Source organism: Onishia taeanensis (assembly GCF_900100755.1).
In the GTDB taxonomy this organism is placed as follows: Bacteria; Pseudomonadota; Gammaproteobacteria; order Pseudomonadales; family Halomonadaceae; genus Onishia; species Onishia taeanensis.
On record NZ_FNCI01000004.1, the window covers coordinates 235136 to 291020 of the forward strand.

Here is a 55885-nt window from a genome sequence, read left to right on the forward strand (position 1 = left end):
ATGGGGCTGGCCGGATGGCCCCAGAGATATCGAAACAAGGCTCAGTAGACTCGCCGACTGGGACCTCACCGACAGCGCTCGCTTCAGCGAGGCGGTTGACTCGACACAGGCGGTCGCCAAAGCCAGGCAACGCTGGTATCGCGAACCGGCCCCCTTTGCCACCGACGGCGTGGTGATTCGCCAATCACACCGCCCAGACCAAACATCCGCGTCTCGTGAGGCTGCTCCCACACCACCCGACTGGGCCATCGCCTGGAAGCACCCTTCACGCAGCGCACACGCTCTCGTCACAGGCGTCGACTTCACCGTCGGTCGGACGGGACGAATCACCCCCGTTCTCGAACTGCAGCCTGTCGAGCTAGACGACCGCGAGATAACTCGTGTCAGTCTTGGCTCATTAAACCGCTGGCAGAAGGAAGACATACGCCCTGGCGACCAGATCATCGTTCAACTGGCCGGCGGCATCATTCCCCATTTCGAGCAGACACTAGTGCGCATACAGCCACGGCCTGCCGTGTCGCCTCCCGACCCAGCTGCCTATGACGCCTTGAGCTGCCTGCAACTCACCAACGGCTGTCGCGAGCAGTTTTTGGCCAGACTAACCTGGCTATCCGGGGATCAAGGGCTCGATATGCCAGGCATTAGTGAAGGCAGCTGGGCCGCGCTTATCGACGCCGGACTAGTAAGACGCCTCAACGACTGGCAGACCATTGAAGAGAAAGAGCTACGCGAACTTCCGGGGGTCGGCGAGGCCCGCGCCACTCAGTGGCTTGATGCCTTTCACCCAACAGACGGGTGGAGATTGAGCACCTGGCTCGAGGCGCTAGGCATGCCTCCCGCCGCGAATGACAGCCTGACGCCGACCACTGAGCTTGCCAGCCTCCAGGCTCGTTCAATACAAGACTGGCAAAGGTTGCAAGGAATCGGTCCCATAACTGCACAAGAACTTCACGCTTTCTTTCAGCATCCGGAGATTCAGCGCCTGCTAAAAGCGAGTCTCGATCGTTCATAACCAACGTACACGCACAGGCTTAACAGCCTCGTCCGCCCCAAGCAACAGAGACACGACAGGGACTTACGGCGCCAGCCAGCACGCTTGGCGTCGCAAAGACGAATAGAGGCAAAGCAATAAAGGGGTAAGCGATATAGCGGAGATGCGCAATACGAGCTTAATCGGGAGCCGACAACGCTCGTCATCCAGGGTCTACTTACTGAATCTACTTAGGAGAGGAGATAACGCTCGGCAAGCCATACTAATCAAGAAAAGGCAAACCAAAGATAAGACAAGGAGGAATATTCATAACCGTAAACTGAAGAAATGGCTCCCCGAACAGGACTCGAACCTGTGACCCAATGATTAACAGTCATTTGCTCTACCAACTGAGCTATCGGGGAACAACTACGCGCTTACCGCTATGTGACTGCCATACGATACGAGAGGTATCCGGCAGGGTTGACGCTGAGCGTCAATCATCGATTAGGGCAGGGATGGCTCCCCGAACAGGACTCGAACCTGTGACCCAATGATTAACAGTCATTTGCTCTACCAACTGAGCTATCGGGGAATGACCCAAACACGCAACGTAGTATAAGGATTGGCGACGCAAGGTCAAGGCCAGTATGTAAATTCGCACCATAACCCATGGCGAATCAATTACCTGACGCCATCGCTAACCCAGAATCACTGGGCAAGGCTCCCCATACGAAACAGGCCCGCACCAATCGGTGCGGGCCTGTTGTCGTGATTCTTGGTGGCTACGCCCTGATTCGAACAGGGGACCCCATCATTATGAGTGATGTGCTCTAACCAGCTGAGCTACGTAGCCACACCGCTACCGACGGCTTAACGCTCGGCAACGGGGGCGTATTATGCACACCCCCATCACGCTTGGCAAGCCCGTAATGGCAACGAGCCAGCTCAGATGTCCAGCGCCTTTTTTACCGCGGGCAAACCGGGCTCACCGTCTACCGTGCTGACGCCCTCGAGCCAACCATCGAGAACCGCCGGGTTGGCCTGCAGATAGGCGCGTGCCGCCTCGCGCGGCTTTTCGCCGTCATCCATGATGGTGCCCATCAACTGGTTTTCCATCTCCAGAGTAAAGGAGAGGTTGTTGAGAAGCTTGCCGACGTTGCCGCATTCCTCAACGTAGTTGGCACGGGTATTGGTATAAACGGTTGCGCCACCCAGGTTAGGACCAAAGTAGTCATCGGCACCTTCAAGATAGGCAATATCGAAGTTGGTATTCATCGGATGCGGCTCCCACCCCAGGAACACCATCCAGTCCTCGCGGCTGGAGCGCGACCTCAGTTCGGCCAGCATGCCGGCTTCACTGGAGTCGATCAGTTCCCAGTCGCCAAGGCCAAAGGCGTCGTCATCGATCATGTCCTGGATCAGCATATTGCCGTCGTTACCGGCTTCAATACCGTAGATTTTGCTATCGAACTGTTCCGTATGATCGGCCAGGTCCGCCACATTGGTGACGCCAGCATCATAGACATACTGCGGCACCGCCAGCGTGTACTTGGCGCCCTCGAGATTGGCGTTAAGACGGTCGACCGTTCCCTGCTCGACGTAGGGGTCGCTGATTGACGCCATTGACGGCATCCAATTGCCCAGGAAGACGTCAAAGTCACCATTCTTCATGCCGGAGTAAGCGATCGGCACCGAGACCGTATCGACCCGGGTATCGTATCCCAGCGCATCGAGCACCTCAGTGGTCAGAGCGGTCGTTGCGGTGATATCGGTCCAGCCCACCTCAGCGAAACGCACGTTTTGGCAGGATTCCGGCGCCGCCGCCTGGCTCTGTGTCGCCGCCAGCGTCAGGGCGCCTGCGCTCAGGGCCAGCAGAGACATCTTGAGAGTCGGGATCGTCTTGGACATAGGGATCGAACCTCTTATTGGTCTAAAAAACAGGGGGGGAAGGAGTGACGAAGCAGAGATCTAGATGACATCACCTGCTACACGCTCAGACACCCCCAGGTCATGGGCCGAGTAGGCCGACATCTTTTATTGATTGAACGTTCAATAAAAAAGATGCATACTAAACACCATAGAACATTTGCCCTCCCCTGCCCACCCGGCATGCGGAAGGGCTAAACAGAAGGAGTTGTAACGGTGCCGAAAGTCGGAATGGAACCCATCCGCCGCCGTCAGCTGATTCAGGCCACCATGGACGCCATCGACGACGTAGGGCTCGCTGATGCCACCGTGGTGCGCATCGCCCGCCTCGCTGGCGTCTCGGCAGGCATCATCAGCCACTATTTCGGCGGCAAGGATGGGCTGCTGGAAGCCACCATGCGCCAAATCCTGCAAGACCTGGGCGATGCGGTTCATGAGCGCCGCCAGGGGCTGCCCAAGCACGCGCCACGCGCCCACATGCGCGCCATCATCGACGGCAACTTCGACCGCAGTCAGGTCAGCCAGTCGGTTATGAAGACCTGGCTGGCGTTTTGGGCGAGCAGCATGCATCGCCATAACCTGCATCGGCTTCAGCACGTCAACGACCGGCGGCTTTATTCCAACCTCTGCCACCAGTTCCGCCAGTGCCTGCCCAGGCAGCAGGCCCGTGAGGCCGCAGGCGGCCTGGCCGCCATGATCGACGGCCTGTGGCTACGCGGCGCCTTGGCACCCGAGGGCCTCGATGTGGACCGGGCCCGCGAGCTTGCCTACGACTACCTGGACGAAAAACTTGCCCACGGCGCAGAGCACAGCGCGCTGCGCAGAGCCTAACGCACACAACTAGGAGGTTCTCATGACGACACTTCCCACTCAGCAACTCTATATCAACGGAAGGTTGACCGACGCCACCTCCGGCGAGACCTTCACCGTCACCAACCCGGTCGACGGCTCCCTGCTCGCCAACATCCAACAGGCCGGTCAAGCCGATGTGGATGCCGCCGTGGCCGCGGCCCGCGAAGGGCAAAAGGTCTGGGGCGCCATGAGTGGCATGGAGCGTTCGCGCATCCTGCTCAAGGCCGTGGCGCTGCTGCGCGAGCGTAATGATGAACTGGCCGAGCTTGAGACCCGCAACACCGGCAAGCCGATCAGCGAGACCGCAGCGGTCGATATCGTCACCGGCGCCGACGCGCTCGAGTACTTCGCCGGTTTGGCCCCCGCCATCGAGGGCACCCAGATTCCGCTGCGCCAAGACTCCTTTGTCTACACCCGTCGCGAGCCACTGGGCGTGATCGGATCGATCGGCGCCTGGAACTATCCAATCCAGATCGCCTGCTGGAAGGCCGCTCCGGCCCTGGCCGCCGGCAACGCCGTGGTCTTCAAGCCCAGCGAAGTGACGCCACTGACCACCCTGAAGCTCGCCGAGATATTCACCGAGGCCGGCCTGCCCGACGGTGTCTTCAATGTGGTGCAAGGCGATGGCCGCGTGGGCCAGATGCTGACCGCTCACCAGGGCATCGACAAGGTGTCCTTCACCGGTGAAGTCGGTACAGGCAAGAAGGTCATGTCTTCCTCAGCAAGCTCGAGCCTCAAGGACGTGACCATGGAGCTGGGCGGCAAGTCGCCGCTGATCGTCTTCGAGGACGCCGACCTGGATCGCGCCGCGGATGCCGCGATGATGGCCAACTTCTACTCCAGCGGCCAGATCTGCACCAACGGTACCCGTGTATTCGTGCACGCCAGCATCAAGGATGCCTTCGAGGCCAAGCTCATCGAGCGCGTCAAGCGCATCAAGGCCGGCGACCCGCTGGACCCCGAGGTCAATTTCGGCCCGCTGGTCAGCTTCGAGCACCAGGAGAAAGTGCTGTCCTACATCGCCCTGGGCAAGGAAGAAGGCGCTCGCGTGTTGGTTGGTGGCGAGGCCTGGAACCAGGGCAACACCAATGGCGTCGAGTGGGCCAAGGGTGCCTGGGCGGCACCGACCGTGTTCACCGACTGCACCGACGAGATGCGCATCGTGCGTGAAGAAATCTTCGGCCCGGTGATGTCCGTGCTGTCCTTCGAGGACGAAGACGAAGTGATCCGCCGCGCTAACGATACCGAATACGGCTTGGCCGCGGGCGTCTTCACCGAAAACCTGAACCGGGCGCATCGCAGCATCCATCAGCTCGAGGCAGGCATCTGCTGGATCAACACCTGGGGCGACTCTCCGTCCGAGATGCCGGTGGGTGGCTACAAGCAATCAGGCGTCGGCCGCGAAAACGGCATCTCCACCCTGGATCACTACACCCAGATCAAATCCGTGCAGATCGAGATGGCGCCCTTCGAATCGGTGTTCTGATTCTCCCCTGACACCATTCTGGAAAACGCTACGACCCGCCTGCCATGCCCCACCGGGGCATGGCACGGCGCCTTGCGTCCTGCCTGGTAGCCGTTTTCCCCGTCACTCAGCCTAGGTTCGTTACTCCATTTACTGATCAGGAGGGCTTGTCGATGACACAGGCTCAAGAGTTCGATTACATCATCGTTGGCGCTGGTTCGGCCGGCAATGTGCTCGCCACCCGACTGACCGAGGACGCAGGTGCCTCGGTACTGCTGCTCGAGGCCGGCGGCAAGGATCATCGCTTCGACTTCCGCACCCAGATGCCGGCGGCGCTGGCCTACCCGCTCCAGGGCAAGCGCTACAACTGGGCCTTCGAGACCGATCCCGAGCCGCACATGGACAACCGTCGCATGGAGTGCGGCCGCGGCAAGGGCCTCGGCGGCTCCTCGCTGATCAATGGCATGTGCTATATCCGCGGCAACGCCCTGGACTACGACAACTGGGCCAAGAACGCAGGCCTCGAGGACTGGACCTATGCCGACTGCCTGCCCTACTTCCGCAAGGCCGAGACCCGCGACATCGGCCCCAACGACTACCACGGCGGTGACGGCCCGGTCAGCGTGACCACCCCGAAGGCGGGCAACAATCCGCTCTATCACGCCTTCATCGACGCAGGCGTCGAAGCCGGCTACCCGCGCACCGAGGACGTCAACGGCTACCAGCAGGAGGGCTTCGGCCCGATGGACCGCTTCGTGACCCCCAACGGCCGTCGCGCTTCAACCGCCCGCGGCTACCTGGACACCGCCAAGCAGCGCTCCAACCTGACCATCGTCACCCGCGCCACCACTGACCGCATCCTCTTCGAAGGCAAGCGTGCAGTGGGCGTCAGCTACCTGCACAAGGATCAGACGGTCGAGGCCCGCGCCCGCCGCGAGGTCCTGGTCTGCTCGGGCGCCATCGCCTCCCCGCAGTTACTGCAGCGCTCCGGCGTCGGCAATGCCGAACTGCTCAAGCAGTTCGACATCCCGGTGGTCCATGACCTCAAGGGCGTCGGCGAGAACCTCCAGGATCACCTGGAGATGTACATTCAGTACGAGTGCAAGAAGCCGATCTCCCTGTACCCGGCCCTCAAGTGGTACAACCAGCCGAAGATCGGCCTGGAATGGATGCTCAACGGCACCGGCATCGGCGCCAGCAACCAGTTCGAGGCGGCCGGCTTCATCCGCTCGAACGACGACGAAGAATGGCCCAACCTGCAGTATCACTTCCTGCCGATCGCCATCAGCTACAACGGCAAGAGCGCCGTGCAGGCCCATGGCTTCCAGGCACACGTCGGCTCGATGCGTTCGGACAGCCGCGGCCGCGTACAACTGACCTCGCGCGACCCCAAGGCCGCGCCGAGCATCCTGTTCAACTACATGTCCACCGACAAGGACTGGCAGGAGTTCCGTGACGCTATCCGCCTGACCCGCGAGATCATCGCCCAGCCGGCCATGGACGAATATCGCGGTCGCGAGATCTCGCCGGGCCCGGACGTCGCAAGCGATGCCGAGCTCGACGCCTTCGTGCGCGAACATGCCGAGACGGCCTACCATCCTTGTGGTACCTGCCGCATGGGCGAAGACGAAGACGCCGTGGTCGACGGCGCAGGCCGCGTGCATGGCCTCGAGGGGCTACGTGTCGTGGATGCTTCACTATTCCCGCTGATCCCCACCGGCAACCTCAATGCGCCGACGATCATGCTCGCCGAGAAGATGGCCGACAAGATCCGGGGTCGTGCACCCCTGGCTCGTTCCGAAGCCCCCTACTACGTCGCTGGAGATGCACCGGCCCAGGCTACACCCAAGTATCGCCTGAACTAATCAACAGACTTCATATGATCGCGCCCAAAAGCCCCGGAAGGCCCCGCCTGACGGGGCTTTTTTTGTGTCTCTTCAATGAAAACATTGCCTGACAAGTCTCATCATTAGAAGAATCATCAAGGGGAAAACCTTCCTCCCCGTATTTTCAATTTAATGGAAGATTAGATCTCTAATACCAATATTATCAAATTACTAATGTATATAGGCATTAGAAAAACCACATCACCTAGAAATTGACGCTCAACCAAGCGAGTGCCAGTATGAGTCCGAGCGTAAACAAACGTTACAAAACGTATCTGCTCATTCCATCGTCGAGCCATTGGATGGAATTACGACGATATCTCATCGCTATAAAGCAAGGGTGATTAAAATGAAAAAACTTCTCCTCTCCGCAAGCATCATGGCCATCATGTCTACTCCGGTCCTGGCGGATAGCAATGAAGTCTATATGGATCAGCTCGGCGCTTATAACAACTTCACCTCAGATCAAAGCGGATACGCAAATACCATCGGCAGCTCTAGTAATGCGGCTACTCAGGAAGGTCGTGGGAACTACGCTGACCTGAACCAATCTGGTAATTACAACGGCGTCGACCGTTTCTTGCAAGATGGTAACTATAACCGTGCCGACATCGATCAAGTCGGCTACGGCAACGATTCAAACACTTACCAAAAAGGCGATAGCAACCAAACTAATGTCGCTCAATATTGGACTGACAACGAGTCCAACACCAAGCAGATCGGTGACGACAACCTGATCACTGCTGTCCAAAGCGGTTACCGCAACGATATCAATGCAGAACAGCGCGGCGATGGTAACACCATTGATGCGGTCCAGCTGGTCGACCGTAACAGCCTTACTGCCAAGCAGATCGGCGAAGACAACACGCTGACCTCATATCAGTTTGGTAGCCAAAACATGATCGTTTCGCACCAGCATGGCAATGACAACCTGGCACAGCTGAATCAAGTCGGTTCTGGCAACCGTGCCCATGTGACTCAGCACTGATCCAGGGCTGCCACATATAAGAACTGCCGGGCACCCAAAAGGGTGCCCGGGTTTTCTCAAGGTGCGATAGATGATGCCCCACATGACAGAATGGACCATCAGGCGCTCGAGAACGCTATCGAAGGCGCTTATCGCTGGCATCATCACTCTCAGTGTTTCTCCTTCGCTCATGGCTCAGCAAGTCTTTACACAGCTCAACTGTCGAGTCGTCATCGAGCGTGACGGCGAAACCGTGCGGGCAACAAGCGTCATCGAGGCTAACAAGCCGACACGTGCCGACTATGTCCTTAGGGCACTAAAAATTGATGCCGCCGGCTCCGGAACTAGTGAACAATCCGGTTCTATTTCACTGCTACCCGGTGAATCCGCTACTACTGCACAGACGATTCACCGACTGGCTAAAACAGGTTGGCTTGAATTCCATTTACGCGTCACTGAGCGGTTGACGGGGACCTCGTGCGAGGCCAAGGAAATCGTTAGCCCCATGTAGCATCAGGCAATAGCGCTACCTGCTGACGCTTCGACTAAAAAGGTAAATGCCATGCGACCCATACTCTCCTATTATCTCAGTGCACTGGTATTTACCTTTTTACCAGCACTTGCATCAGCAAGCGACAGCAGCGCTTTTATTACCCAAGTCACCAGAAGCGATGCACCAGCACAGGAAAATGGCCGCCAAGTCGCCAATTTTTCAACACCTGGAACCGGACAGCTCGGCTCCTTGGATATCGACCGTTTAGCGTTGTCGAACGTCTCAGCAAGCAGCCAGCATGGCACACTTTCGGTCACTAACCAGCAGGGAAGGAATAATCGCCTTTCCGTTGTTGCCATCGGTAAGTCAAATATCACCCTGCAGCACCAGCAGGGGGTAGGCAACACATCAGACATTGCACTTGCCGGGCAACGCAATGCCATTTCCGTTGACCAACGGGGCAATTACCTAGACTCGGACATACAGGTCGTAGGAAGCAATAAAGTTATCTTCCACTTTCAGCGAGGCAACGGTCAGAGTGGCAATCAACAGCCACTACTTTATACGGGGAACCAGCGAGAAGCACAGGTCATCCTCGACACCCCCAAAGGGCGTCTGACCAAAACCATCGCCAACTGATAGCCACGCCAGAGGAAGATACTCAAATGAAAAAAACTCCATTCACTATCTCAGCACTCACTATTCTATCGACAGCTACGCTGCTTTTACCCATTAGTGTTTTCGCTGGAGATCTTACCTATCGCCCCATCAATCCATCATTTGGCGGCGACCCCTTCAATAGTTCTCATCTGCTGCAAATGGCTGACATACAAAACAAGTACAAGGATGATGGTAGCGACCTTAACTCCCTCTTCGGTGAGGACAGTGCCGCAGACCAGTTCGTGTCTTCTATCAGAAGCACGATGATTTCAGGTGCTTCTTCGCAGCTTAGCGACGCGATTTTTGAAGATGGCGCCCCGCCATCCGGCACCTTCAGATTGGATGGCGCCACGGTAACGTATAACACAGTCGGCAACCGTGTTTACGTAAAGGTGTCGGATGGCATCACCACCAATTCCTTTGACATCCCTAAGCCCAATACTAATTAATAACTAACCATTCTCGCGCAGGGAATATCATGAAAACGCTAACTCAAGCCCTATGCATACTGGCAAGCGTCATACTGTCCGGGTGTGTATCGACTCCTGGCCCGATGTCAGAGCCCGCCTCCTACGTCAGTGAAACCAGCACCTCTTCACTGCTCAAGAATCTGCCAGCGGCGGCCAGGCCGGTCGACATCGCGGTGTATGAATTTTCTGACCTGACGGGGCAATACAAACCTAATGAGGGCTTTGCAGAATACTCCCGCGCGGTAACCCAAGGCGCCGATGCGATTCTGGTCGACGTACTGGCCGATGCTGGCCGAGGCCAGTGGTTCAATGTCGTCGAGCGTCGAGGGCTCCCCAATCTGCTGCGCGAGCGCCAGGTCATTCAAGCCACTCGTCAGCAGTTCAATGGCCAGGCGGCGGCTCCGTTGCCCCCGCTGACCTTCGCTGGCGTGATTATCGAAGGCGGCATCATTGCCTATGAAACCAATTTATCGACCGGTGGTGCCGGCGCCAGATACCTGGGTATTGGCGTCAACTCTGAATACCGCACCGACCTGGTCACCATTAATCTACGCTTGGTAAGCGTTCAGACGGGGCGCATCCTCAACAGCATCACCACCACCAAGAAGATTTACTCCGTTCTGGTTCAAGGGTCGGTCTTCAAGTACATCGCAGCCGATGAGATCCTTGAACTCGAAGCAGGTTATACCCGCAACGATCCACCACAACTGGCCGTGCGTGAAGCCATCGAGTTAGCTGTCTATACCGCCATCATCGAGGGAGCAGAACGTGACACCTGGGAATTCGCGGACTCACAGCAAGGACGCGATGCCATCTACACCTTCCAAGAGCGTGTGGCGGGGTTGCCGCCCTCTTCCCATGATCTGGCTGCACAGGATAGCTAAGGCGTGATGCCGGTGGCTATGAAGCTACCCAACAGCTACTGATTAATGCCCAAAAGCCCCGCATCTGCGGGGCTTTTTGGTGCTTTATCACCCACTGGCCAGCGGATGCTACCTATTGCATCAGGGGCTGGTCGCCGGCCAAGCAATGGGCTAGGCTACAAGAATTCAAACGCTCGTTAGAATACTGCCACTTACCGTAACGGAGCCTACCCATGATCCACCTCTTACTGATCGTTCTGGCCTTGGCGGGCCTCATCGCAGTAATGCAGCGTGAAGCCGGCGCCCTCGCCGCCCTTGGCGTGCTCGCCGTACTTGGCATCGCTGGCCTGGTGCTCGATGCACCTCTACTTGGGCTGGTGCTGCTCATTGCTGCCGCCGGTGTGGCGGTGTGCGGTCTGCCGCTTTTGCGCCATCGCTGGTTGTCGCCACGGCTCTTCGCCATGTTCAAGCGAGTCGCTCCCAAAGTTTCTGACACCGAGCGCACGGCTCTCGAGGCTGGCAGCGTCGGCTGGGACGGCGAGCTGTTTTCCGGCAAGCCGGACTGGCAGAGCCTATTGGATACAACAGATGACGGCCTGACGGACAAGGAGCAGGCCTTCCTCGATCATCAGTGCTCGGTGGCGGCCGGCATGTGCAACGCCTGGGACATCACACGAGAACGCGCCGACCTGCCGCCGGAGCTTTGGGCCTACCTCAAGCAGGAAGGCTTCTTCGGTATGATCATTCCCGAGTCCTACGGCGGTCTAGGCTTCTCGGCCAAGGCGCAATCCTTGGTGCTACAGAAGCTGGCGGTCAACGAGACCCTGATGGTCACCGTCGGCGTACCCAACTCGCTGGGCCCCGGCGAGCTGCTGCTCAAATACGGCACCGACGCCCAGAAAAATCACTACCTGCCGCGGCTCGCCGACGGCCGCGAGATTCCCTGCTTCGGCCTTACCGGCCCGCGCGCCGGTTCCGATGCCACCGCCCTGCCGGATACCGGGGTGGTCTGCAGGCAGGTCGTCGACGGCAAGGAAGTACTGGGCCTCAGGCTCAACTTCGAGAAGCGCTGGATCACGCTTGCGCCCATCGCCACCGTGGTTGGCCTCGCGTTTCGCATGTTCGACCCAGATCACCTGCTCGGTGATGACGAAGACCTGGGGATCACCTGCGCGCTGATTCCCCGCGACACCGACGGCATGGAAATCGGCCGCCGCCACCATCCCATCGGCAGCCCCTTCATGAACGGCCCGATCAAGGGCAAGGATGTGTTCGTACCACTGGACACCATCATCGGCGGCCCGGAAATGGCCGGCCAGGGCTGGCGCATGCTGGTCGAGTGCCTGTCGGTGGGGCGCTGCATCACCCTGCCCTCCGGCGCCACCGGCACCGCGCGCTATGCGCTTGGCTGGAGCGGCGGCTTTGCTCGCATTCGCCGCCAGTTCAACGTCCCGGTCGCTGAAATGGAAGGCGTGCAGGAGCCACTGGCTCGTATTGCCTCGATGGCCTATATCGCCCAGGCCACGGTGCGCCAGACCGCCAACATGATCGACCACGGCCACAAGCCGGCGGTACCCTCGGCGATCCTCAAGAGCCAGCTCACCGAGTTCCAGCGCAGCCTGCTCGGCGACGCCATGGATATCCACGGCGGCAAGGCCGTCACGCTGGGGCCGCGCAACTATATTGGCATCGGCTACTCCGCCAACCCGGTGGCGATCACCGTGGAAGGCGCCAACATCATGACCCGCAACCTGATGATCTTCGGCCAGGGGGCGATTCGCTGTCACCCCTATGTGCTCGAGGAACTGGCCGCCAAGGACGCCGACGACCTCAAGGCCTTCGACCGGGCCTTCTTCGCCCATACCGGTCTGATCATGGGTAACGCCGCCCGCGCCCTGACTCAAGGGCTCGGCATCGGCCGCCCGGCCGTGCCCTTCGATAGCGTCGCCGCGCCTTATGCGAAGGACATTGCCAGGCTCTCGGCGGGCTTCGGCCTCACCGCGGATGCGGCAATGGCGAGCCTGGGCGCCAGCCTCAAGCTGCGCGAGATGCTCTCGGCAAGGCTTGGCGATGTGCTCTCGAACCTCTATCTAGCGTCGATGGTGCTCAAGTCCTGGCACGAAGGTGACAAGGTCGAAGGCGAGGACGAACTCTTGCACTACAGCTGTCGTTTCCTGCTGCAGCGCGCCGAACAGGCCTTCGTCGAGCTGTTCGACAACCTGCCCAACCGTGCGCTGGCCAGAGCGCTCAAGCCTATCGTGATGCCACTGGGGCGGCGCTGGGCGCGTCCCGCCGACAAGCTGACTCGCGGCATCGCCAAGAATGTCTCGCAGGCGTCAGCGCTGCGCACCATGCTGCTCGCCCATACCTGGGATACTCAGGAGCAAGGCCAGCAGGATAATCCTCTGGCCCGCTACAACGCCTTGCTGGTCAATCAGGAGCGCGCCGAGCCCATTTATCGCACTCTTAACAAGGCCTACGCCAAGGGCGAGCTACCCGCTGATGCGCTGCACCCCGAACAGCGCATCGAAGCCGCCCTGGCCGCCGGCCTGATCAGCGAGGACGACGCTCACTTCATGCGCGAGCATGAAGCCGAAGTGCTTGCGATGCTAAGCGTCGACGACTTCGCCTTCGACGCCTTCGCCAGCGCCAAGGAAAACGTCACCTGGCACAACGCGGCCTAAGGCCGCTACGTACCCCCGACCGCCTTCGGTCGAGCCCCATCGCCCCGCTCAGGACTTTCCTGAGCGGGGCGATGTCTTTCATGGCTGTGGCGTAGAGACGTCACCGGTGTCCTGCCGGTGGCGCGCGGGAAGAGACGACCGGTTCAAAGCGGCCAGACCCACAGGATCAAAGGAAGCGCGGTGAGCATCACCACCAGCGACAGCGGCAGGCCAAGCTTCCAGTAGTCACTGAACCGATAGCCGCCGGGCCCCATCACCAGGGTATTGGACTGATGACCGATCGGCGTCAGGAAGGCACAGGAGGCACTCACCGCCACTACCATCAGAAAGGGATCCAGCGAAGCATCGAACCCATTGGCGAGGCTCGCGGCAATGGGCGCCATCAGCAGAGCCGCGGCGGCATTGTTGATGACGTTGGAAAGCAGCATGCTGAGGCCGAAAAGCCCCGCCAGCGTGGCCACCACCGGCCAGTCGCTCCCCAGCGCCAACATCTGCTCCGCAATCAGCGCGGCCCCACCGCTGGTATCCAGTGCCTGGCCCACCGGCAGCATCGCGCCCAGCAACACGATGACCGGCCCATCGATGGCCTGATAGGCCTCGCGCAAAGGCAATACCCCGGCCAGCAAAGAAGCCAGCGCCGCCGCCGAGAGCGCCACCGCCGCAGGCGCCCAGTCGAGCAGCATGGCGGCGATGGCCAGTGCGAAAATAGCCAGCGACAACGCCAGCAAGCGCGGCTGGCCGAGGGTCAGGTTGCGACTGGCCAAGGGCAGACAACCGAGAATCGCCAGGCTCTCGCCAAGCCCACTCTCATCGCCCTGCAACAGCAGCACATCGCCGGCCCGAAAGCGGATATCGCGCAGGCGCTGCTTGAGGCGCGCGCCGTCCCTGGCCACCGCCACCAGGTGCAAGCCGTGCTGGTTCAACAGGCGCAGCTGCACCACGGTGCGATGGATCATCATTGAGTCGTTGCGAACCACCGCCTCGACCAGCTGCAGCCCCTCGGAGTCCAGCCGGCGTGGCTGTTTTTTTGCTTTATCGGCCTCGGCTCCTTCGTCTTCCCTGGCGGCAGATTTTGCCAACACCGCGTTATCCGATGCTTTTTTGTCTGAGTCCTCTTCTTTAAGGGCTTCGCTGTCCTCATCGCCCGCCTCACTGCCTTCGCCATCGTCATTGGGCTCGGCACCGAGCTGCAAACCGGCCTTGTCCTCAAGCAGCTTCATTTCGTCGGGGCCAGCCTCGATCAACAGGATGTCACCGACCTCGAGCTTGCCCATGAAGGTATGACCGGCACGGCGCGTCTCGTCGCGAACCACCGCCAACACCGGCACCGGTTCTTCGAGCGCCGCCTGCAGCTCACGCAGGCTCCAGCCCAGGGCCTTGCTGTCCTCATCGACTCGCATCTCGATCAGATAGTGGGCGGTATCGAAAAGCTCATCCGCTGAGGCCTGGCCCTCTCGGCGCGGAGTCAATCGCCAGCCCAGCAAGACGATAAATAAAAGCCCCGCCAGCGCCACACCCACCCCGACCGGGGAAAACGCGAACATGCCAAAGGCCTCGCCGGTCTGGGCCGCACGGTAACTCGAGATGATGATATTGGGTGGGGTGCCGATCAGGGTGGTGAGACCACCCAGCAGCGAACCGAAGGCCAGCGGCATCAGCAGCAACGATGGCGAGCGCGCATGCTCACGGGCCATGCGCATCGCCACCGGCAGCATCAGCGCCAGGGCACCGACATTATTCATCACCGCCGAGAGCACCAGCACCGTGCCCGTCAGCACAAGCACCTGCCATACCAGCTTCTCGCCGACTTTCAGCGTCTGCTCGGCGATCACATCGACAAGCCCGGATCGCTCGAAGCCACGGCTCAGCACCAGCACCGCCGCCACCGTGATCACCGCCGGGTGGCCGAAGCCCAGGAAGGCCTCATTGGCCGGCACCAGCCCCGTCAGCGTCGTTGCCAACAGAGCCGCCAATGCCACCAGGTCGTAGCGAAAGCGCCCCCAGGCAAAGGCTGCCAATGTCAGGCCAAGAATCAGGAATATCTGGGTACTGTCGGCCATGCGTCTCACCTCCCTGTGGCAACACCTCGAGCGGAGCTACTTGGTTAAGAACACCAGCATGCAGACGAAAAGGCCAGCAACAAGCTCACAAAAACCCGGCCGAAGCCGGGGTGCTGATATCAACAGCCAATTGGGAGAAAGCTTACATAACACCCACTAAGGGTCATTGCCTCACGATCCAGTCATGATCCGGGTCGTTCTGAAACTTCCATTCACGCTTGGGACCAGCCATCACATTGAGGTAATAGAGTTCATAGCCGTGGGGAACCCCGGCCGGATGATAGCCACGCGGCACCATCACGCAGCAGCCGTTCTCCACGCTCATGGTCTCATCAAGAGAGCGATCATCCGTATAGACGCGCTGGAAAGCGAAGCCCTGGGACGGGTTCAGACGATGGTAATAGGTTTCCTCCAGGCTCGATTCCTGTGGCAGGTTATCGACATCATGCTTATGGGGAGGGTAGCTCGACCAATGGCCTGCCGGGGTATAGACCTCGACCACCAGCAGACTGTCGGCCGGCTCGGAATCCGGCAACACATCCTGAATATGCCGGGTATTGGTGCCGGTGCCTCGGGTGCTGCGCTTGATCTTATCCGGTGTAATAAGGCGTAACCCATGGTTGCCATGCCCGGGTGCGCTGCATACCGCAAGTTCCATGTCCGTGGTCGCTTCGACCTCGAAACCCACCCCGTTGGGCAGATAAACGGCATAGGGCGGCACCTTCTCGAAGATATCCATGCGCTCACCGATATCTTCCCAGCGATGCTCGCCGCTGCTGACGGTTGCCTTACCCGAGAGCAATACCAAACAGTGCTCACGATCCCCGGTATGGCCTTCGATGCGCTGACCCTTGGCGAGCTTATGCACTCGGAAGCCAACGTGATGCCAGCCCGCAGAGGCCGGGGTCACTTCAAGCACTTTGCCCTGCTCATCGGGCTGCTGCGGACGAACCAGTAACGACGTCATATCCACCTCATTCACGTTAATAGTCTTGATTCAGTGGTCGGGGCATTCAGCGAATATCATCCAAGGCAATACGCCGCCCTTCCTTGAGGGAGCGCTCCGCGGCCTCGGCCAGCCGCAGTGCCTCGAGTCCGTCATGTGCGCTGGTCAAAGGTGCGCGCTGCTGCTGCCAGGCGGTCACGAAATCGTCGATCTCACGGGCGAAGGCCGCCGCATAGCGCTCAAGGAAGAACCATTGAGGCTTTTCCTCAACCTGTCCGCCCTCGCCGGTGAAGCGCAGCCGGGTTTCGGTTTCGTTCTGGGCCTGAAGCATGCCACCGCTGCCGAAGGCCTCGATACGCTGGTCATAGCCGTAGCAGGCACGCCGCGAGTTATTGATGTGGCACAGCCGGCCACTGGCGGTGGTCAAGGTCACCATGGCGGTATCCACATCCCCTGCCTCGCCAATGGCCGGATCGATCAGGCAACTGGCTGTCGCCTGAACAAACGTAATGGGCTCATCTAACAGCCAACGTGCCATATCGAAGTCGTGAATCATCATGTCGCGGAATAGCCCACCAGACGCCGCCACGTACTCAGCGGGTGGTGGTAACGGGTCACGGCTGATGATGCTTAGCGTCTCGAGTACGCCAATACGTCCCTCGGCCACTGCCTGCTTGAGCGCCGAGAACTGCGGGTCATGGCGACGGTTGAAACCGAGCGCACAGGTCACCGGATTTGAGGACAGAACATCCAGCGCCTCGCGAGTACGCGCCAGGTCCAGGGCAATGGGCTTCTCACAGAGCACTGCCTTGCCCGACTGGGCCGCCTGCTCAAAATACTCCGCATGGGTCGGCGTGCTAGAGGCGATCAGCACTGCATCGATGGTCTCGTCGGCGAAGATGGCCTCCGTACTCATGGCCTGACTGCTATAGGTCAACGCCAGCGCCTCGGCGGCCTCATGCCGGAAGTCGGCGATAGCGGCAAGCTTCACCCCGGGATGGGCGGTGATAGCCTGGGCATGAACCTGGCCAATACGGCCGGCTCCGATCAGGGCGAGTTGCATAGATGTCTCCTAGTTGTCGCTTCTTGTTAGTGAACTGACTGCAGCTGATTGAAGGCTCGCTGGTGCCTCAAGCATCCGATGCCGACGAGCTTTCGCCGGCTTCAAGCCCTTGGTCCTGACGAATGCCCAACGAGATCGCCAGGGTTTGCGTCAAGCACAGAGAGGCCGTCAGCCCTCGGAAACTCTTGACCTCTGCCTCGTGGACGATGAGTGCCACATCCGCCAGGCGCGCTAGGGGGCTCAAGCTGGAATCCGTGATGACCACCAGGGGAATACCGCGTTCCTTCGCCTCGGCTGCGGCATCCTGTGACTCCTGCGCGTAAGGGGAATAGCTCACCAGCAGAAGGGCGTCGCTGGCACCGATAGAGCGTATCTGCTCTCGAAACATGCCGCCCTGGCCATTAATCAGAAAGGCACGCTTTTCGATGTGATGCAGGGCGTAAGTGAGATAGCTGGCCACCACAAAGCTGCGTCTTGCCCCCATTACGTGAACCGCCTGCGCCTTTTCGAGCAGGTCAAGGGCTTGTTCAAGATCTTTTGGGTTGATCCGCCCGGGTAACTCCTCAAGCACTTCGCGATTGGCATCAGCGAACTCCCACAGCAGCTGGGTGCTATCCGGGGTCTCGCCGGTAGCCGAACGCACCGCACGGATGCGTTCGGCATAGTTCGGCAATTCATTCATCAGTCGGCCCCGAAAGAGCTGCTGCATCTCCGAGAATCCCGTAAAGCCGAAGCTGTTGGCGAAGCGAATCAATGTCGAGGGCGTCACATCGGCTTGCTCGGCGAGCTTGGCCACTGTGGCGAAGGCCACCTCCTGGGGATGATCGAGCAGGAAGCGCGCCGTCTGTTGCAGCCGGCGGCTCAACGTGGGGTAGTCCCGCCCAATGCGGGCCTCGAGTTCGGTGAAATCCTGAGGGGTCGTCATGGGTCCCTATTCCTGCGCTAGCCAGCTCCCCCAGAGGAAACCGGCATGATGAATCGATGCTGTGGTAAGCCTAGCCTTTGTGGAACAAATATTCCAAACATACCAAAGTATAAAACATTTAATTTGCTGAATGATGAAAATGGAATCTATATTCCAAACGGGGTCGGCAAAGACCGGCCGTGATGCGAATTACAACGAAAAAAGCAAAGAGGACCTCTTCACCATGCCACGACTCAGCAAACTTCTTATCGCCTCAGCGGCTACCGCCACCATGATGAGCGGTATCGCTCATGCCGATGCTAACCGTTTCGTCATGGTCACCCATGGCATCCCGTCAGATCCCTTCTGGACAGTGGTCAAGAACGGCGCAGAGGCCGCTGCAGAAGAGGTCGGTGCAACAGTCGAGTATCGCGCGCCCTCTACCTTCGATATGGCCAAGATGCAGCAACTGGCACAGGCCGCGGTGGCCTCCAATCCGGATGGCCTGATCATTTCCTTCACCGATGAAGATGCCCTGGGAAAGGTGGTTCAAGACGCCACTGACAACGGCATTCCCGTCATCACCATCAACTCGGGTGGCGATGTAGCTGCTCAGTACGGGGCCAGGCTGCACATTGGGCAGAGTGAATATGAGGCAGGCAAACAGGCTGCCGAACGCATGCAAGAGATGGGCGTCGAGAGCGGGCTTTGCGTTAACCACGAACAGGGTAACCAAGGGCTCGACCAGCGCTGTAACGGTTTCATCGATGGATTCGACGGTAATGCCGATCAGTTGGCCACCAGCTATGACCCGGTAGAGATCCGCAACGCCATCATGGCCTACCTGAACCAACACCGTGATATTGGCGGCATTCTTACCCTAGGCTCACTGGCAGCCGATCCGATGATGAAAGCCATGCGCGAACAGGGTGCCACCGACATGTTCGTGCTGGGTACTTTTGATCTCTCTCCCAGCATCCTCGAGTCCATCAACCAGGGTGAACTCGACTTTGCCATCGACCAGCAGCAGTACCTGCAAGGCTATCTCCCCGTCATCTTCCTCAATCAGTACGCCAAGAATGGTCTCTTGCCCGCAGGCGACGTGCCCACTGGGCCTAGCTTCGTCACCCAGGAAAACGCCAGCCAGGTCATAGAGCTGAGCCAGCAAGGCATTCGGTGATCATCCGCCAACCAGAAGGGCCCGGACACTCGGGCCCTGGGAGTCGAACAGTATGAATTCCAATCCATCTCCACAGGCCACAAGCGCAGCGGAAGAGCCGCAGGATGAGCGCCTGCGGCAACTTCCCTTCTGGAAACTAGCGCTGAGCCGCCCCGAATTTGGTGCCCTGGCCGGCACGGTTCTGGTCCTTGCCTTCTTCCTCGTTGCCGCCAGCGGTTCCGGTATGTTCACACCATCCGGTATCGTCAATTTCCTCGAAGTGGCCGCTCAGTTGGGCATTCTCGCCACCGCTGCCGCGCTGTTAATGATCGGCGGAGAATTCGACCTGTCCATCGGGTCGATGATCGGACTGGCCGGCATCCTGATCGCCATTCCCGCCGTGCAGTTCGGCTGGCCACTGTGGGCGGCCATCATTCTGGCTTTCGCCTGTGCAGGACTGGTGGGCTGGATCAATGGATACTTGGTCAACCGCACCGGGCTTCCCTCTTTTATCGTCACTCTCGGCTTCCTGTTCATTCTGCGCGGGCTGGCTATCGGCATCAGCCGTCTATTGACCGGACGTACGCAGATCGGCGGCGTCCAGGACCATATCCCCGGTGACTGGTTCGCCTCTCTCTTCTCAGGCGAGGTGGGCACGAGCTTGTTCAGTTGGATGGCGTCACAGGGCTGGATCGCCACCAACTTCGCTGGCAACCCCGCGGTCACGGGAATACCGGTTTCCATCGTCTGGTGGCTGGGACTGACCGCCGTGGCGACCTGGGTGCTGCTGTTCACGCCCTACGGCAATTGGATCTTCGCCAGCGGCGGTGATGCCAATGCGGCGCGCAATTCAGGGGTGCCAGTGCATCGGGTCAAGATATCCCTGTTCATCTTCACCGCTTTCTCGGCAACGATCTTTGCTTGCCTGCAGGTAATGGATACCGGCTCGGCGGACACCATTCGCGGTTTGCTAAAAGAACTCGAAGCAATCATTGCCGTGGTCATAGGCGGCGCCCTGCTCACCGGCGGCTATGGCTCGGCAATCGGCGCAGCACTGGGGGCTCTGATCTTCGGCCTGGTGCAGATGGGGATCTTCTACACCGGGGTTAACACCGACTGGTTCAAGGTATTCCTCGGCGTGATGCTGCTGGTAGCCGTGCTGTTCAACAACTTTATGCGCAAGAAGGCGATGGAGGCCAAGTGAGATGACAGAACTCAAGCCGATGATCGAGATGCGCAACGTCAGCAAGCACTTCGGCAGCGTGATCGCCCTGAGCGATATCTCGTTGAAGGTCCATTCCGGTGAGGTGATGTGCCTGCTAGGCGATAACGGCGCCGGCAAGTCCACGCTGATCAAGACCCTGTCTGGGGTGCACAAGCCTACCCACGGCGAGATGCTTTTAGACGGCAAACCCGTGCGTTTCAAGTCCCCCGCCTATGCGCTTGATGCGGGTATTGCCACCGTATTTCAGGACCTGGCAATGATTCCGCTGATGTCGATCACCCGCAACTTCTTCATGGGCCGAGAGCCCACCGTGGGCTGGGGTCCCATGAAACGCATTGACTGGAAATATGCCGACCGCATCGCCAAGCAAGAGATGGCCAAAATCGGCATCGACGTACGAGACCCAGGCCAGCCGGTGGGCACCCTATCCGGCGGCGAGCGTCAGTGCGTGGCCATCGCTCGAGCAGTGTACTTCGGTGCCAAAGTGTTGATTCTCGACGAGCCGACCTCGGCACTGGGTGTGAAGCAAGCCTCAGTGGTACTCCGCTACATCGCCAAGGCTCGCGCCGATGGCCTGGCAGTGATCTTCATTACCCATAACGTCCATCACGCCTATCCGGTCGCTAATGCTTTCACCCTGCTCAAGCGCGGCGGCAGCCTCGGTTCCTTCCGCAAGGAGGAGATCACCCGCGAGGAGGTCCTCAACATGATGGCGGGCGGCGCCGAACTCGAGAGCCTAGATGCCGAACTGGCCGAATTTCAGCGCAGCGACCAGCAGCAAAGCCAGGTTGCCTGAACGCAGCCGAAGTGCCTGACACGGAGAACGCCATGACATCCCTGCACATCGGACTGATCGGCACCGGCTACATGGGCAAGGCTCATGCCATTGCCCTGCACGCCGCACCCCGGGTGTTCGATCTGCCCGCGACACCGGTTTGCGAGCTGCTCGCCGAGGTCGACGAGACGCTTGCGGTCCGCAAGGCAAGTGAACTGGGCTTCGCTCGCGCCACCGGCAACTGGCATGAGCTAGTAGCCGACTCCAGGGTCGACGTGGTGGACATCTGCGCGCCGAACTTCCTGCACAAGGAAATGGCCCTCGCCGCCATCGCCGCGGGCAAGCATGTGTATCTGGAAAAACCCATGGCCCTGAATGACGCCGACGCTGCCGAGATGGTCGCGGCGGCAGAGCGCGCCGGCGTCAAAACACTGGTCGGCTTCAACTACGTGCGCAATCCCGCCACCCAGCTGGCCCGAGAGATCATCGCCAACGGCGAGATTGGAGAAGTCATCCACTTTCGTGGCCGCCACAACGAGGATTACCTTGCCGACCCGGCCAAGCCTCACGACTGGCATACCTTCCGTGAAACCGCAGGTGCTGGCGCCTTAGGCGATTTGGGTTCTCACATCCTGCACATGGCCGAATACCTCACAGGGCGCACTATCAAAAGGGTCTGCGGCCAACTCCAAACCGTGATCACAGAACGCTCCCTGGCGAATGGTAGTGGCATGCGACCGGTCGAGAACGATGACCATGCCCAAGCACTACTGCACTTCGACAACGGCCTGATAGGCAGCATCGAGACTTCACGTGTCGCCTCGGGCCGCAAGATGGGGCTGGCCTACACAGTTACCGGCACCAAGGGCGCTATCACTTTCGATCAAGAGCGTATGAGCGAACTAAAGCTCTATCAGCAGGAAGGCCCGAGCGGACGTCGAGGCTTTCGCACCCTGCTGGCTGGCCCGGATCACCCCGACTACGCCGCCTTCTGTCCGGCCGCCGGGCATGGGCTTGGCTACAACGACCAGAAGATCATCGAGATCCGCGACCTGATCGAAGGACTGACCGGTCGCAGGCCGCTCTCTCCCGATTTCCGGCAGGCCAGGCGGATCAACACACTGATCGAGGCCATCGAGCGCTCGCATCACGACGGTAACTGGGTGGAGCTCGCGGACGCCTGATCCATCAGGCTTCGACCCACTTCATATGACGAGAGCACGCGCGATGAATCAACACACAAGTATCTGTCCCTTCACTCTGGCCGCCTGTGCCGAAATGCTCTTTCGCGACCTGCCTATTGTAGAGCGGGTGCGCAAGCTCGATGCAATGGGCTTCCAGGTGGAGATCTGGGACTGGACGCGCCACAACATCGATGCTCTGGCCAACACAGGCGCTACCTTTTCCTCCATGACCGGCTATATCGAGGGCACCCTTGGCGACAAGGAAGGCGCCGACCGCCTAGTCGAAACGGCCAAGGAATCCATCGCGGTAGCCAAGCGACTGGGCATTCCCCGCCTCAATCTGCATGGCACCGGCCTCAATGGAAAAGGCCTTCCGCTCAAGCCCAGCGACCGGATCACGGGCGCCATGTGGATTTGCGCCCACGACACCCTGACCCGCCTAGCCGACCTGGGTCGGCAGCATGACGTCACCTTCGTGCTCGAGAACCTCAATACACAAGTCGACCACCCCGGCGTGCCCTTCGCCCGCGCCGAGGACGTGCTGGAGCTGGTCGCGAACGTCGATCGTCCCGAGGTGCGGATCATGCTGGATCTCTACCACGCGCAGATCGGTGAGGGGAACCTGATCGAGCTCGTGCATCGCTGTGGACCCTATATCGGCGAGATCCAGGTCGCCGACGTCCCCGGGCGCTTCGAGCCCGGCAGCGGCGAGATCCACTACCCCGCCATTGCGCGCGCCCTCGACAGGATGGGCTACCGGGGCACCGTTGGCTTCGAGGGATGGGCCTCGGGTGACGACACGTCCGCCCTCAGGCGCTTCAGGGATACCTTCACTTTTCACCATTGAACTATACATGCGCCGTAGCGCCTAGCGAGGCCCATGGCCTTCCCCACGCATCGGCAAGACGTCATCGGCGACGCGGAGAAACGATATGCAAACAACAACGACACATACACCATCGCTGGACCTGATTTGCCTCGGCCGCGTCGCGGTGGACCTGTACTCGGAACAGGTCGGCAGCCGCCTGGAAGACGTGGCCAGCTTCTCCAAGTATCTGGGTGGCAGCTCCGGCAATATGGCCTACGGTACCGCACGCCTCGGCCTGAAATCCGCCATGCTCTCCCGGGTCGGTAACGAGCAGATGGGCAATTTCGTGCGCGAGGAGCTCGCCCGTGCCGGCGTCGACGTGAGCGCACTACAGACCGACCCCGAGCGCCATACTGGCCTGGTGCTGCTGGCCCTCAAGGATCGCGACAGTTTTCCGCTGCTATTCTATCGCCGTGACTGCGCCGACATGGCCATCGATCATGCGGCCATCGATCCGGCCTTCATTGCCCGAGCCAAGGCGCTGGCCATCACCGGCACCCACTTGTCCACCGACACCACTGCACGCGCCTGCCGCAAGGCACTGGATGCCGCCGCCGAGCATGGCGTCAAACGAGTCCTGGATATCGACTACCGCCCGGTACTGTGGGGGCTAACCTCACCCGGTGACGGCGAGACCCGCTTTATCGCTGACGAGGCCGTGACGGAGAACCTCAAGCCCTGGCTTGCCGACTTCGACCTGATCGTCGGCACCGAGGAAGAATTTCATATCGCCGGCGGCAGCACCTATACCCTCGCCGCACTGCGCGCGGTGCGCGAGGTCAGTAAAGCGACGCTGGTATGCAAGCTCGGCGCCCTGGGCTGTGTGGTGATCGAAGGCGAGGTCCCACAGCGCCTCGAGGAGGGCATCCTCGTCGAAGGCGTCAAGGTTGAGGTGCTCAACGTGCTCGGCGCAGGCGACGCCTTCATGAGCGGGCTGCTGCGCGGCTGGCTGCGGGGCGAAGACTGGCAAACCAGCGCCATCTACGCCAATGCTTGCGGCGCACTGGTAGTCTCGCGCCACGGCTGTGCCCCAGCCATGCCCACCGAGGCCGAGTTATTTGACTATGTGGCCCGCCGAGACACGGTCAAGCGACCCGACCAGGATGCCGGCCTCAACCATTTGCATCGCGCCACGACCCGAGTACCCAAGGAATGGCCCATGGTTTGCGGCCTGGCCTTCGACCACCGCCGCCAGCTAACCGATATGGCTCGCGAGGTCCGTGCCGACCCCGCCCGCATCCCGGCTCTGAAGCAACTGCTGGTAAAAGCCGCCGAGGAAGGGGCCAGCCGTACCGGTCTCCCCACACCAGCGATCCTGGTCGATGACGTCTTCGGTCAGGACGCCCTGAACGATGCCACCGGTAAGGGCTGGTGGATCGGCCGCCCAGTGGAATTGCCGAGCTCCCGACCGCTTCGCTTCCAGCACGGCGATGACCTAGGAAGCCGCCTCAAGCACTGGCCCCGGGAGCATATCATCAAGTGTTTGGTCTTCTACCACCCGGACGATCCGGTCGAACTACGCCTCGATCAGGAAGCCCGCCTGCGCCAACTCTATCAGGCAGCCTGCGCCAATGGTCTGGAGCTTCTGGTCGAGGTGATCCCACCTAACCAGGCCGACATCGACGACCAGACCCTGGCCCGGGCCATTCAGCGCTTCTATCACCTCGGCATACGCCCCGACTGGTGGAAGCTCCCGACCCTGTCGGATACCGCCTGGGCAGCGGTCAGCCAAGCCATCGAGGCCCAGGACCCGCAATGTCGCGGCGTCGTGCTACTGGGGCTCGACGCTCCCATGGATGACATGAAGCGTGGCTTCACCGCGGCCGCCCGTCACCCCCAGTGCAAGGGCTTCACCGTCGGCCGCACGCTGTTTTCCGCCCCCAGTCGCGATTGGCTGGCCGGCACCATCGATGACGGCCAGCTGATCGATCGGGTGGCCAGCAACTACGCCGAACTGATCCAGGCCTGGCAGCAACTGCGCAGCGCCCATCCCATCGCAGAGGACGCCCTGTCATGAGCACCACTCGACTCACCATGGCCCAGGCACTGGTCAAGTACCTGGCCGCCCAGTACATCGAACTCGACGGCCGCGAGGAAGTACCGCTGTTTGCCGGCACATTCGCGATCTTCGGTCACGGTAACGTGGCCGGTCTCGGCGAGGCGCTCTATCAAGCCAAGGACCGCCTGCCGACCTATCGCGCCCACAACGAGCAAACCATGGCACATGCCGCCATCGCCTACGCCAGGGCCAACGGGCGGCGACGGATGATGGCGGTCACCAGCTCCATAGGCCCCGGCGCCGCCAACATGGTCACCGCCGCGGCGCTGGCCCATACCAACCGCCTGCCGGTACTGCTGCTGCCCGGCGACACCTTCGCCACCCGAGAGCCTGACCCGGTGCTGCAGCAACTCGAGCATTTCAATGACCCGACGATCACCGTCAACGACTGCTTCCGCCCGGTGTCGCGCTACTTCGACCGCATCATGCGCCCGGAGCAGTTGCTGACCAGCCTGCCCCAAGCCATCGCCACCCTGCTCGACCCCGAGCACTGCGGGCCGGCCACCCTGTCGCTGCCCCAGGATGTGCAGACCTTCAGCTATGACTTCCCGGAGCGCTTCTTCGAGCGACGCCTGCATCGCATTCGTCGCCCAGCACCCGAACTCCGGGAGTTCGAGACAGCTCTCGAGGCACTACGCAACGCCAAGCAGCCACTGATCATCGCCGGTGGCGGCGTACATTACGCCGGTGCCTGTCAGGCGCTGGATGACTTCGCCCGAGCTCACGGCATTCCCGTGGCCGAGACCCAGGCCGGCAAGGGTGCACTGCCCGACGCCCATCCGCAAAGCGTCGGCGCCATCGGTGTCACCGGCAGCGCGGCCGCCAACTGCCTCTCCGAGCAGGCCGACGTAATACTGGCCGTGGGCACCCGCCTGCAGGACTTCACCACCGGCTCCCGGGCGCTGTTCGAGCGCGACGACCTGCGCTTAGTGGCCTTGAACGTCGGCCGCTTCGACAGTGCCAAGCACCACGCCCTGCCCTTGAGCTGCGATGCCAAAGTGGGCCTCGAACAACTTTCCTCGGCGCTCGGCGACTGGCGTAGCGAAGATAAGTGGCGCGAGCAGGCCGGCGGCCTAAAGCGGGAATGGAAGGTAGTGGTAAACCACACCACCGCCGACGCCGGCCTTGCCCTACCCACCGACGCCCAAGTCATCGGAGCCGTGAATCGTCAAGCCGGCGACGACGGCACCGTGGTCTGCGCAGCAGGCGGTTTGCCCGGCGAGCTTCACAAGCTTTGGCAGGCAGCAGGCCCCAGCAGCTATCACGTCGAATATGGCTTCTCCTGCATGGGCTATGAGATCGCCGGTGGCATGGGCGTGAAGATGGCAAAACCGGAGCGGGAGGTCTTCGTGATGGTCGGCGACGGCAGCTATCTGATGCACAACTCAGAGCTCGCCACCTCGGTGATGCTCGGCCACAAGCTGATCGTGGTGGTGCTCGACAACCGCGGTTTCGGCTGTATCAACCGGCTGCAACACGCTACCGGCGGTGCCGGTTTCAACAACCTACTAAAAGACTGCCGGACGGTACCGGAGGGAGCGCCCAAGACCGACTTCGCCGCCCACGCCCGCGCTCTGGGCTGCCAGGCCGAATCGGTCAGCGGTATAGCAGCCCTGGAAGCCGCACTCGTCCGCGCCCGCCAGGCCTCGTCGACCTACGTGATCGCCATGGACACCGACCCGCTGCCGAGCACCGCCGAAGGGGGCGCCTGGTGGGACGTCGCGGTACCGGAAGTCTCCGAGCGCGAGGAGGTTAACACGGCCTATCGCGGCTACGTCGAGGCCAAGACCCGTCAGCATCGCTGAACCACCTCCAGTGAGCGATCGCGGACTAACCAGCAATCACTAACTAACGAGCACTGACTCACACGCACAATGAGCGGTCGCCTGACGCCATGCCGGCGGCCGCATCACCCTCAAGGAGCACGCCATGACCATTCGCCTCGGCATCAATCCGCTGACCTGGACCAACGACGACCTACCGAGCCTCGGCGGCGACACACCGCTTGAAACCTGCCTGACCGAAGGGCGTGAAGCGGGATTCTCAGGCTTCGAGCTTGGCCAGAAGTTTCCCCGCACCCCTGATGCACTCTCGAAAGTGCTGGGCGACCATGACCTGTCGCTGGTCTCCGGCTGGTACTCCAGCCGCCTGTTGGAGCGCAGCCCGGAGGAGGAAATCGAGGCGGTCAAGGATCACCTCAACCTGCTCAAGCAGTGCGGCGCCAAGGTCATGGTATTCTGCGAGGTCAGCCACTGTATCCATGGCGATCAGTCCCGCCCCGTGTCCCAGCGCCCGACCCTTGGCGAGGACGAATGGGCCCGGCTCACCGACGGCCTCAACGTGGTCGGCGACTACCTCAGGGAGCAGGGCGTGCACATGGCCTACCACCACCACCTCGGCACGGTAGTGGAAAGCCAGGCCGATATCGAACACATGATGGACGCCACGCGCGACTCTGTGGGCCTGCTGCTCGACTTTGGGCATCTGGTTGGTGCCGGCGGTGATCCGCTCACCATCGCTCAGCGCTATGCCTCGCGCATCAAGCACGTGCACTGCAAGGACATGCGTTTCCCTGTCCTGAACGAACTGCGCAACCGCGACAAGAGCTTCCTTGATGGGGTGCTCGATGGCCTCTTCACTGTCCCGGGAGACGGCAATATCGACTTCGCGCCCACCCTAATGGCGCTTCGCGAGAGCGGCTATGAGGGCTGGCTGGTGGTAGAGGCCGAGCAGGATCCTAAGGTGGCCGACCCTCTGGCCTATGCGCGCCTGGGCTATCGCAACCTGCACGCTCTGGCCGAGCAGGCCGGCTTCACGATCGACAAGTAGGCCGCCCGCGATGCCATCGCCTGGCTCTGAGCAACTCATGGCAGGCGTCATCGCCATTCGATACGAATGTTCGATGACGCAGATATTCGGCGCCATGGGTCTTTAACGACCATCAATCTTTGACGACCCCTCAGTATTTGACGAAATAGGTATCCGACATGCACCAGATTCACCACTTCCTCAACGGCAGCATTGTCGAGGGCCGCAGCGAGCGCTACGCTCCGGTCTTCAACCCGGCCACTGGCGAGCAAAGCGCCCAGGTCGCACTGGCTACCGCCGACGAAACCCGCGATGCGGTGCGCATCGCCAATGACGCCTTCGCCAGTTGGTCCAAGATCTCGCCTCTCAAGCGCTCGCGCATCCTCTTCAAGTTCAAGACCCTGGTCGAGGCCCATACCGACGAGCTGGCGGCCATGATCTCCCGCGAGCACGGCAAGGTATTCTCCGATGCCAAGGGCGAGGTAACACGGGGTCTGGAGGTCGTCGAATTTGCCTGCGGCATCCCGCACCTGCAGAAGGGCGAGCACTCCATGAACGTCGGCACCGGCGTGGATAGCTACTCGATGATGCAGCCGCTGGGCGTCTGTGCCGGCATCTCGCCGTTCAACTTCCCGGCCATGGTGCCGATGTGGATGTTTCCCATCGCCCTGGCCTGCGGCAATACCTTCATCATGAAGCCGTCCGAGAAGGACCCTTCCACGCCCATGCGCTTGGCCGAGCTGCTCAAAGAGGCCGGGCTGCCCGACGGCATTTTCAATGTAGTCAACGGCGACAAGGAGTCGGTGGACGTGCTGCTCACCGACGAACGGGTTCAGGCGGTTAGCTTCGTCGGTTCCACCCCCATCGCCGAGTACATCTATGCCACGGCCTCGGCCCACGGCAAGCGGGTTCAGGCACTGGGCGGGGCCAAGAACCATATGGTCATCATGCCCGATGCCGACCTGGACCAAGCGGTCGACGCACTGATGGGGGCGGCCTACGGCAGCGCCGGCGAGCGCTGCATGGCAATCTCGGTGGCGGTGCCAGTGGGTGAAGAAACTGCCGAGCGCCTGCGGGAAAAGCTCATCGCCCGTCTTGAGACGTTGCGTGTTGGTCCGGGTCTAGTCGACGGCCCCGACAACGACATGGGGCCGCTAGTCACCAAAGAGCACCTGGAGAAGGTCAAGGGCTATATCGCCACCGGCGTCGAGGAAGGCGCGGAGCTGGTGGTGGATGGCCGAGAAACCACCATCGAAGGCGCCGGCAATGGCTACTTCGTCGGCGGCTCGCTGTTCGATCATGTCACACCAGGCATGCGCATCCACACAGAAGAGATCTTCGGCCCAGTGCTGGCCATCACCCGCGCTGCCAGCTTCGACAGCGCCGTTGCCATGATCAATGACCACGAGTTCGGCAACGGTACCGCCATCTTCACCCGCGACGGCGATGCCGCTCGCCAGTTCTGCGAGCAAATCCAAGTCGGCATGGTCGGCGTCAACGTACCGATCCCGGTACCCATGGCCTTCCATAGCTTCGGCGGCTGGAAGCGCTCGCTGTTCGGCCCCCTGCACATGCACGGGCCTGATGGCGTGCGCTTCAATACCCGCATGAAGACCATCACCCAGCGCTGGCCCAGCGGTATCCGCGAAGAAACCAACCACTTCACCATGCCCACTCTCTAGGCAATGTTTCGCTACGTGCAGACACCATGAGGATTGCCTAAACGACGACGCCCACCATTTTTTATGGCGGGCGTCGTCATGTCGGCCGTTTTATTCCCCCTTCAGCGGGTCAGGGCACCAGGATCGTCGAGCCGGTGGTCTGGCGGGCGGCCAGGGCCTCCTGGGCCTTGGCCGCGTCGGCCAGCGCAAAGCGTTGGCCGATATCGATGCTGATCTTGCCGCTCTCGAGCATCGCGAAGAGTTCCTCGCTCATGGCCTCAAGCCGCTCGCGGGTATCGGCATAGCCATTGAGACTCGGACGAGTGACGAAGAGCGAGCCTTTCTGGTTGAGGATGCCGATATTGACGCCCTCCACCGGCCCCGAGGCGTTGCCGAAACTGACCATCAGGCCACGCTTCTTGAGGCAATCCAGCGACATCTCCCAGGTGTCCTTGCCGACCGAGTCATAGACCACATCGACCATCGCGCCACCAGTGAGCTCGCGCACGCGTTCGACGACGTTCTCCTTGGTGTAGTCGATGGTCGCCCAGGCGCCATTCTTCTCGGCAAGCGCCGCCTTCTCGGGTGAGCTGACGGTACCAATCAGCTTCACGCCGAGCGACTTAGCCCACTGACAGGCGATCGAACCGACACCGCCGGCGGCAGCATGGAAGAGAATGGTCTCGCCACCCTGAAGCGGATAGGTCTGGCGCAGCAGGTACTGCACCGTGAGGCCCTTGAGCATCGAAGCGGCGGCAGTCTCTACGTCTACGCCATCAGGCAGGCAGACGACCTTCTCGGCAGGCAGCGTATGAAGCTCGCCATAGGCCCCCAGAGGCCCTTGCGCATAGGCGACCCGATCACCGACCTTGAGATGCGTCACCCCCTCGCCGACGGCATCGACTACGCCAGCGCCCTCGGTACCCAGGCCCGAGGGTAGAGACGGCACCGGATAGAGGCCGGTACGCACATAGATGTCGATGAAGTTGAGCCCCACCGCCTGGTTGCGAACCCGCACTTCTCCTGCCCCGGGCTCTGCGGGGGTGAAATCGATGAACTCGAGAACCTCTGGGCCGCCAGTGCTGGCGAGCTGAATGCGCTTGGCCATGAAATATCTTCCTTGTGTTCTTGTGTTGAAACATGCGTGAACAGGGTAAAGAAACTACATCTATCCAAGCGCCCGCAACGCAAGGGGTCAAGCTCGCCATTAGCAACAACCGCCGGGACAACAGCGGTTGCTATCTTGCTTGTTATGACTAGAAGGCATAACGAGAGCCATGCCCAATTATCCTGACAAGGGGCCTAACTGAGGAAGCTTATCGCCGGGACGACTGACAGCGTAGTGGCTTTGCAACGCCATCGTTTAGGGCTCAACTGGCTTACAGCGTGGTCGGAAAGGATTCAAGCCCGCGCACAAAACGTGACTTGTAGCTCTCGAAGACCTCTTTATCTTGCTTGAAAGAGGCCACCACCGAGCCCTCATCGAAGGCGAGGGTGCGCGTTACGTCATCAAGCCCCTCGGCCGGATGCTGGGCACCGAGCCCGATGCGCCGCCCCTGCTCGCCATCAAACCAGCGCTTGATACCGGCGTCGCGGAACATGGTCTCCTGCTTGGAATCGGTGGCCACCACCTTCAGCGGCGCCCTGAGGGCCAATTCCTGCACCAGGCGCTGGACGGGGTTTGCCACGCTGCTCTCCTCGAGGGCGCTGAGCAACGACACCTCCATGCCCTGGCCCGCCTCATCCAGCACCAGCAGCGCCAGGGCAACCGGGCGCGACTGATTGTCGACCAGCGCAAACACGCGGGCGGCCTCCTGCTTGACCAGCACGCCTAAGGTGCCAGCAAAGGTCGCCAGTGGCGCCAGACCGGCCTGGTGGCCGTAGACCTCGGCACACAACCGGGCGAGGCAGGACTCGCGTTGCTGAACGTTATTGACGTGCACGACTCTCATCGACTTACCCCTATCGCAGCACCCGCCAGCGCGGGCCTTGATGTAAAAAAGCCGCAGCCTAGCACAGTCAGGCGCCGCTGGCCCCGTTCCCTAGTTCCACAGCTGAATGCTGGACCAAGCGATTCATCGGCACTGCACTGCCCGCCCCATATCGTTTAGTCTGAAAACCGTCCCCTCCCGCTCAGGAGCCACCACATGTCGGCCTCTTCCAACGCTGCGCCAGAGGCGTTGTCGCCCTCCCCCATGGCAGCGCTGCCGCGGCTGATCGCTCATCGCGGCCTTTCGGCTAGCGCACCGGAAAACACCCTTGCCGCGGTGCGAGCCGCCCATGAGGCCGGCATCACCTGGGTGGAGCTGGACGTCCAACTGCTCGCCGACGGCACGCCGGTCATCTGGCACGACGCCACCCTCAAGCGTTGCTCGAATGGCCGCGGCCGGCTGGCGAAACTCAGCCTTGCCGAGGCCCGGCGGCTGGACGTGGGCGCCTGGTTCGACGCGGCCTTCACCGGGGAGCGCATGGCGACCCTAGACGAGATGCTCGCGCTGATCGACACCCTGAGCATGGGGCTCAATCTGGAACTCAAACTCGCCCGTGGCCGCGACCCGGCGGCGCTTGCCGAGGCGGCAGTGCCCAGGGCCATGGCAAAGCTGCCCACCACACGGCTGATCGTCTCCTCCTTTTCTGGCCCGGCCCTCGAGGCCGCCCGGGGACTCGAGCCAGACCCCACGCGGCTCAGGCTCGGCCGGCTCTACGACAAGATAGCCAAGGGCTGGGAAGCGGAGGCGCGCAGTCTCGAGGCATTCAGCGTGCACGGAGACTGGACGCGGCTGACCGAAGCTCGCGCCCGGGCGATCAAGGCCGCCGGCTATCGGTTGATCTGCTACACCGCCAACGACCCAGAGGCCTTCGCACCGCTCTGGCAATGGGGGGTCGATGCGGCCATCAGCGACGACCCGCGACGCTTTTGCGGCCGGCTGCCCGATGCCGTCTAGCGAATCCATCTAGGTGAAATCTGGCTAGATGGGGCACAATTCCTGGCAAGAATTGATCTGGATCAAGCCGGCGCGACACTCTGGTCAAGAACGTCACCCAGGTGCCGATGACGTTTCATGACTTCCCACGGACCGGAGATGTGCATGAACCCGTCGACGCTGATCGGCATACTGGCAAGCATTGGCCTGCTAGGCACCGTATTGCTGTTTACCGCCGAATCGCCTCAGAGCTTCATCAACGTACCTGGGCTCGCCATCGTCGTCACCGGCACCCTAGCCGCCACCTTCATCAGCTATCCCCTCAGGGAAGTCGTGCGCGTGGTGCGCCTGGTGGGCCTGGTCTTTCGCCGCGAGAACACCTACACAAGTGGCGATATCCAAGAGCTCGTGGCCATCTCGCGGCTGTGGTTCAAGGGCGATGTGCGCGCGGTTGAGCAGTCTCTGGAAAAGGCCAGTAACCCCTTCCTGCGCACCGGCGTGCAGTTGGTGATCGCCAACACCAAGGAAGAGGATATTCTCGAGCTGCTGCGCTGGCGCATCGCCCGCCTCAAGGCAAGAGAATACGCCGAGGCCCAGATATTTCGCACCATGGCCACCTATGCCCCGGCCTTTGGCATGATCGGCACCCTGGTCGGTCTAGTGAATATGCTCGAGGTCATGGAGGCAGGCGATATCGGTGTGATCGGCCCCCGTATGGCGATTGCCCTGCTGACCACCTTCTACGGCATTCTGCTGGCCAACCTGGTCTTCAAACCCATCGCCGTGAAACTCGAACGCCGCACCGAAGAACGGCTGATCGCCATGAACATGGTGCTCGAAGGCATCTCGCTGATCTGCCGGCGCCGGTTGCCCTCTTTCATCGAAGAGACCCTCAACTCCTTCATGGCCAACTATCGCGACGAGATCCGCGATGTGCCGCCGGGAATCGACGTCGAGAGCATTAGCCCAGACACCAGGGGCTCCGGAGGTCAGGAGGCCCGACAGGATGGCTGATTCAGATGACGCCCTGCTGCCAGGCGCCGGCCAAGCCAACAAGGACAGCGACGGCGAGAACTGGCTGACCAGCTACCTGGACGTGCTGACCCTGCTGATCACTCTCTTCGTGCTGCTGATCTCGATGAGCGGTGGTGAAGCAGGCGATGCCACGTCATCCCAGGCAACGGCCACCCCCAGCTTTAGTCCCCTGGCCAAGGTAGGCGAACGTCAGGCGGGGATACTGCCGCGCCAAGGCGATGGCGTGAACGCCGCCTTCGACGACCTAGCAGTAGACGGCGTGGTGGTGGCCCGCCACGCCCAGGGCACGATGCTGCGTATCGCCGATCACCTGCTGTTCGACAGCGCCAGCGCCTCGCTCACGCCCAGCGGCGAGGCCACCCTTGCCCAACTGACCGACAAGCTGAGCGCCTTTCCGGGGCGTATCTCCGTCGAGGGGCACTCCGACAATCGCCCCATTACCACCTCGCGCTATCCTTCCAACTGGGAGCTATCCAGTGCGCGAGCAAGCGCGGTGCTGCGCTTTTTAACCCAGCAGGGCATCGATGCCACGCGCCTGCGTGCCATCGGCTATGCCGACACCAAGCCGCTGTCTTCCAACGACGACGCCCAGGGCCGGGCCAGCAACCGCCGCGTGGAACTGGTGCTGCACAACGACTGATGCCCAGGCATCAGCCGGGATCGGTTCTGGCATCAGTGCCGGCCAACCAGCTCGAGCACCTGCGCCATATCGAGCTGTTCTTCCAGCGCATCGGCGAGTCGGTCGAGCTCGCGCTCGCGGTGGGCCGCGTAGTCCACCGCCGCCGCTTCTGCATCCCCTAGGCCCAGCCGGGCCAGCAGCTCGGTGCAAGCGCTCGCCTCCTCGAACAGCCCGTGCAGGTAGGTGCCCAGGAGCTGGCCATCCTCACTGACCGCCCCGTCCGGGCGACCCTCGAGCTGCATCAAGGGCCTTTCCAGCGCCGGCCCCTCGCTAATGCCGTTATGGATTTCGTAACCGCTCACCGCCACGCCCTCACCGGCCTGGTTGGCCAAGACAGTACCGACACAAGGGCCGACGCGAGAACCGACAAGTGTGCCGCGCACATTGCGCAGTTGCTTGCCCGCCACCATGCGGGTGCGCATGGGCAGCAGCCCCAGCCCCGGCGTCACCCCTGGCGCGCCTTCCAAGCCATCGGGGTCGTCGATGGTCTCCCCCAGCATCTGAAAGCCGCCGCAGATACCGAGCACCTTGCCGCCATAGCGCAGTTGGCGCTGGATCGCCGCCTCCCAGCCCTGTGCGCGCAGCCAGGCAAGATCGCTGACCGTTGCCTTGCTGCCGGGTAGCAGGATCACATCGGCCGGCGGAATCGGCTGGCCCTCGCTGACCAGGCTCAAGGACACCCGCGGATGCAGACGCAGAGGATCGAGGTCGGTGTGATTGCTGATGCGAGGCAACATCGGCACCACGATATGCAGCTCGGGCCGGTCCGTTTCCTGGCCGGCGAGCCCGACGCCATCTTCTGCATCGAGTAGCAGGCCCTCGAGGTGGCGCAGAACGCCGAGCACCGGCTTGCCGGCATAGGTTGTCAGCCAGTCGAGGCCGGATTCCAGCAGGGCAATATCGCCGCGAAAGCGATTGATGATGAAGCCTTGGGTACGGGCCCGTTCTGTCTCGGAGAGAAGCGACAGGGTTCCCACCAGTTGGGCGAAGACGCCGCCCCGGTCGATGTCGCCGACCAGCAGCACCGGGCAGTCGATGGCCTCGGCGAAGCCCATGTTGGCGATATCGCCTTCGCGCAGGTTGACCTCGGCGGGGCTGCCCGCCCCCTCGGCGATAATCACCTCGAAGCGACTCGACAGCCGCTCCCAGGCCGCCAGTACCGTCTCGCGGGCCTGGCGTTTGAAGGCATGATAATCGAGCGCGCCCATGTGGCCATAGACTCGACCATCGAGAATCACCTGAGCGCCATGATCGGTCTCGGGCTTGAGCAGCACCGGGTTCATATCGCAGTGAGGGGCAATGCCGGCGGCTCGTGCCTGCAGGGCCGTAGAACGGCCGATCTCACCGCCCTCTGGCGTCACGGCGCTGTTCAGCGCCATGTTCTGAGGCTTGAAGGGCGCCACCGAGATACCACGACGAGACAGAGCGCGGCACAGCCCCGCCACGACCGTGCTCTTGCCGGCATCCGACGTCGTGCCCTGGATCATCAGAGTCGTCATGGCCTTGTCCTTATAGGCGTTACAGCTCCACGCCTTTCTGGGCCTTGATGCCCTGGTCCTTGAAGGCGTGCTTGATCACTTTCATCTCGGTCACGGTATCGGCCAGCTCGACCAGCGGCTCCGGTGCATGGCGGCCGGTGACCACGACGTGCTGCATGCCTGGGCGCGCCTGCAAGTCGTCGAGCACGGTATCCAGGTCCAGGTAGCCGTGGCGCAGGGCGATATTGAGCTCATCCAGCAGCACCAGGGCGTAGCGTTCGTCGGCAAGCATGCGCCGAGCCTGCTCCCAGGCGGCTTCAGCGGCGAGAATGTCGCGCTCGCGATTCTGGGTATCCCAGGTATAGCCGTCCCCCATGACGTGATAATCCACGCCGGGCAGGTCACGGAAGAATGCCTCCTCGCCGGTGCTGAATGCCCCCTTGATGAATTGCACCACGCCAACCTTCATGCCGTGGCCAAGCGCACGGGCGACCATGCCGAAGCCTGAACTGCTCTTGCCCTTGCCGGGGCCGGTGAGCACCAGCAACACGCCCTGCTCCTTGTCGGCGGCTTTGATCCGCTCGTTCATGATGCGCTGCTTGGCGGCCATGCGCTGCGCATGACGCTCGGGGTCGATGGAGGCTCGACTCATCGGTATCTCCTTTTCAAAACGGCTGGGCTTATCAAAACGGACTGGATGTTCAGAACGGCTCGGCACCGAGGAAGACTCGTCATATCAGCGCTTGGGGACGAAGACCGGCGCGCCATCCACCATGGCGGTGGTCAACGCCTGGCCGTAGAGGCCTTCAAGGGCTGACGGCACCAGCATGCTGTCCGCCTCACCCCAGCAGACTTCGCCGCCGGGATAGAGCAGCAGCAGGTGGCTACACCAGCGGGCGGCCAGGTTCAGATCGTGCAGACACATCACCACGCCGCAGCCCCGTGCGGCCTGCTCGGCCAACAGCTCCATGACCGCCACCTGGTGGTGCAGGTCGAGATGGTTGGTGGGCTCATCGGCCAGCCACAGCTGGGGCGCCTGAGTCAGCAGGGTCGCGAGACTGACCCGCTGACGCTCGCCGCCGGACAGGGTCGAGAGCTCGCGGTCAGCCAGGTGCGAAAGGTCGAGACGCTCCAGCGCTGCCTCGGCCCGGGCCAGATCTTCTGGCCCCTCCTGCTGCCAGGGGACGATAAAGGGATGGCGGCCAATCAGCGCGGTCTCGCGAACGGTGGCCGGAAAGTCGTCGTGGTGGGTCTGAAAGACGATGCCCAGCCGGCGTGCCAGGGCCCGGCGCGTGAGGCGTGACAAGGGCTTGCCGCCCAGGCGCACCTCCCCTGAGCGGGGTGCCCGCAGCCCGGCCAGGGTATGCAACAGCGTCGTCTTGCCGGCACCGTTGGGCCCGAGCACGCCCCAACGCTCGCCGGGCGCAATCCGCAGGTACAGCGGCCTGCCTGCCGGGCGGCCAGGAATGTCGATGACCAGCTCACGGGCTTCGAGGGTCTCTATCAGCGGCTCGGGGATGGCCGGCGACGGTTTCGAGATAGCCATCAACGGCTCCGTGACAGCAGGTAGAGGAAGCTCGGCACCCCAAGCAGCGCGGTGATCACGCCCACCGGCAACTGCTGAGGCGCTATCAGGGTCCGCGCCAGGGTGTCGGCCAGGGTCAAGAGCGTGCCCCCGGCCAGCAGGCTTGCCGGCAGAATCAGCCGCTGATCGTTGCCGAGCCTCAAGCGCAGCATATGGGGCACCATCAGGCCAACGAAGCCCACGCTGCCGGCCGTGGTGACTGCCACCGCCGTCAGCAGGCTGGCCAGCAGGTAAAGGGTCCACTCCAAGGGGCGAACCGCCACGCCCAGGGCCGCCGCTTGAAGGCCGCCGCGAGCCAGCACGTTGAGGGTTCTCCCTAGGGGCGTTACCACTAGAAGGCTGATCACCGCGACGCTCAACACCGGCCAGGGGCTACCAGCATAGGCCAGATCGCCCATCAGCCAGTAGAGCATGCCGGGCAACTGATCCACGGGGCTGACCGCCAGCAGAAAACTGATCAGGGCGCCCCAGCCCGCGGCCATCACCACCCCGGTGAGCAGCAGGCGAGTCGGCGTCCAACTGCCGGTACCATGGGCCAGGCCGAAGACGATCAGGATCGATACCAGGGCACCGACAAAGGCCGCACCGGAAACCAGCGCCATGCTAGCCCCAGCCAGCATCGCCAGCAGCGCCGCCACCGAGGCGCCGCCGGACAGCCCCAGCACATAGGGGTCTGCCAGTGGATTGCGCAGCAGTATCTGCATCAAGGCACCGGCCAGGGCCAGCAAGGCACCGGTGCCGAAGGCGGCCAACGCCCGGGGCAGCCTTAGCTCCAACACCAGCGTCTGGTGAAGGGCATCGCCACCGCCCAGAAGCACCGCCGCCAGTTCATCCGGGGCAATACCGACACTGCCCAATGCCAGGGCGATCGCTAGCGCCAGCAGCGCGGCGAGTGCCAGCCAGGCCAACGGCCTCAGGCGCCGCTTACGGCTTACCCTATGAACGCTAGCGTCGGCCACGCGCAACCTCCAAACGCTGACAGAGCTGCCGGGTCCCTTCGACGAGACGCGGCGTGGCACGCTGCACCAGATCCGGGTCGACGAAGAAGAGGTTGTCGCGCTGTACCGCCGTCAGTTGGGGAAAATCGCGCCAGGCCTCGAGCCAGGTGGAGTCGGGCTTGCCCATGCCGCCGGTGATAATCGCTTCCGGGTCGCGGGCCAGCACCGATTCGACGCCGATCCTCGGCGCCAGGGTCGACTCATCGGCAAAGAGGTTGACCCCACCACACAACTCGAGCGAACGGCTGATCCAGTGCTCACCATTGATGGTCATCAGCGGCTGCTCCCAGACCTGATAGAAAACCGGCACCGGGGCGGCGTTGGCATACCGCTCCCGCAGCGTCGCCACCTCTTCGCGCAGTGAGGCCGCCGTAGTTGCGCCGACCTCAGGCGTGCCGGCCAGGGTGCCAAAGCGCTCGAGAGTCCCGGCGACGCCGGCAAAGTCTTCCACGTCAGAGAAGTAGACCGGCAGGCCGAGTCGCGATAGCCGCTCGACCTGCTCACGGGGGTTGCCACCCTGCCATGCCACCACCAGGTCAGGCTCCAGGGCCAGCAGGGCTTCGAGATCGAGACGGTCGTAGCTACCGACCCGGGGCAGCGCCTGGGCCGCGACCGGGTAGTCGCTGAAGCTGACCGCCCCCACCACCCGCTCGCCAGCCCCCGCAGCGAAGAGCAGTTCGGTGACGCCGGGTGACAGCGCAACGATACGCTTAGCCGGCGCCTCCAGGCAGAGTTCATGCCCGGCGTCATCGCCCACGCAGACCTCCGCCCGGGCAATGCCGGGCAGACCAGCCCCGAGCCCTATGATCAAGGTTAGGGGCAGGACCGCCATCGAGACCGAGCGCGCGCGCTTATGCATCACTCGCCGAACCGCACGCTGAGGAAGGCCGCGCGGCCAGGACTGTTATAGCCCTCGACGGTCTGGTAGTGCTTGTCGAGCAGATTTTCCAGCGTCAGGCGAGTCGACCAGCGCGGCGCGAAGTGCCAACCGGCGCGCAGGGCGAGAGTAGCGAAGCCGCCGAGTCGCTCCTCGTTGTCCGCATCGTCATAGCGATGGTTCTGGGCGATCACCGAGCCACCCAGTGTCCAGTCGCCAAGCGCGCGGTCAGCGTCGAACCGCAGGCTGCGCGAAGCGCGGCGCGCGAGGCGCTTGCCGGTCGCGCGGTTCTCGGGATCGGTATAGGTCAGAGCCGCACGCAGGGTCCAGTCGTTGACATCCGCGCCGGTGGCAAGCTCCACGCCGCGAATTCGGGCCCGGGAGACGTTATCCGAGGTATCGACGCTGCCATCGCCGTCGGTATCGACCGTGGTGATCATGTCATCGATATCGCTCTGATAGACCGCCAGATCCCAGAAACCCAGCCCAAACTGGCCCCGAATGCCCAGCTCATAGGTCTCCGAGGTCTCCGCATCGAGATCCGGGTTGCCTTCGTAGAAGCCATCGTCTGGGTAATAGAGGTCATTAAAGGTCGGCGCGCGGAAGGCGGTACCGTAACTGGCGCGCAGGGTATGGATCTCGTCTAGCGCATAGCCCAGCCCCAGGCTGCCGGTAGTCTCTTCGCCATAGGCCTGGTTGTCATCGTGGCGCAGCGAGGCCTGTACGGTCAGCGGTGAGAAATCCATCAGCGCCTGAGTGAACACCGCCGTGTTGTCGCGGCTGTCCTCGTCGAAGGCAGTGCTGGAGTCGACCTCATCGCGGGAATATTCGGCGCCGGCGACCAGCTCATGACGCCCCAAGGCCAGGGTATTCTCTAAGCGAGCGGTGCGCGTTTGAGTGTCGAAGACGCTGCTATACACAGGCGTTTCCTGTTCGTCCCGCGCTTCGCTGAGGGTCAGGCGGCTGGACCAGGCCTCGGTGATGGGCAGCTCAGCGTAAATGCCGGCCACCTGCTGCACGTAATCGGTCTCGCCGGGCGAGCCGTAGGCATCGAACTCGGTATTGCCGCGCCCCCGCAGCCCCAGCACACCCAGCTCGGCACCACCGGCGAAGGTGTGCGAGAGGCGTACCAGACCGGTGGTGTTGTCATAGCCCTTGTCGCCCTCGCCGTCGACGATCTCGTAGCCGTCGCTCTCCAAGCGGCTAGTGGACACATAATAACGCGTACCGCTCTCGGCCCCGGACAGCGAGGCGGTGGCGCGGCGGGTATCGAAGCTTCCTCCCCCCAAACTGATGCTTGGCGTGGGCTCGCCCTCGCCTTCCGGCGTAAACAACTGGACCACACCGCCCACGGCATCGGCGCCATAGAGGCTGCCGCGCGGGCCGCGCACGACCTCGACCCGCTCGAACATGCGCGGATCGAGGAACTGCCAAGAGGGGCTACCGGCGGTGGCTGAACGCAGCCGGATGCCATCGATCAGCAGCGGCGTGGACTCGCTGCCGGTGCCGCGCAGATAGACGCTCGTGTTCTTGCCAAAGCCGCCGCTGGAGGAGACATCCACGCCGGGCTGGGCGCGCAAGATATCGGTGATGTCCTTGGGGTCCTGGCGGCGCAGATCGGCTTCATCGATCACCGTGACCGAGGCCAGGCTTTGGTCGGCGGTGCGCGGCGCGAGAGTCGCGGTCACCACCATGGGGTTGAGCACCTGCTGGCTAGCGGCAGTGTCGGAAACGGCCTCAGAGGACGCCGTGTCGGAAGCGGCGCTGGCAAAAGGCGCGACGCCAATACACAGGGCGACCAGGCCCTGACGGCGGGGGAATAGTGTCATCATTATGCTGTAATCCCTGAGCCACACGCACCCGTGCGGCAAGAACCCTTGAAGGGCCGGGAAACGAAGGGAAAGACAGGTCTGCCAGCGAGGAAAAAAGCACGAGCCCTGCCCAAGGATCGCCCTCCGCGTCCTGGCATGCGCTCACCGGCCGGTATCCGGACTGACGAACGAAGGGCCTAGCACAGCAAAAATGCACTGCGAGCTAGATAGGCACCTTCCGGACCGCCGCCTTCCCATGCCGCAGGGGCACAGTGGCATACCATTCGTTAGAGGTAGTGGCGGACCTTGATTCGATCACCGTTGCGGGGGCAGTGTCGGAATGGCCGTTTGGCATCACCGACTTCCCGTTTAAACCCGGCCCATCTGCGCGGGCCTGGGTCACCTGAGAGTGGAGGTAAGCTAGCAACCGGGGGTAGGCGAGTCAACGCGAATCCCTCAGCAGGGCCGCTTCAGGCATTGGGCCAGCCCGTGGCGCACGTACCAGACAGCATCGGCACGGCAGGCCGCATCCTGATTGAACCAGCCGGCAAGATCGCGCCAACGGCGTTCCTCGCTCGCCAATGGCACGATGCCGCGCCCCATCTCCGGCAGGATCAACACGACCTCCCCGCCCGTTTCTTTCTCGGCCTCGAGCATGACCTGAAGGATATCGACCAAACGCTGGCGCAACCGGTCGTCATCGCCTTCATCGGCAAGAGCTCGCGCAAGCCAATCGGCCCACCCGGTGATCACGACCACCGGCGCTGACGCGAGCCGCTCACACCAGCCGGCCAGCGCATCGCCCTTTCCCACCACTCCCAGCGTTCCCGCCTTCAGCCAACAGGCATCAGGGAAGCGCGCGGTTACGATGTCGCCTTTGCCGGCGCAGGCACCACCGATGAAGAGCTGCATGACCAGCCATCCTCCTGGAACGTAAAGGTGAAACAGCGCCCCTGGGCCTGGCCGACCACGCCGTCCCAGAAATCGGCCGCCTCGAGGCGTCGACGCAGTTCGCGGATGGTGCCACCATGGCTTACCGCCAGCACGCGACGCTGCTGGCGCTGGCGTGCCTCGGCGAGCACCTCATCGAGCCAGGCCGATAGCCGCGCCCAGAGATCATCCGCCGATTCCCCACCGGGTGTGGCCAACCGGCCCTGGCTGTCGACCCAGGCTCGGTAGTCGGGGTCGTCCTTGAGCGCGTCCCAGGTCTGCCCTTCATAGTCGCCGAAGTTCAACTCGCGCAGCCGGGCATCGTAGCGTGGCGTATCAGGATGGCCCTTGCGCACCGCCTCGAGCGTCTGACGACAGCGAGTCAGATCACTGCAGTAGACGGCATCGAAATCGGTATCTGCCAGGTGCTCACGCAGCCGCTCCAGGTCTGGCTCAGCGTCGGGTAGCAGCAGCGGAATATCGCGGTGGCCCTGATAGCGACGCTGCTGGTTCCAACTCGTCAGACCATGGCGGACGACCACCACGTCGAGGCAGCGGGTACCGTCCAGGTGAAAGTCGCTCATCGACGCTCTTCCTCTTTACAAACCCAACTCGTCAGACCATGGCGAACGACCACCAGCTCCAGGCGATCATCAACAACCATAATTCTCCTCCCTCAATGGCGGCACCGACGATATCGCCATTGATGCCGCCGAAGGCCCGGCGCATCGCCAGGCCGTAGATGATGATAAAGGCCGCAAGGCCGATCAGTAGCCAAGCCATGCTGGGCATGATGACCAGCGCGGCCAGCGGCAGCAGCGCCGCCAGGACGAGGTCCTTAAAACCGAGACTCTGCTGCCAGGCATGCGCCAGGCCCTCGGGCCGGGCCGCCGGCACCCACACCAGCAGGCCGACGCCACCCAGCCGCCCCAGGGCGGCAACGGGCACCAGCCACCAAGGGCTGGCACCCGCCTCGAGGAGCGCCCATAGCAACACGGCCTTCCAGGCCAGATGAAAGACCAGCGCCAATATGGCGAAGCTGCCCACCTGGGAATCCTTCATGATCGCCCAGCGCCGCTCCAGCGGCGCATTGCTGCCCAGGGCATCTGCCAGGTCCATCAGGCCGTCCAAATGCAGGCCACCTGAGAGCGCCACCCAGAGACTCAGCAGCATGAGGGCCAGCATGGGAGTGGGCAGCAGCGGCTGCAGCAGCACGCCGATCCCGCCCACCAGAGCGCCAATTAGCGCTCCCACCAGCGGATAGGCCCGTGCCGCCCAGCGCCTGGTGCCAGCGTTCCAGGGGCAGGCCACGGGTACCGGCAGCCGGGTCAGAAACTGGATCGCCAGCAGTACGCCGAAGATCGCGTCCTTCATGAAGCGTCTCCCTTGCCATCATCGGATGGCTTGCCGTCGGCGGAGTTCTTTTCGCAGGCCGCGCCCTTCCAGTCGATCGAGCAACCGGCCACCACCTCGACCACCCGGTCAGCCTGATGGGCCAGGTCGCGGTGCAAGCGCTGCAGGAAAGCCAGGTAGCGCCAGACCATCTCATCTCGCGGCGGCAGGTCCTCGTTGAGGTCGTTGGAGACCACCACCAGCGTTATCTCGCGACGGCGCGCCGTATCGATCAGCTGACGAAGCATCCGTCGCCCGGCTTCTTCGTCAAGACCGGCCTCGAACATCACCTGACTGGCCCAGAGCGTCAGGCAGTCGAGCAGCACGCTGCTGCCGGCCGGCACATGATCCAGCGCAGCGGCTATCGCCCGCGGCGCCTCCAGGGTCAACCAGTCCTCGCCGCGGTCACGACGATGCCGAGCGATCCTGGTGGCCATCTCCTCATCGCTGACCCGGGCCGTGGCCAGATACACCAGCCCACTAGGTTCAGGCGAGCGCCAGACCCGAGCCAGCGCCTCGGCCACTGCACTCTTGCCGCTGCGGGCACCACCGGAGACGAAGGCGATCATGCTTGCCTCCCGGCGGCCAACGCTTCGAGTAAAAGGGCGTTGTCTGCGCTGTCGCGTAGCGCCAGGCGTAACCAGCGCCCATCCAGGCCGGGAAAGTTATGGGTATGCCGAGCCAACAGGCCACGGCGCAGCAAGAAGGCGAACAGCGCTTCTGCCTCGGCGGCACCTCCGGCGTCCAACAGCATGAAGTTGGCCTGTGTTGCCGGCACCCCATAACCCAGCGCCCGCACCGCATCGACCACGCCAGGTCGCACATCGCCGAGCCAGGCTTGCGTGCGGGAAAGGTAGTCGGCGTCAGCCAATAGCGGCGCGACTAGCCCCAGCGCCAGGGCATTGACGCTCCATGGCATCTGCAGGCCACGGGCACGTTTAACCATCGAAAGCGAGCCGAGCATGTAGCCGATTCGCAGGCCCGGCAGGTCATAGAGTTTGGTCAGCGAGCGCAGCAGCACCAGATTGGGAGCCGACGCCAGCAACGGCGTGAGGGCTTGCTGATTACTGAAGTCAATGAAGGCCTCGTCGACCACCACAGTGGTGCCCGTTTTGAGGCCTCGCGCCAGCAGGCGTTCAACGGCCTGAGTCGCCACCAGCGTGCCGGTGGGATTATTGGGGCGACACAAGAAGAGCAGCGCGGCAGAGTGGGTCGTACCCGCCATGGCCCGCTCGGCCGCGTCGATGTCGAGCTCGAACGTTTCACCTTGCAGCCTAAGCGACTCGACCGAAAGACCATAATGGGCACAGGCAAGTCGGTACTCGCTGAAGGTCGGTTCGACCACTAGCGCCCGGCCACCGGCGTGCAGAGCCGCGGCCAGATAAATGGCTTCGGCACCGCCGTTGGTCGCCAGTACCTGCTCGGGCAGCACGCCGTCGCGTTTGGCGATGGCCCGAGCAGGCGTCTCGTCATCTGGGTTCGGGTAGACCGCCAACCGCTCGGTGGCCCCGCTCAGCCAGTCGTTCAACCAGGCGGGCGGGCCCAAGGGGTTGAGGTTGGCGCTGAAATCGATCAGCGGATGATCCGCCGGCAGGCCGAAACGCGCCAGCAAGGCCGCCCGGCGCCCGCCGTGATCGGGCCAATTCGTGCTCCCCGGCGTCATAACAGCCACTCCCGCATCAGCACCAGGGGTGTCGCCAATAGCAGGAAGACCAGCCAGCCCCCGTGCATGTAGCGGATAGCCCGCTCGATGTGGGCGACGCTCAAGGCCTCGTGGGACGTACCCAAGGTAGCGCGCTGAGAGGGGCGCCCGGCGTAGTGATTGAGACCGCCTAGCTGCACCCCCATCAGGTTGGCCACCATGGCCTCCGGCCAGCCCGCATTGGGGCTAGGGTGCCGAGGCGCCTCGCGGCGAGTGCTTGCGAGGGCGCCGCGCCAACGGCTGCCGGGAATGCTCAAGGCAGCCAGCCACAGCGTCAGGGCGGTGAGTCTGGCCGGCAGCCAGTTCGCCGCATCGTCGAGGCGTGCAGAAGCGCGACCGAAATCTTCGAAGCGCGGGCTGCGATAGCCGACCATCGAATCCAGGGTATTAGTGGCCTTGTAGGCCAGCGCCAGCGGTGCACCGCCCAGCAGCGCCCAGAACAGCGGTGCGGTGATGCCATCTACGGTGTTTTCGGCCACGGTTTCCACCGCGCCCCGGGCAAGCTCACTCTCGTCAAGGCCGGCCGTGTCCCGGCCCACGATCATGGAAAGCGCTTGTCGGGCGGCCTGCATATCGCCCTGTGCCAGCGGTACGGCTACCGCTCGTGCGGCCTCGGCAAGCCCCCGAGCTGCAAGCGTAGTGGCCAGCAACACCAGCTCCACGGCCACAGACAGCCAGGGGCTGACCCAGGCGATAACGGCAAGCACGCCCCAGGCGAGCGCCCATGTGGCACCCACCACCAGCGCCACCAGCCACTGGCCGCGCCGCCGGCGATCGGCCGGCGAACCGTGGTTCCAGGCTCGCTCAAGCCGCGCGATGATCCGGCCGATGCCGACGACCGGGTGAGGGAGCCAATGCGGATCACCCAGCAACGAGTCGAGCAACAGGGCGGCACCCACCAGCGCCAGCAGCTCGATAGACAGGGGCGCCACGATCATTGATTCAGCCAGCATGGAACCGAGTGCACCTGGCATTGCATGAGCAGAGTTCGGCGGGCATCGGCTCAGTGGGCCTCATGGTTGTCGACCCCGGCAGCGGCAAAGGTCGCCATCTCCGCGAGCATGGCGGCGGCCGCCTCGAGCAGCGGGAACGCCAGGGCGGCGCCGCTGCCCTCTCCCAGCCGCAGGGAAAAATCCAGCAGAGGGTCGGCGTCCAGCGCCGCCAGGACGCGGTCATGGCCAGGCTCCTGGGAGCGATGTCCGAAGATCAGATAAGGCCGCAGTGACGGGTCGATGCGACAGGCGGTCAGCGCAGCGACAGTGGCAATAAAGCCATCGACGAGAATCGGCAGGCGCTTGGCAGCGGCGCCGAGATAGGCCCCCACCATGGCAGCGATCTCGAGGCCCCCGAGGCGCGCGAGCACATCCATCGGGTCGTCGGGATCGGCCTCCCGAGCGATCAGGGCGGCCTCGATGACGGCCAGCTTCTGGGCCAGGGCATCGCCGGTCACCCCCGTGCCCGGCCCTACCAGCTCGGCCACCGGCACATCGATCAGTGCCGCCAGCATGGCCGTGCTGGCGGAGGTATTGGCGATCCCCATTTCGCCGACGATCAGGCAGCGACAGCCGGCCTTTATGGCGCGCTCGGCGGCACGCCGGCCGACCGCAATGGCCGCCTGGGCCTCCTGCTGAGTCATGGCGTCCTCGCGCGCCAGATTTCGCGTTCCCGGACGTACCTTGTCATGCACGACTCCCGGAGCGGGCAAGTCGCTTGCCACACCGACATCGACCACTTCCAGCCGAGCGTCAATGCGTCGCGCAAAGACATTGATCGCCGCCCCGCCGGCAGCGAAATTCGCGACCATCTGGGCGGTCACCGCCTGGGGAAAGGCCGAAACGCCCTCCTCTGCCACGCCATGATCGGCAGCGAAGACCACCACCCCGGGCGGGCTGACGCGGGGAAAATCCTCGCCGGTCACAGCGGCCAGCGTCACCGCCAGAGACTCGAGACGCCCCAGGCTGCCGGGAGGCTTGGTGAGGGTATCGAGATAGCGGCCAACCCGCGTGGCACAGGCCGTGTCGAGCTCGGGGATCAGTGGCGATGAATCATTCACGGGGCGTCTCCGGAGATGCTTTTCAAGCCAGGCATCTTAACAGAGGCCTGCCGGCGCAGCCCGTCCGCTCAGCCTGCTCGCGGGACTTCACCGAGGTGCTAAGCTGATTAAGGTCAAGAGGATCAGTCATCCCCCGGCCCGTGTCTCACCCGCCTCTCTTGTGGAAGGTACGGGGTGAGTCAACCGAACCGGGAGAGCGAGGAGTCAGCGCCATGACCAAAAAGACACCACCGACCCGTGGCCTGCATGAGCTCTACGCCGAAGACCCGACGGCGGCCGATCGCCGCCTCTGGGGGCGAGAGGTCGACCCTCTGACCCGCCGCGGCTTCCTTCAGCGCTCGAGCCTGCTGGCCATGGCCGCCGCCCTGGGCGCCTCGATTCCCTTCGCCGACAAGATGCCGGGCGGCCTGATTCCCGCGGCCCTGGCCCAGAGCGACGAGCCCTTCACTCTCGTCGGCAAGGAAGGCCTGACGGTCCTCAACGACCGGCCCATCAACGCCGAAACGCCGCCGCACCTGCTGGATGACGACATCACCCCGGCCAAGTACATGTTCGTGCGCAACAATGGCATTCCCCCCGAGGCTCAGGGCATCGACGTCGCGAACTGGACCCTGAGCATCGAGGGTGAGTCCTGCCTGACGCCCACCACCTTCACCCTGGCCGAGCTCAAGGAACGCTTCACTCAGCACACCTATCAGCTACAGGTCGAATGCGGCGGCAACGGGCGCAGCGAGTTCGTGCCCTCGGCCAGCGGCAACCAGTGGACCACCGGGGCCGTGGCCTGCCCAAGCTTCACTGGCGCCAGGCTAAGTGACGTGCTCGAGGCCTGCGGTATCGCCGATGACGCCGTCTATATCGGCTACTACGGCGCCGACACCCACCCGAGCGGCGCCCCCGGCAAGGAGCCGATCTCGCGTGGCGTGCCTATCTACAAGGCCATGGAAAAAGAGTCGCTGATCGCCTGGGCCATGAACGGCGAGGACATTCCCTACCTTAATGGCTATCCATTGCGCCTGGTCTGCGGCGGCTGGCCGGGCTCGGTCTCCGGCAAGTGGCTGACGCGGATCCTGGTGCGCAATCAGAAACACGACGGCGCCAAGATGGCCGCGCCCTCCTACAGCGTGCCCCGCTACCCGGTCGCCCCGGGCACCGAGGTGCCGCTTTCCGACTTCGAGACCATCCACTCGATGCCGGTCAAATCGCTGATCACCTTTCCTCGCTCGGGCATAACCCACCCGCTGGGCGAATCGCTCGAAGTACGCGGCCATGCCTGGGCCGGCGATCTGGCAGTGCGCGAAGTGCATGTCTCTCACGACTTCGGCGCCACCTGGCAGCCAGCCGAACTCCGTGACGCGCCCAACCGGTTAGCCTGGCAGCGCTTTACTACCCGCCTCGACTTCCCCGAACCCGGCTATTACGAAATATGGGCGATGGCGGTGGACGACGAGGGCCGCGCCCAGCCGATGGTAGTTCCCGGCTGGAACCCCAAGGGCTATCTCAACAACGCCTGCCATCGCATCGCGGTGCAGGTGGTCTAGGAGGTTGCCATGCACAAACATCCAACCGCCATCGGTGGGCTGCTATCGGCAACGCTGCTGCTCTGCCCGCCCGCGCTCGCCCAGGATACCGACCCGGCGACCGGCCTGGTCATCGCCGAGGGTTGGCAGGTGGTCAGCGCTAATTGCACCGTCTGCCATTCGGCGAAGCTGGTGACCCAGAACAGTGGCTCGCGCAACCACTGGCAGGGCTTGATCCGCTGGATGCAGGACACTCAAGGCCTATGGGCCTTCACCCCGGAGATGGAAACCACCATCCTCGACTACCTCACCGCCCACTACGGCCCCAAGGAAGGCGCGCGACGTCCGCCCCTGGCACCGTCGCTGCTGCCGCCCAATCCATACAAGCAAGGCGATACCCAGCCCGGGGCGTCCTAGCTCTTCCACACCAGACCCTGACCTGAATCAACCCGCATCACGCTAATTCGGTTAGCCTGAGCGGAAGGCACCGAGAACATATGTGAAAGGAACATAAGAGTGGCTGAGGATGACGACAGAGGGCATGACGATGCGCTTTCATCAGGTAAGAGAGCTGGTGCACTGGGCGGCTAGTTATCATCAACGCTTGGCTGAGCACTACACCCAATGCGCCAGCGGCAATGTCAATGAACGGGTACGCATAGCACTCGAGTACCTGGCCAGTCATGAACGCACCCTGCAGGCAAATCTCGAGGGATACTTCACCGACGGCAGCAACCACCGCGCCGTGCTGGATACCTGGTTCGACGACCCGGCCGACTTTCCCCACCTGCCGATTCTCGATCAGCTTCCTGACTGCATGGACTGCAGCAACGTGCAGGACGTGCTGGACACGGCCCTTTCTACCCACAAGACGCTTCAGCATCTCTACCAGCACCGGGCCGACCGGGCCAGCATCGAGGAGGAGCGCGAGTTTTTCACCGCCCTCGCCGCCGGACACGACGGCGAAGTACGCCGGCTGGCTCGGGATATTCAGCGTCTCGAAGATTATTGAAGCGTTGCCAACAGAACAGGAATGCCAAAGGCGGCCAGTACCGGCAGGCATCGTCAGGCTTTACGCAACACCTGCCTCACGTAGGATAAGTAAGCCATTCGCTGCCAGGAACGCCGATGTCTTCCAGCCAAATCAGCAAGACCAAGACCAGCTTCTATCGCCGCCTTTATGTGGCTTACCTGATCGATCAGGGCATCGCCAGCGTGCCTGCCCTGACCGAGGCCACCGGCATGCCAAGGCGTACCGCCCAGGACACGCTTAACGCCCTAGCCGAGCTGGACATCGACTGCCGGTTCGAGCCCGAGCCGGGCGAGCGCCACAACATCGGCCGTTACGTGATTCATGACTGGGGCGCCATCAACCCCGAGTGGATCGCTCGCCACCAGGGCGCCATCAAGGCAGCGCTGGGCTATCCATAAGGGTCACAGCAAGCCGCGCTCGCCAGCCGACTCGCGCACTCTATTCGCACACTCTCTAGAAACGATCCGCGCGAAAAGGTGCCATATCAATGGCCGGCGTCTCGCCGTCCATCAGCTCGCCGAGCAGGCGCCCGGTCGCCGGCCCCAGCGTGAAGCCCTGGTGGCCATGGCCGAAGGCAAACCACAGCCCCTTGTGTGCCGGCGCCGGGCCGATCACCGGCTTCATGTCCGGCGTACAGGGGCGAGCGCCCTTCCAGGGCGTGTCATCGCATCTCGCTCCCAGCGGCACCAGCTTGCGAGCCACCGACTCGGCCGCATCCAACTGATCCAGGTCCGGCGCCGCATCTCGGTTCGCCAGTTCCGCCCCCGTGGTCAGGCGGACACCGGCGCGCATCGGTGCCAGCAGGTAGCCGACCTCGGCATCCATGACCCAGTGGTTGAGCGCATGCCCTTCCTGCATGGCGTAATGCATGTGGTAGCCGCGCTTGACGAACAGCGGCAGCCGATACCCCAAGCGGCCCAACCAGTCGCCGGACCAGGGGCCCATGGCCATCACCAGTTCTGCGGCTTGCAGAGGGCCAGCATCGGTTGCCACTCGCCAGTCGTCAGCGCCCTGTTCAACCGACTCGACGCTTGCCTTGACCACCTTGCCGCCCAACGCCTTGAAGGCGTCGGCATAGGCCGCCACCAGCCCACCGGGATCGGCGACGGTCCAACTATCCCGCCACAGAATCGCGCCGACGATCTCGCTCGCTAGATCGGGTTCCTGCTCGGCAAGCGCTGCACGATCGAGCCGGTCATAGGTAAGGCCATGCTGCTTGGCCAGCGGAGCGACCTTGGCCAGACGCGCCTCGAAAGCCTCAGGCGTGCGATAGAGCTCCAGCCAACCGTTGCGGCTGACCAGAGCATCCGCCCCGGCCGCCTCGATCATCGGCGCATGTTCCTGAGTCGACAGCGCAATCAATGAGGCGTATTCCGGCTGAATACGCGCATAGGGACCGGGCGCCGAGTTCTGCCAATAGCGAAACAACGCGCTGGCCGATTCCAGCATGCCGCTGGGCCGGTAACGTATGTCTACTCGCCGGTTGGGCACGACCTGCATCAGCGTCTTGGCATCCCTTGGAAAGGCATAGGGCGCCACCGCTTCGCGCTGAATGATGCCGGCATTGCCAAACGAGGTCTCATGGCCCGGCTCCCGGCGGTCGACCAGCACGACCGAGCGCCCCCGCTTGGCCAAGTGATAAGCAATCGACACACCGACCATGCCGGCCCCCAGGACGATGGTATCGCTGACATCATGTTCCTTGGACATGGGCACTCCTGACCTTGAGAGAAGAAAACCGGCACCTACCGGACCTCCATTCTAGAGTATACGCTGGTGCATGCCATGCCGATCCAGATGGGCATGAGCGCCTCGGCTCCAGTTGGACGGCTGACGCCATGGCACGGCTCGCGTAAGCTTGAGTGCATCCACTTTCCCGCTGGAGCTCCCATGACCGATCGCGATACGCGCCACCAGCAGTCGATGCAGAAACTCAAGGCCCACGTCGACGACAAGGTGGCCAACGCCACCGAGGAACGCGGCCTGCTGATGGTCTTCACCGGTAACGGCAAGGGCAAGACCACCGCCGCCTGGGGCACCGTGACCCGAGCACTGGGCTACGGCTACAAGGTCGGCGTGATCCAGTTCATCAAGGGGCTATGGGAATGCGGCGAACGGGAGCGGCTCAACGACGACGCCAACCTGGAAGTCGCGATCATGGCCACCGGTTTTACCTGGGACACCCAGAACCGGGAGAGCGATACAAAGGCCTGCCAGGAAGTCTGGCAAGAAGCCAAACGCATGCTCGAGGACCCAGAGATCTATCTGGTGGTGCTCGATGAGATCACCTACATGATGAAGTACGGCTACCTGGACGTCGCCGAAGTGATCGCCGCACTCGAGAATCGCCCAGCAGAGCAGACGGTGATCATTACCGGCCGCAACGCCAACCGCGAGGTGGTCGCCATGGCAGATACGGTGACCGAAATGCAGGAAACTCGCCACGCCTTCAACGCGGGGCTCAAGGCACGCCGCGGCATCGATTTCTAGGCGACGAACTTTCTCGCCGCCTACGGCTCACACATGATGACGCCCTCGCCTCACAGGCCGAGCTGGCCCCATGCGCAAATGGAGACGACCAATGAATGCCAAGGGAATCCTCGATCAACTGATGAAGCAGGCCAGCGGCAAAAGCAATTCCAGCGGCGGCTTCGATGCCCAGCAACTGGTCAAAGGCCTTTCCTCTCAGTTCGGTGGCAATAGCGGCAAGGAAGGCGCCTCCAGCGGTGGCTTCGACGTCAAGAGCCTGCTCGGCGGTGGCGCCATGGGCGCGCTGATCGGCTCCAAACGTGGCCGCAAGATGGGCGGCAAGGCCCTCAAGTACGGCGCCATTGCTGGCGTCGGCGTGCTGGCCTGGAAGGCGTGGCAGAATCGCCAGACCAGCGGTGACTCTGCACAGGAAGGCGCGCCCATCGACGACCTGGACGGCCAGGCCCAGGAGCAGCGCAGCCTGGAGATCCTGCAGGCAATGATCATGGCGGCCCGGGCCGACGGCCACATCGACGACAGCGAGCGCCAACAGCTGGGTGAACAGATAGAAGCCCTGGGCGCCGACGCTGAGCTACAAGCCTGGGTCGAACAGCAGTTTCAGGCCCCGCTGGATGCCGAAGCACTGGCCCAGCAGGCCGACTCGCCCCAGGCTGCCCGGGAGATCTATCTTGCCAGCGTGGCGATCATCGACGACCAGAACCCCATGGAGCGCGCCTGGCTCGACCAGCTTGCCGCCGCCTTGGAGCTGGACGCCGAGATGCGCGCCGAGCTGGAGCGTCAGGCCCTGGGTGCCGCACAGGGCTGAACGACCCGACGCTTACTGGCAGGCGCTTATGACATAGCCCCAAAGGCTAGAGAGTTACCGCTAACGATGGCCGAGCCGGTCCAGTAAGGCCGCATCATCGACCACGGGTTCGGTCATCTCGGGCAACACCTCGGCCGGCAGCGCCATGATGCCGGCCTCCTCATGGATAGTAAGCACCCACTCTTGGCAGCGCCGGCAGCGCAGTTTCTCGCCACCGTGCCTGGCGCGATGATGCTCCAGCTCATCGAAGCCGCCGGCGAACTGCACCGATACCTCTGGCCAGAACAACAGCCTGGTGGCGCTACCATCCTCGCCGCAGCAATCCGGACAATCGCAGTCTGCCGCACCCAGCGGTGCCCCGGTGGCCATTAGCGTTACCGCCCCGCAGCCACAGTCGCCCTGGTAGAAAGGTCCATTGCTCATGATGGGCTCCATTGGCCAACAATGATGTTGCCAGTGTGACAGCGACCGGCAGCACCCAGCCAGCATCGTTCTCGTCGCATCAACGAGGAACACCGAATGGCGTACATGGCTACCGATGATGCCTTGCCTATCTGCAAGCTTCGCTATTGATTCAGTGCCAGTGGGAGTGAGCACCAAAGAAGCCCAGAATAATTGCCACCCTATTGACCACATTGTTAAGCATTGATCTGGCCAATAAAGCCGGCTTCATCCCTGACACCTACTCGATTGCCATCTGGATCATTGATATTGATCGTCCTGCCCCAAGCATTCTCTGTGATGGCCGCTTGAATGCCCCATGCCCTGATGTCTGCTAAGGCATCCTCCAGGTTCTCGACGTTGAAACGCAGCTTAACGCTCCCCTCTTCCAAAGACTTGGTGCTGTCTTTTGCTTTACCACCCGGCTCAATCATCAAGTAGCCATCGCCGTACTCGAGGCAGACGAGCCTGAAACCGTCCTCATCTTTCTCGAAAAGCTGACGCAGACCGAAGAGGTCTCTATAGAATGCCACGCACTGATCAAACCTTTCCGTATTGAGAATTAACCCGTAGCGAGCAATGTTCGCCTGCATGAAAGCTCCTTGTTTTTGGTACGATGGCATGGACACGAGAGCATCCAAATGCTGTGTCAGTTAGCGCCCTTAGCACCGAGCCATATGGAACACAGGGTAGAAATTCCGTAAGTGATTGTGCCTGTTAAATACCGTAGTCACGCTCAACCTTCGAGATACGGGTTCTGAATGATGAATACCACTTCTCATGGCCAAGTCTTTGAGCCTCTTGGTGCTCTGCATTGGCTTTCCACTGCTTGATCGACTCAAGGTCAGACCAGTATGAAACAGTGATTCCGACATCCTCTCTTGCAGATTCCACTCCCAAAAAACCGGGCTGCTCTGATGCCAGCTCAACCATCCTCTCCGCCATTTGGCCATATCCCTCGTGCACTTCCGTTAGGTGAGATGTAAAAATCACTGCGTAGTAAGGCGGCTTCGGCGTTTTAGCGATGAGGGACATCAGAACTCCTTCAAATATTTAACGTCAACCATAGCAACCCAAGTACGAGCCTCAGGCCTCAGTTGAGAGTCGCCCAGTACCTGGCCCCATCGGCCGTCGTTAACTCAGTGCTGGCTTGCTGAGTTTTCTCCACCGGGATCATGTTCAGCATCGTTTTCTTCTTGCGACGCTATCGATGCGTATCCAATGAATTGGGCGAAGAAAACCTGATGCCTGTCTGATTATTCGCTTGTACGGATGGCATGTATATCCTCGATATCCACTGGGCGTGAGAGCACAGATTTATACTGAATCAAGTCCTCCTTCGGCATAAGGGGAAGCTCAAGCCCCAGCAAGTTAACAGTCACATACCGGGAAAAATCTATGCCAAGGGGAACCCAACCCTGGTGGCTCGCATCGAAAATTTGCGGACCGTCAGCGCTACCCACTTCCACCTTGACGCCCTCGTACTTGAATTGGATGTAGGTTAGATCCCAGCCCTCCTCCTGGCGGTGAGCGGCAGCTTTGGATACAAACGCCTGTCCGGCCTGAACCACTGATAAGAAGTGTTCACCGGGAACGAAGAGGTCAATATCATGCAGATCACGCTCAGAGCCATAGCCCCTCGCAGCGAGCCCGCCACAGATCAGAAAGGGAATATTCCTATCCCTTAGTAACCCCACAATCCACTGAGCCGCTAGATGATGCACGCCGCCTCCTGTTACACATAATGTCTGAGTTCCGTTGACACCTGGGCTGGAACTGATGGAAGTCCCTCTGAAGCAGGAAAGCGCTATGGGCCGTCGACTGCGAGGGTTTTCTGTACAGTGCACTCCTTATGTTTAGGTGAGCGCAATGATAAAAATCACAAACGAGACAATGCTGGCACCAATGCGAAATGCATGGAGAAGAGACCACTTATCAAGCAAGGTTTCCGCTTCTTCGGAGGCAGCATCCAAGCCGGAGTCTTCCAGCCTGTCGTTCGTCGGCTTGATAACCAGAAGCGTGAAAGGGACCACCGCTAATAAGAAAATGGCTCCGGTTAGCCAAAGCCATCCATTCCCGAGCCAACACGAAACTAAGGCAGATACCGAGCCGATGAGTGCTAGCGAGGCCTGAAATGGTGCCGCCTTGGCGTACATGGGGCCAAAGAATTTAACCGCACCCGCA

General features: G+C 62.2%; 54 protein-coding genes, 3 tRNA genes, 1 pseudogene and 1 riboswitch (2 of these 59 cut by a window edge). Of the genes and pseudogenes, 29 read left to right on the forward strand and 29 right to left on the reverse strand.

Annotation, left to right across the window (positions count from 1 at the left end; all coding sequences use genetic code 11):
* A protein-coding gene (gene ligB / locus BLR71_RS07970) for an NAD-dependent DNA ligase LigB (protein WP_217629316.1) crosses the window boundary here: on the forward strand, positions 1-1012 show its 3' portion. Its footprint begins 704 nt before the window's first position; only the last 1012 of its 1716 coding nucleotides appear in the window; its start codon lies beyond the left edge, outside the window; the stop codon is at positions 1010-1012.
* 307 nt (positions 1013-1319) lie between these two features.
* Here the strand turns inward: ligB and BLR71_RS07975 are convergent.
* From BLR71_RS07975 to BLR71_RS07990, 4 genes are all read right to left on the reverse strand, one after another.
* Positions 1320-1395 (reverse strand) — tRNA-Asn (locus BLR71_RS07975).
* 94 nt (positions 1396-1489) lie between these two features.
* A tRNA-Asn gene (locus tag BLR71_RS07980) sits at positions 1490-1565 on the reverse strand.
* A 184-nt stretch (positions 1566-1749) separates the two neighbouring features.
* Positions 1750-1826, reverse strand: a tRNA-Met gene (locus BLR71_RS07985).
* Positions 1827-1918: 92 nt separating this feature from the next.
* Positions 1919-2881 (reverse strand): choline ABC transporter substrate-binding protein, encoded by a 963-nt coding sequence (locus BLR71_RS07990; RefSeq protein ID WP_092524864.1) that lies wholly within the window; start codon positions 2879-2881, stop codon positions 1919-1921.
* Between the two features lie 234 nt (positions 2882-3115).
* Between BLR71_RS07990 and betI the strand changes: the two genes are divergently transcribed.
* The 9 genes from betI (at position 3116) to BLR71_RS08035 (ending at position 13239) form a co-directional block, all read left to right on the forward strand.
* Entirely contained in the window at positions 3116-3730 is a 615-nt protein-coding gene (betI, locus tag BLR71_RS07995) for a transcriptional regulator BetI (protein ID WP_175491635.1), read from the forward strand.
* 22 nt (positions 3731-3752) lie between these two features.
* Entirely contained in the window at positions 3753-5237 is a 1485-nt protein-coding gene (gene betB, locus BLR71_RS08000; protein WP_092524868.1) for a betaine-aldehyde dehydrogenase, read from the forward strand.
* A gap of 152 nt (positions 5238-5389) precedes the next feature.
* Entirely contained in the window at positions 5390-7081 is a 1692-nt protein-coding gene (gene betA / locus BLR71_RS08005) for a choline dehydrogenase (RefSeq protein WP_092524870.1), read from the forward strand.
* Between the two features lie 370 nt (positions 7082-7451).
* Positions 7452-8090 (forward strand): hypothetical protein, encoded by a 639-nt coding sequence (locus BLR71_RS08010; protein ID WP_139172562.1) that lies wholly within the window; start codon positions 7452-7454, stop codon positions 8088-8090.
* Between the two features lie 82 nt (positions 8091-8172).
* Positions 8173-8580, forward strand: coding sequence for a curli-like amyloid fiber formation chaperone CsgH (csgH, locus tag BLR71_RS08015; RefSeq protein WP_139172564.1), 408 nt, complete (start codon positions 8173-8175; stop codon positions 8578-8580).
* 51 nt (positions 8581-8631) lie between these two features.
* On the forward strand, positions 8632-9201 hold the full coding sequence (locus BLR71_RS08020) for a hypothetical protein (protein ID WP_139172566.1): 570 nt from the start codon (positions 8632-8634) through the stop codon (positions 9199-9201).
* Positions 9202-9227: 26 nt separating this feature from the next.
* Positions 9228-9671: a curli assembly protein CsgF gene (locus tag BLR71_RS08025; RefSeq protein WP_092524878.1), complete on the forward strand. Its 444-nt coding sequence runs from the start codon at positions 9228-9230 to the stop codon at positions 9669-9671.
* A gap of 104 nt (positions 9672-9775) precedes the next feature.
* Positions 9776-10576 carry a CsgG/HfaB family protein gene (locus tag BLR71_RS08030; protein WP_217629317.1) on the forward strand — a complete coding sequence of 267 codons (801 nt, stop codon included), beginning with the start codon at positions 9776-9778 and terminating at the stop codon, positions 10574-10576.
* A gap of 212 nt (positions 10577-10788) precedes the next feature.
* The gene (locus BLR71_RS08035; RefSeq protein ID WP_092524882.1) at positions 10789-13239 is read left to right on the forward strand and encodes an acyl-CoA dehydrogenase; all 2451 of its coding nucleotides are present in this window, start codon (positions 10789-10791) and stop codon (positions 13237-13239) included.
* Positions 13240-13382: 143 nt separating this feature from the next.
* Here the strand turns inward: BLR71_RS08035 and BLR71_RS08040 are convergent, their stop codons facing one another.
* From BLR71_RS08040 to BLR71_RS08055, 4 genes are all read right to left on the reverse strand, one after another.
* Complete coding sequence (locus tag BLR71_RS08040; RefSeq protein WP_092524884.1) at positions 13383-15299, reverse strand: SLC13 family permease; 1917 nt, start codon at positions 15297-15299, stop codon at positions 13383-13385.
* A gap of 163 nt (positions 15300-15462) precedes the next feature.
* Positions 15463-16266: a 5-deoxy-glucuronate isomerase gene (gene iolB, locus BLR71_RS08045; RefSeq protein WP_092524886.1), complete on the reverse strand. Its 804-nt coding sequence runs from the start codon at positions 16264-16266 to the stop codon at positions 15463-15465.
* Between the two features lie 46 nt (positions 16267-16312).
* On the reverse strand, positions 16313-17308 hold the full coding sequence (gene iolG / locus BLR71_RS08050) for an inositol 2-dehydrogenase (RefSeq protein ID WP_092524888.1): 996 nt from the start codon (positions 17306-17308) through the stop codon (positions 16313-16315).
* A gap of 67 nt (positions 17309-17375) precedes the next feature.
* Positions 17376-18233 (reverse strand): MurR/RpiR family transcriptional regulator, encoded by an 858-nt coding sequence (locus BLR71_RS08055; RefSeq protein WP_092524890.1) that lies wholly within the window; start codon positions 18231-18233, stop codon positions 17376-17378.
* Positions 18234-18456: 223 nt separating this feature from the next.
* On the opposite strand from BLR71_RS08055, the gene BLR71_RS08060 reads away from it, so the two are divergent.
* The 9 genes from BLR71_RS08060 (at position 18457) to BLR71_RS08100 (ending at position 29972) form a co-directional block, all read left to right on the forward strand.
* Positions 18457-19392: a sugar ABC transporter substrate-binding protein gene (locus BLR71_RS08060; protein ID WP_092525100.1), complete on the forward strand. Its 936-nt coding sequence runs from the start codon at positions 18457-18459 to the stop codon at positions 19390-19392.
* 52 nt (positions 19393-19444) lie between these two features.
* Positions 19445-20575, forward strand: a complete 1131-nt coding sequence (locus BLR71_RS08065; RefSeq protein ID WP_092524892.1) for an ABC transporter permease — start codon at positions 19445-19447, stop codon at positions 20573-20575.
* A gap of 1 nt (position 20576) precedes the next feature.
* Complete coding sequence (locus BLR71_RS08070) at positions 20577-21392, forward strand: ATP-binding cassette domain-containing protein (RefSeq protein ID WP_092524894.1); 816 nt, start codon at positions 20577-20579, stop codon at positions 21390-21392.
* Between the two features lie 32 nt (positions 21393-21424).
* Entirely contained in the window at positions 21425-22555 is a 1131-nt protein-coding gene (locus BLR71_RS08075; RefSeq protein ID WP_092524896.1) for a Gfo/Idh/MocA family protein, read from the forward strand.
* Positions 22556-22598: 43 nt separating this feature from the next.
* Entirely contained in the window at positions 22599-23402 is an 804-nt protein-coding gene (locus tag BLR71_RS08080; RefSeq protein WP_092524898.1) for a TIM barrel protein, read from the forward strand.
* An 85-nt stretch (positions 23403-23487) separates the two neighbouring features.
* Positions 23488-25440: a bifunctional 5-dehydro-2-deoxygluconokinase/5-dehydro-2-deoxyphosphogluconate aldolase gene (locus BLR71_RS08085; RefSeq protein WP_092524900.1), complete on the forward strand. Its 1953-nt coding sequence runs from the start codon at positions 23488-23490 to the stop codon at positions 25438-25440.
* Positions 25437-27287, forward strand: coding sequence for a 3D-(3,5/4)-trihydroxycyclohexane-1,2-dione acylhydrolase (decyclizing) (iolD, locus tag BLR71_RS08090; protein ID WP_092524902.1), 1851 nt, complete (start codon positions 25437-25439; stop codon positions 27285-27287). The genes BLR71_RS08085 and iolD overlap by 4 nt, the downstream gene beginning before the upstream one ends.
* 124 nt (positions 27288-27411) lie before the next feature.
* Complete coding sequence (iolE, locus tag BLR71_RS08095; protein WP_092524904.1) at positions 27412-28311, forward strand: myo-inosose-2 dehydratase; 900 nt, start codon at positions 27412-27414, stop codon at positions 28309-28311.
* 158 nt (positions 28312-28469) lie between these two features.
* Positions 28470-29972: a CoA-acylating methylmalonate-semialdehyde dehydrogenase gene (locus tag BLR71_RS08100; RefSeq protein ID WP_092524906.1), complete on the forward strand. Its 1503-nt coding sequence runs from the start codon at positions 28470-28472 to the stop codon at positions 29970-29972.
* A 109-nt stretch (positions 29973-30081) separates the two neighbouring features.
* On the opposite strand, the gene BLR71_RS08105 is transcribed toward BLR71_RS08100, so the two are convergent.
* Positions 30082-31059, reverse strand: a complete 978-nt coding sequence (locus BLR71_RS08105; protein WP_092524908.1) for an NADPH:quinone reductase — start codon at positions 31057-31059, stop codon at positions 30082-30084.
* A 271-nt stretch (positions 31060-31330) separates the two neighbouring features.
* A complete protein-coding gene (locus BLR71_RS08110; protein ID WP_092524910.1) occupies positions 31331-31903 on the reverse strand; it encodes a hypothetical protein in 573 nt (190 codons plus the stop codon).
* Between the two features lie 195 nt (positions 31904-32098).
* Between BLR71_RS08110 and BLR71_RS08115 the strand changes: the two genes are divergently transcribed.
* From BLR71_RS08115 to BLR71_RS08125, 3 genes are all read left to right on the forward strand, one after another.
* A complete protein-coding gene (locus BLR71_RS08115; RefSeq protein WP_245696375.1) occupies positions 32099-32896 on the forward strand; it encodes a glycerophosphoryl diester phosphodiesterase in 798 nt (265 codons plus the stop codon).
* 144 nt (positions 32897-33040) lie between these two features.
* Positions 33041-33889: a motility protein A gene (locus BLR71_RS08120; protein WP_092524912.1), complete on the forward strand. Its 849-nt coding sequence runs from the start codon at positions 33041-33043 to the stop codon at positions 33887-33889.
* Positions 33882-34550: an OmpA/MotB family protein gene (locus tag BLR71_RS08125; RefSeq protein WP_092524914.1), complete on the forward strand. Its 669-nt coding sequence runs from the start codon at positions 33882-33884 to the stop codon at positions 34548-34550. The genes BLR71_RS08120 and BLR71_RS08125 overlap by 8 nt, the downstream gene beginning before the upstream one ends.
* Before the next feature lie 32 nt (positions 34551-34582).
* Here BLR71_RS08125 and BLR71_RS08130 read toward each other — a convergent pair whose 3' ends face one another.
* The 13 genes from BLR71_RS08130 to cobT all read right to left on the reverse strand — a co-directional run bounded on the left by BLR71_RS08130 (position 34583) and on the right by cobT (position 47415).
* Positions 34583-36088 (reverse strand): cobyric acid synthase, encoded by a 1506-nt coding sequence (locus BLR71_RS08130; protein ID WP_092524916.1) that lies wholly within the window; start codon positions 36086-36088, stop codon positions 34583-34585.
* A 19-nt stretch (positions 36089-36107) separates the two neighbouring features.
* Positions 36108-36719, reverse strand: coding sequence for a cob(I)yrinic acid a,c-diamide adenosyltransferase (gene cobO / locus BLR71_RS08135; RefSeq protein WP_092524917.1), 612 nt, complete (start codon positions 36717-36719; stop codon positions 36108-36110).
* Positions 36720-36803: 84 nt separating this feature from the next.
* Positions 36804-37613 carry an ABC transporter ATP-binding protein gene (locus tag BLR71_RS08140; RefSeq protein ID WP_092524919.1) on the reverse strand — a complete coding sequence of 270 codons (810 nt, stop codon included), beginning with the start codon at positions 37611-37613 and terminating at the stop codon, positions 36804-36806.
* On the reverse strand, positions 37613-38611 hold the full coding sequence (locus BLR71_RS08145) for a FecCD family ABC transporter permease (RefSeq protein WP_479691880.1): 999 nt from the start codon (positions 38609-38611) through the stop codon (positions 37613-37615). The genes BLR71_RS08140 and BLR71_RS08145 overlap by 1 nt, the downstream gene beginning before the upstream one ends.
* Positions 38598-39509 (reverse strand): cobalamin-binding protein, encoded by a 912-nt coding sequence (locus BLR71_RS08150; protein ID WP_245696376.1) that lies wholly within the window; start codon positions 39507-39509, stop codon positions 38598-38600. Before BLR71_RS08150 ends, BLR71_RS08145 begins: the two co-directional genes overlap by 14 nt.
* The gene (locus BLR71_RS08155) at positions 39509-41359 is read right to left on the reverse strand and encodes a TonB-dependent receptor domain-containing protein (protein WP_422730763.1); all 1851 of its coding nucleotides are present in this window, start codon (positions 41357-41359) and stop codon (positions 39509-39511) included. Before BLR71_RS08155 ends, BLR71_RS08150 begins: the two co-directional genes overlap by 1 nt.
* A 129-nt stretch (positions 41360-41488) precedes the next feature.
* A riboswitch (cobalamin riboswitch) is annotated at positions 41489-41760 on the reverse strand.
* A gap of 34 nt (positions 41761-41794) precedes the next feature.
* The gene (locus BLR71_RS08160) at positions 41795-42250 is read right to left on the reverse strand and encodes a bifunctional adenosylcobinamide kinase/adenosylcobinamide-phosphate guanylyltransferase (RefSeq protein ID WP_092524921.1); all 456 of its coding nucleotides are present in this window, start codon (positions 42248-42250) and stop codon (positions 41795-41797) included.
* Complete coding sequence (locus BLR71_RS08165) at positions 42202-42852, reverse strand: histidine phosphatase family protein (RefSeq protein WP_092524923.1); 651 nt, start codon at positions 42850-42852, stop codon at positions 42202-42204. The genes BLR71_RS08160 and BLR71_RS08165 overlap by 49 nt, the downstream gene beginning before the upstream one ends.
* A gap of 31 nt (positions 42853-42883) precedes the next feature.
* Entirely contained in the window at positions 42884-43642 is a 759-nt protein-coding gene (gene cobS, locus BLR71_RS08170; protein ID WP_092524926.1) for an adenosylcobinamide-GDP ribazoletransferase, read from the reverse strand.
* On the reverse strand, positions 43639-44229 hold the full coding sequence (locus BLR71_RS08175) for a bifunctional adenosylcobinamide kinase/adenosylcobinamide-phosphate guanylyltransferase (protein ID WP_092524928.1): 591 nt from the start codon (positions 44227-44229) through the stop codon (positions 43639-43641). Before BLR71_RS08175 ends, cobS begins: the two co-directional genes overlap by 4 nt.
* On the reverse strand, positions 44226-45323 hold the full coding sequence (gene cobD, locus BLR71_RS08180; protein WP_092524930.1) for a threonine-phosphate decarboxylase CobD: 1098 nt from the start codon (positions 45321-45323) through the stop codon (positions 44226-44228). The genes BLR71_RS08175 and cobD overlap by 4 nt, the downstream gene beginning before the upstream one ends.
* Entirely contained in the window at positions 45320-46315 is a 996-nt protein-coding gene (cbiB, locus tag BLR71_RS08185) for an adenosylcobinamide-phosphate synthase CbiB (protein WP_245696377.1), read from the reverse strand. The genes cobD and cbiB overlap by 4 nt, the downstream gene beginning before the upstream one ends.
* Before the next feature lie 50 nt (positions 46316-46365).
* Positions 46366-47415 (reverse strand): nicotinate-nucleotide--dimethylbenzimidazole phosphoribosyltransferase, encoded by a 1050-nt coding sequence (gene cobT / locus BLR71_RS08190; protein ID WP_092524932.1) that lies wholly within the window; start codon positions 47413-47415, stop codon positions 46366-46368.
* 212 nt (positions 47416-47627) lie between these two features.
* Between cobT and BLR71_RS08195 the strand changes: the two genes are divergently transcribed.
* The 4 genes from BLR71_RS08195 to BLR71_RS08210 all read left to right on the forward strand — a co-directional run bounded on the left by BLR71_RS08195 (position 47628) and on the right by BLR71_RS08210 (position 50363).
* The gene (locus BLR71_RS08195) at positions 47628-48953 is read left to right on the forward strand and encodes a sulfite oxidase (RefSeq protein WP_092524934.1); all 1326 of its coding nucleotides are present in this window, start codon (positions 47628-47630) and stop codon (positions 48951-48953) included.
* 9 nt (positions 48954-48962) lie between these two features.
* A complete protein-coding gene (locus BLR71_RS08200) occupies positions 48963-49349 on the forward strand; it encodes a cytochrome c family protein (RefSeq protein ID WP_092524936.1) in 387 nt (128 codons plus the stop codon).
* Between the two features lie 124 nt (positions 49350-49473).
* Entirely contained in the window at positions 49474-49944 is a 471-nt protein-coding gene (locus BLR71_RS08205) for a ferritin family protein (protein WP_245696378.1), read from the forward strand.
* A 116-nt stretch (positions 49945-50060) separates the two neighbouring features.
* Positions 50061-50363 (forward strand): winged helix-turn-helix domain-containing protein, encoded by a 303-nt coding sequence (locus BLR71_RS08210; RefSeq protein ID WP_092524938.1) that lies wholly within the window; start codon positions 50061-50063, stop codon positions 50361-50363.
* 55 nt (positions 50364-50418) lie between these two features.
* On the opposite strand, the gene BLR71_RS08215 is transcribed toward BLR71_RS08210, so the two are convergent.
* The gene (locus BLR71_RS08215; RefSeq protein ID WP_092524940.1) at positions 50419-51675 is read right to left on the reverse strand and encodes an NAD(P)/FAD-dependent oxidoreductase; all 1257 of its coding nucleotides are present in this window, start codon (positions 51673-51675) and stop codon (positions 50419-50421) included.
* Positions 51676-51855: 180 nt separating this feature from the next.
* Here BLR71_RS08215 and cobO (BLR71_RS08220) point away from each other — a divergent pair, with 180 nt between their 5' ends.
* Together cobO (BLR71_RS08220) and BLR71_RS08225 are read left to right on the forward strand one after the other, a co-directional pair.
* Positions 51856-52455, forward strand: coding sequence for a cob(I)yrinic acid a,c-diamide adenosyltransferase (cobO, locus tag BLR71_RS08220; protein ID WP_092524942.1), 600 nt, complete (start codon positions 51856-51858; stop codon positions 52453-52455).
* A gap of 91 nt (positions 52456-52546) precedes the next feature.
* Positions 52547-53260 (forward strand): tellurite resistance TerB family protein, encoded by a 714-nt coding sequence (locus BLR71_RS08225; RefSeq protein WP_092524944.1) that lies wholly within the window; start codon positions 52547-52549, stop codon positions 53258-53260.
* A 60-nt stretch (positions 53261-53320) separates the two neighbouring features.
* Here BLR71_RS08225 and BLR71_RS08230 read toward each other — a convergent pair whose 3' ends face one another.
* The gene (locus tag BLR71_RS08230; RefSeq protein ID WP_092524946.1) at positions 53321-53683 is read right to left on the reverse strand and encodes a GFA family protein; all 363 of its coding nucleotides are present in this window, start codon (positions 53681-53683) and stop codon (positions 53321-53323) included.
* Between the two features lie 75 nt (positions 53684-53758).
* On the opposite strand from BLR71_RS08230, the pseudogene BLR71_RS18070 reads away from it, so the two are divergent.
* A pseudogene (locus BLR71_RS18070) lies at positions 53759-53833 on the forward strand (Txe/YoeB family addiction module toxin); the annotation flags it as partial.
* A gap of 65 nt (positions 53834-53898) precedes the next feature.
* Here BLR71_RS18070 and BLR71_RS08240 read toward each other — a convergent pair.
* The 4 genes from BLR71_RS08240 to BLR71_RS08255 form a co-directional block, all read right to left on the reverse strand.
* On the reverse strand, positions 53899-54294 hold the full coding sequence (locus BLR71_RS08240; protein ID WP_092524947.1) for a VOC family protein: 396 nt from the start codon (positions 54292-54294) through the stop codon (positions 53899-53901).
* Positions 54295-54418: 124 nt separating this feature from the next.
* The gene (locus tag BLR71_RS08245) at positions 54419-54736 is read right to left on the reverse strand and encodes an antibiotic biosynthesis monooxygenase family protein (RefSeq protein ID WP_092524949.1); all 318 of its coding nucleotides are present in this window, start codon (positions 54734-54736) and stop codon (positions 54419-54421) included.
* A 221-nt stretch (positions 54737-54957) separates the two neighbouring features.
* Entirely contained in the window at positions 54958-55425 is a 468-nt protein-coding gene (locus BLR71_RS08250; RefSeq protein ID WP_092524951.1) for a hypothetical protein, read from the reverse strand.
* Positions 55426-55557: 132 nt separating this feature from the next.
* On the reverse strand, positions 55558-55885 hold the 3' portion of the coding sequence (locus BLR71_RS08255; RefSeq protein ID WP_092524952.1) for an anthrone oxygenase family protein. 101 nt of this gene lie beyond the right edge of the window; only the last 328 of its 429 coding nucleotides appear in the window; the start codon falls outside the window, past its right edge; it ends in the stop codon at positions 55558-55560.

Coding starts and splice junctions, on each gene's coding strand:
- iolB (WP_092524886.1), bottom strand. CDS start 16,266: ATGACGTCGTTACTGGTTCGTCCGCAGCAGCCCGATGAGCAGGGCAAA.
- BLR71_RS07990 (WP_092524864.1), bottom strand. CDS start 2,881: ATGTCCAAGACGATCCCGACTCTCAAGATGTCTCTGCTGGCCCTGAGC.
- BLR71_RS08055 (WP_092524890.1), bottom strand. CDS start 18,233: ATGACGACCCCTCAGGATTTCACCGAACTCGAGGCCCGCATTGGGCGG.
- BLR71_RS08125 (WP_092524914.1), top strand. CDS start 33,882: ATGGCTGATTCAGATGACGCCCTGCTGCCAGGCGCCGGCCAAGCCAAC.
- BLR71_RS08130 (WP_092524916.1), bottom strand. CDS start 36,088: ATGACGACTCTGATGATCCAGGGCACGACGTCGGATGCCGGCAAGAGC.
- BLR71_RS08035 (WP_092524882.1), top strand. CDS start 10,789: ATGATCCACCTCTTACTGATCGTTCTGGCCTTGGCGGGCCTCATCGCA.
- BLR71_RS08140 (WP_092524919.1), bottom strand. CDS start 37,613: ATGGCTATCTCGAAACCGTCGCCGGCCATCCCCGAGCCGCTGATAGAG.
- cobO (WP_092524917.1), bottom strand. CDS start 36,719: ATGAGTCGAGCCTCCATCGACCCCGAGCGTCATGCGCAGCGCATGGCC.
- BLR71_RS08120 (WP_092524912.1), top strand. CDS start 33,041: ATGAACCCGTCGACGCTGATCGGCATACTGGCAAGCATTGGCCTGCTA.
- betA (WP_092524870.1), top strand. CDS start 5,390: ATGACACAGGCTCAAGAGTTCGATTACATCATCGTTGGCGCTGGTTCG.
- BLR71_RS08040 (WP_092524884.1), bottom strand. CDS start 15,299: ATGGCCGACAGTACCCAGATATTCCTGATTCTTGGCCTGACATTGGCA.
- betB (WP_092524868.1), top strand. CDS start 3,753: ATGACGACACTTCCCACTCAGCAACTCTATATCAACGGAAGGTTGACC.
- BLR71_RS08065 (WP_092524892.1), top strand. CDS start 19,445: ATGAATTCCAATCCATCTCCACAGGCCACAAGCGCAGCGGAAGAGCCG.
- BLR71_RS08115 (WP_245696375.1), top strand. CDS start 32,099: ATGTCGGCCTCTTCCAACGCTGCGCCAGAGGCGTTGTCGCCCTCCCCC.
- BLR71_RS08160 (WP_092524921.1), bottom strand. CDS start 42,250: ATGCAGCTCTTCATCGGTGGTGCCTGCGCCGGCAAAGGCGACATCGTA.
- BLR71_RS08110 (WP_092524910.1), bottom strand. CDS start 31,903: ATGAGAGTCGTGCACGTCAATAACGTTCAGCAACGCGAGTCCTGCCTC.
- BLR71_RS08150 (WP_245696376.1), bottom strand. CDS start 39,509: ATGCATAAGCGCGCGCGCTCGGTCTCGATGGCGGTCCTGCCCCTAACC.
- cobO (WP_092524942.1), top strand. CDS start 51,856: ATGACCGATCGCGATACGCGCCACCAGCAGTCGATGCAGAAACTCAAG.
- BLR71_RS08025 (WP_092524878.1), top strand. CDS start 9,228: ATGAAAAAAACTCCATTCACTATCTCAGCACTCACTATTCTATCGACA.
- BLR71_RS08080 (WP_092524898.1), top strand. CDS start 22,599: ATGAATCAACACACAAGTATCTGTCCCTTCACTCTGGCCGCCTGTGCC.
- BLR71_RS08205 (WP_245696378.1), top strand. CDS start 49,474: ATGACGATGCGCTTTCATCAGGTAAGAGAGCTGGTGCACTGGGCGGCT.
- BLR71_RS08210 (WP_092524938.1), top strand. CDS start 50,061: ATGTCTTCCAGCCAAATCAGCAAGACCAAGACCAGCTTCTATCGCCGC.
- BLR71_RS08105 (WP_092524908.1), bottom strand. CDS start 31,059: ATGGCCAAGCGCATTCAGCTCGCCAGCACTGGCGGCCCAGAGGTTCTC.
- BLR71_RS08175 (WP_092524928.1), bottom strand. CDS start 44,229: ATGATCGCCTTCGTCTCCGGTGGTGCCCGCAGCGGCAAGAGTGCAGTG.
- BLR71_RS08200 (WP_092524936.1), top strand. CDS start 48,963: ATGCACAAACATCCAACCGCCATCGGTGGGCTGCTATCGGCAACGCTG.
- BLR71_RS08215 (WP_092524940.1), bottom strand. CDS start 51,675: ATGTCCAAGGAACATGATGTCAGCGATACCATCGTCCTGGGGGCCGGC.
- BLR71_RS08075 (WP_092524896.1), top strand. CDS start 21,425: ATGACATCCCTGCACATCGGACTGATCGGCACCGGCTACATGGGCAAG.
- BLR71_RS08020 (WP_139172566.1), top strand. CDS start 8,632: ATGCGACCCATACTCTCCTATTATCTCAGTGCACTGGTATTTACCTTT.
- BLR71_RS08230 (WP_092524946.1), bottom strand. CDS start 53,683: ATGAGCAATGGACCTTTCTACCAGGGCGACTGTGGCTGCGGGGCGGTA.
- iolE (WP_092524904.1), top strand. CDS start 27,412: ATGACCATTCGCCTCGGCATCAATCCGCTGACCTGGACCAACGACGAC.
- BLR71_RS08165 (WP_092524923.1), bottom strand. CDS start 42,852: ATGAGCGACTTTCACCTGGACGGTACCCGCTGCCTCGACGTGGTGGTC.
- BLR71_RS08155 (WP_422730763.1), bottom strand. CDS start 41,359: ATGATGACACTATTCCCCCGCCGTCAGGGCCTGGTCGCCCTGTGTATT.
- BLR71_RS08195 (WP_092524934.1), top strand. CDS start 47,628: ATGACCAAAAAGACACCACCGACCCGTGGCCTGCATGAGCTCTACGCC.
- BLR71_RS08070 (WP_092524894.1), top strand. CDS start 20,577: ATGACAGAACTCAAGCCGATGATCGAGATGCGCAACGTCAGCAAGCAC.
- BLR71_RS08030 (WP_217629317.1), top strand. CDS start 9,776: ATGTCAGAGCCCGCCTCCTACGTCAGTGAAACCAGCACCTCTTCACTG.
- BLR71_RS08060 (WP_092525100.1), top strand. CDS start 18,457: ATGCCACGACTCAGCAAACTTCTTATCGCCTCAGCGGCTACCGCCACC.
- cobD (WP_092524930.1), bottom strand. CDS start 45,323: ATGACGCCGGGGAGCACGAATTGGCCCGATCACGGCGGGCGCCGGGCG.
- BLR71_RS08240 (WP_092524947.1), bottom strand. CDS start 54,294: ATGCAGGCGAACATTGCTCGCTACGGGTTAATTCTCAATACGGAAAGG.
- BLR71_RS08245 (WP_092524949.1), bottom strand. CDS start 54,736: ATGTCCCTCATCGCTAAAACGCCGAAGCCGCCTTACTACGCAGTGATT.
- BLR71_RS08010 (WP_139172562.1), top strand. CDS start 7,452: ATGAAAAAACTTCTCCTCTCCGCAAGCATCATGGCCATCATGTCTACT.
- BLR71_RS08225 (WP_092524944.1), top strand. CDS start 52,547: ATGAATGCCAAGGGAATCCTCGATCAACTGATGAAGCAGGCCAGCGGC.
- BLR71_RS08100 (WP_092524906.1), top strand. CDS start 28,470: ATGCACCAGATTCACCACTTCCTCAACGGCAGCATTGTCGAGGGCCGC.
- csgH (WP_139172564.1), top strand. CDS start 8,173: ATGACAGAATGGACCATCAGGCGCTCGAGAACGCTATCGAAGGCGCTT.
- iolD (WP_092524902.1), top strand. CDS start 25,437: ATGAGCACCACTCGACTCACCATGGCCCAGGCACTGGTCAAGTACCTG.
- BLR71_RS08085 (WP_092524900.1), top strand. CDS start 23,488: ATGCAAACAACAACGACACATACACCATCGCTGGACCTGATTTGCCTC.
- iolG (WP_092524888.1), bottom strand. CDS start 17,308: ATGCAACTCGCCCTGATCGGAGCCGGCCGTATTGGCCAGGTTCATGCC.
- cbiB (WP_245696377.1), bottom strand. CDS start 46,315: ATGCTGGCTGAATCAATGATCGTGGCGCCCCTGTCTATCGAGCTGCTG.
- cobS (WP_092524926.1), bottom strand. CDS start 43,642: ATGAAGGACGCGATCTTCGGCGTACTGCTGGCGATCCAGTTTCTGACC.